This window comes from Novosphingobium chloroacetimidivorans, from assembly GCF_014204535.1.
In the GTDB taxonomy this organism is placed as follows: domain Bacteria; phylum Pseudomonadota; class Alphaproteobacteria; order Sphingomonadales; family Sphingomonadaceae; genus Novosphingobium; species Novosphingobium chloroacetimidivorans.
This window is the reverse complement of sequence record NZ_JACHLR010000003.1, coordinates 1-54,856: the sequence shown is the minus strand read 5'-3', so window position 1 is coordinate 54,856 and position 54,856 is coordinate 1. Positions and strand designations below refer to the sequence as shown.

The window sequence follows — 54,856 nt, the reverse complement described above, 5'->3', positions numbered from 1 at the left end:
TGACCCCGCTGACCAGCGTCCTTCGCCGAGCCTTGTCCCATGCGTCCTGCGGCGAGCCGGCGACATCGGCCGTCAGACCGGCGGCATGGACGATCAGGATACAGTCGGTCGGCGCTTCCTGCGCGTCGGCCAGCGTCCAGCCGTGCTGCCGCAGGTCACGATTGGCAGGGATGCTGCCTTCTGAAATCCATCGAAACGAGCCCATCGTCTTCCCCTGTCGAGATTCGGCACGACCCGAACATACGTGCGGCTCGTTCGTCCGACGCTCGCACCCGCAGCATGGAAGATGGGGCATTCAGGCATAGGTAAATGATCTTATAACCATACTGTAAGGAAGGTCTAAGCTGCTGGTTTTGCAGGGGACACTGCGCCATCGTTGCGACGCTTCGCGCAGCGTATGTACAGGGTGGTTTCGTCTGTCTGCTCGCGCGAAGTCGCGGCGATGCGAATCGCCAGATCATGGACCGGGGGGGTAGCAACTGCGCGAGGGCCTGATCGAACAACGCGATCCGGCGACATAGGGCCGCAGCTTACCGGCCGGCCTGCTCACAGGCAGCAGCGGGGGCCGGGTGTCAGCTGTCACCGCGCAACAGAGGGCGGCAGTGGTGATCCTGCCGCCCTATGCAGTCGGCTTAAGCCGCGCTGGAATTCACGCCCATCGAGCTCAGATAACGCCGGATGTTACGCGCCGCCTGGCGCAGGCGCTGCTCGTTTTCGACCATGGCGATACGCACGAAGCCTTCGCCGTCCTCGCCGTAGCCCACCCCCGGTGCGACCGCGACATCGGCATGGGTCAGCAGCTGCTTGGAAAACTCCAGGCTCCCCATCTCACGCAGGGCCGGCGGCAGCGGTGCCCAGGCGAACATCGATGCCTTCGGCGGCGGGATCTCCCAACCCGACCTGCCGAACGCCTCGACCATGACGTCGCGGCGCTTCTGGTAGAGCTGGCGGTTCTTCTCGACGATGTCCTGCGGCCCGTTGAGCGCGGCGCAGGCGGCTGCCTGGATCGGCGTGAAGGCACCGTAATCCAGGTAGCTCTTCACCCGCGTCATGGCCGCGATCAGCTTCTGGTTGCCGACCGCGAAACCCATGCGCCAGCCGGCCATCGAATAGGTCTTGCTCATCGAGGTGAATTCGACCGCGACGTCCTTGGCGCCCGGCACTTCCAGGATCGAGCGCGTCGGGTTGCCGTCGTAGTAGAGCTCGGAATAGGCCAGGTCGGACAGGATCCAGACCTTGTTCTCCTTCGCCCAGGCGACCAGTCGCTCGTAGAAGGCGAGGTCCACTGTCTCGGCGGTCGGGTTCGAGGGGTAGTTCACCACCAGGATCGACGGGCGCGGCACGGTGAAGGCCATCGCCTTGTCCAGGCTGCGCCAGTAGTTCTCGTCCGGCGTCGTCGGCACCGAGCGAATGGTCGCGCCGGCGATGATGAAGCCGAAGGTGTGGATCGGATAGCTGGGGTTTGGTGCCAGCACCACGTCGCCCGGCGCGGTGATCGCGGTAGCGAGGCTGGCAAGGCCTTCCTTGGAGCCCATGGTGACCACCACCTCACGCTCGGGATCGACGTCCACTCCGAATCGCTTGGCGTAATATCCCGCTTGCGCGCGGCGCAGACCGGGGATGCCCTTGGACTGCGAGTAACCGTGCGCGCTGGGCTTCTGCGCCACCTCGACCAGCTTGTCGATCACGTGGCTCGGCGGGGGCAGGTCGGGGTTGCCCATGCCCAGGTCGATGATGTCCCGTCCCGCCTGGCGTGCCGCATGCCGCATCGCGTTGACTTCGGCGATGACATAAGGCGGCAGTCGCTTGATGCGGTAGAACTCGTCTTCCATGACCTCACAGGCTTTCTTGATGGCGGCAGGATCGCCGCGTCCACGCGCTGTAAGGGATTACGGCCGCGCGGCAAATGGCTGATCGTGCGGCGGATCGGCAAAGGGCGTGCAGGACTCGACAGATCGCTTGCCGCATCGCACTTAGGGAGACGCAAGGGAACGCCTAAGGAGATGTTGCGCCGATGCCGACGCAGGCAGGACCGTTCGACGCCAGCATGAACCTGTTCGGCGAGCTGATGATGGCGCAGGCGCAAGGTGCGCTGGCGTTGTTCGGACAGATGTTGCCGCAAGCGCAGCCCGCGCAACTGGCGGACAGCAGCAGGACGGCAGCACCGAGCGGCGACGCAGCGAAGTGGGCCGAGGCCGCTGCCCGGCTGCAGGCGCTGTGGACCGACTTCCAGGTCGAACAGCTCGCCAGAGCCAGCGCCGCTTCGCCGCAGTTGATGGATCCGACGCGCTGGATGGAGGGCGCGGGCACTGTGCTGCGCCAGCTGCCGCTGGCCAACCCCGAGGTCCAGGGCAAGCTGTGGGACGACGGGCTGACGCTCGCCACGGCCATCCTCGGGCAGTTCGATCTCGGCTCGGGCAAGGCGCAGTCACCTGCCGAGCTGCCGCGCCAGGATCCCCGATTCGCCGATCCGAGCTGGCGCAAGCAGCCGTTCTTCGCGCTCGTTCACCAGCTCTACCTCATGGTGTCCGAGCAGGTCATCGGCATGGCCGAGGGGGTCGAAGGCCTCGACGCGGCGAGGAAGCGGCAGCTGGTGTTCGCCACCCGTGCGTTCGTGGATGGGCTCAGTCCCGCCAATTTCCCGCTGACCAACCCGGTCGCGCTCGAAAAGGCGATCGAGACACGCGGCGAGAGCCTGGTCAAGGGCATGGAGCACTTGCTGTCCGATTTGCGGCGTGGCCAGCTGACGCACACTCCGGCCGAGGCGTTCAAACTGGGCGAGACCATTGCGGCGACGCCCGGCAAGGTCGTGCATGAGACACCGCTGTTCCAGCTGATCCAGTATTCGCCGACGACCGACACGGTGCTGGCGACGCCGCTGGTGATCTTCCCGCCGTGGATCAACCGGTTCTACATCCTCGATCTCAACGCCCGGAAGAGCTTCGTGCGCTGGGCGGTGGAGCAGGGCGTTACCGTGTTCATGGTGTCCTGGAAATCGGCAGACGCCAGCATGGCCGACCATGTCTGGGATCACTACATCGCCGCGCAGATCGAAGCGGTGGACGTGGTTCGCGCCCGGCTGGGCGTGCCGTCGGTGCACACCATCGGCTACTGCGTCGCCGGCACTACGCTAGCGGCGACGCTCGCGATATTGGCTCGGAACGGCGAGGCCGAGAAGGTCGCGAGCGCCACCTTCTTCACCGCGCAAGTCGACTTCGAGGACGCGGGCGACCTCAAGAACTTCGTCGATGATCAGCAGATCGAGGCGCTCGGCCACCTCTCGCCCGAAGGCTATGTCGATGGCCGCTACCTCGCTGCGGCGTTCAACCTGCTGCGCGGCAACGACCTGATCTGGAGCTACGTCGAGAAGAACTATCTGCGCGGCGAGGAGCACATGCCCTTCGACCTGCTGCACTGGAACGGCGACGTCACCAACCTGCCCGCGCGCTGGCATCGCGACTACTTGCGCGATCTCTATCGCGACAACCGACTGGTGGTGCCCGACTCGCTGTCCGCTTGCGGAGTGCCGATCGACCTGCGACGGATCACCACGCCCTGCTACATCCAGGCCGGCCGCGAGGATCACATCGCCCCGCCCGCCAGCGTGTGGAAGCTGACGCGGTTTCTCGCAGGGCCGTGGACCTTCGTGCTCGCGGGCTCCGGGCATATTGCCGGCGTGGTCAATCACCCCGACCAGCGCAAATACCAGTTCTGGACCAATCCGGAGGCGCGCGATTCGCTCGACCAGTTCGTCGCCGGCGCGGGGGAGGAACCGGGCAGCTGGTGGAATCACTGGCGCGGCTGGCTGGAGACGATCGATGCTGCGACCGTGCCGGCTAAGGGAAAGCGTGTGCCCGGCGGCCGTGGGGATCGCGTGATCGAGGATGCACCGGGACGCTACGTCGCCATGCGGTGAGTCGTGCCCGGACTTGAACGCGCGTCGTCAACCAGAGGCTGAGTGGCCCCAGGACAGCTGCCGGCGCACGCTGCAAGCGATTGAAATAAGGCCCGTCCGCAACATTCGGCAACACTTTTGGCACCATGTTGCAATGCAGCATAACGCTTGACTCAGGTGTGCAGGAGGCATACTGTTGCATCGCAGCATGTGAGGAAATCCTTTTCGCACATGCATGGAAACCAGCGTCGTTGATCGACGTTCTGGACCTGAGTAGCGTGCGGGATACTGCTGATAATGGCCGATACCGACGACAAGAACGACAATGCTGCGTCCGCGCAGGGCAGCGCTGTGGAGCTGTCTGAGGCTCGCCAAACCAAGCCCTCGCTTCGCCGTCGCGTGATTGCTCCCGATCAGACCGCGCTGTCATCTGCCGTGGCCTCGCTCCCGCTCGCAGAGGAGCCGAAGCCGGATGCTCCCACAAGCGAGATCGCAGGGGGCGTGGACAAGCCGGTCGTTGCCAAGCGTTCCGAGCCTGAGCTTGCCAGCCCGTCCATGTCGGTTCCGAAACCTGGCGATTTCAAGCCGTCGACGAAACCGAAGGCCGCCAAGCCCCTGTCGAGCGCCAAGCCAGGGCCGATCGCCAAGCCGACGCAGCCGGTCGCTGCCAAGCCACTGCCTCCGCGCCACGTCGCCGCGACCAAGTCGCAGCCGGCGAAAGTCGAGCCTGAGAGGCCGACGACGCCGCGCGCACCTCAACCCTTTTCTGCGGCGATGCCGGCCGTCGCACCCGCCCGGACCATTCCGGACGTTCCGATTGCCGCCACCGCCACTTCATCTGCATTTAAACCCAAGGACAAGACCATGGACATGAGCGCCAACTTCAGCAGCTTCCAGGATGCTATCAGCGATGCCCAGGCCAAGGCCCAGGCCGCCTTCGAGAAGAGCTCGACCGTGTTCGGCGAAGTGGGCGAGTTCGCCAAGGGCAACGTCGAGGCGGTGATCGCTTCGGGCAAGATCCTGGCCGAGGGCGTTCAAGAAATCGGTAGCACCTTCGTTGCCGAGGGCCGTACCGCCTTCGAGAGCATGACCGGTGACATCAAGGAACTCGCCGCTGCCAAGTCGCCGACCGACTTCCTGAAGCTCCAGAGCGACATGGTTCGCAAGAATTTCGACAGCGCCGTGGCGTACAGCTCGAAGAACAGCGAGACGTTCCTCAAGCTCATGAACGATGCCTTCGCTCCGATCTCGGGCCGCGTCAGCCTCGCCGTCGAGAAGGCGCGCCAGGTTGCCCCTCAGGCCGCCGCTCCGGTCAACACTGCGGCGATCTGACCATCGCTTTTGCGATGATGATCGACTGACAAAGCACGCGGGCCGGGGCCAGTCGCCCCGGCCTGTGTCGCACAGGCCTCCCGCCCGCGCGTACCCGCGGCACGACGGTTCCGATCGGAGGCATGCTCGGGCATCTTGAAGATGACCCGTCGCATACGATATTCTGCAAACATGAATTCCCTCCACGCTTCGACCGATTCTCCCTGCCCGCCTGCCGTGGCTGCGCACTCGCGCCCGGCTCCGGGCACGCATGTACTCGGCACGGTTCGTGGCGCGGACGACGGCGATGGTAACGGTACGCGCCCGCCCGGCGACGGCGATCAGCTCGGCGTCGCGACCAAGACGCGGGCCAAGCCCAAGAAGCCCAGCCAATTCAAGGTGCTGATGCTCAACGACGACTACACGCCGATGGAGTTCGTCGTGCTGGTCCTCAAGCGCTTCTTCCACATGGACATGGAACAGGCCACCCGCGTGATGCTCCACGTCCATCAGAAGGGTGTCGGCGTCTGCGGCATCTTCCCCTACGAGATCGCCGAGACCAAGGTGAACCAGGTGATGGATTTCGCCCGACAGAACCAGCATCCGCTCCAGTGCACGCTGGAAAAGGCCTGAGCGGCTGGATGTTTGGGACCCTGGCTCTGTAGCGAGAAGCCAGGTTGAGCCTTGCCGCGATAGTTCAGGCCTGACGTTCGTAGGGGCATCGATCCTCTCCTTGCAGCAAGGTCTTCTTGGCTGTCCTCCCCGGGACGGGGAGGGGGACCGCGCGAAGCGTGGTGGAGGGGAGTCTCGGCATCTCCGGACCTAGCCGGCAAGCGCGCGTGAGACTGCGAATCCCCACCACCCCTCGCTGCGCGAGCGGTCCCCCTCCCCGGTACGGGGAGGCCAGCCAGATCCTCCCCTGCAAGGGGAGGTGGCAGACGCGAAGCGGCTGACGTAGGGGTGTCACCGCTGGCGGAGTGCTCGGACGAGAGGGTTACACCCCTCCACCACCGCCTGCGGCGGCGGTCCCCCTCCCCTTGTAGGGGAGGATCTGAGAGCACGGCTTATCGTCCGCGGGCGAGTGCGGAATAACGCCACAGATGAAACGTCGGACGTAAGCGGCCGGCGCTGCCCTGGCGCGACAGGGTTGGCTCGCGCTTCCAGTATTGCGAACGTCCGGCGTGGGAAGGCGTAAGCGCCACCGGATCGGCCCTGATACGCGAAGCACCGGCGAGACGGGCTCGCAGCTTGCCGCCGGCCTCTCAAGTGAGAGCAAGGCTTCGCATGGTTGCAGACGCCCGTCTGGAGCGCCGGCTGCAGGTGGTGCGGGCAAGAGCGACAGGCCTGAAAGCCGCTCGTCTGCATCCGACCTGCTGCGGCGTTTAACCTATGTGGTTCCAAATGTCAAGTTTATCGTCGTCCCGGACTTGATCCGGGACCGGTTCCGACAGCGACGACCCTTTCAGAAAAGCGCGCCTCGCCGACAGGTTCATCGCTTCCGCAACCGGACCCGGGTCGAGCCCAGGGGTCGACGCTGACTGGCGATCCGGGCGGGCGCAAACCAAAAGGCCGGGGGATCGCTCCCCCGGCCTTCCGGTACGTCTGGACTGCGTGAGGTCGGACTTAGAAGCCCATGTCACCCATGCCGCCCATGCCGCCGCCGCCCATGGGGGGCATGGCGGGCTTGTCATCGGGCTTCTCGCTGATCGCGGCTTCCGTCGTGATCAGCAGGCCGGCGACCGAAGCCGCGTCCTGCAGCGCGGTGCGAACGACCTTGGTCGGGTCGATCACGCCGGCCGCGACGAGGTTCTCGTAGACGTCGGTCGAGGCGTTGAAGCCCTGGCTCTCGTCGCCCTCGCGCAGCAGGTTGCCGGCAACCACGGCGCCGTCATGGCCTGCGTTGGTGGCGATCTGCTTCAGCGGAGCAGTGATCGCCTTGCGGATGATGTCGATGCCCTTGGTCTGGTCGTCGTTGATGCCCTTCAGCCCATCGAGAGCCTTGGTGGCATAGAGCAGGGCGGTACCGCCGCCGGGGACGATGCCTTCCTCGACAGCCGCGCGGGTGGCGTGCAGGGCGTCGTCGACGCGGTCCTTGCGCTCCTTCACTTCGACTTCCGAAGCGCCGCCGACCTTGATCACGGCAACACCGCCGGCCAGCTTGGCGAGACGCTCCTGCAGCTTCTCACGGTCGTAGTCCGAAGTGGTGACTTCGATCTGCGCACGGATCTGCTCGACGCGAGCCTTGATCTCTTCGGCCGAACCCGAACCATCGACGATGGTCGTGTTGTCCTTGTCGATCGAGACCTTCTTGGCTTGGCCGAGCATGCCCAGCGTCACGTTCTCGAGCTTGATGCCGAGGTCTTCGCTGATCATCTCGCCGGCGGTCAGCGTGGCGATGTCGCCCAGCATGGCCTTGCGACGATCGCCGAAGCCCGGAGCCTTGACGGCTGCGATCTTCAGGCCGCCACGCAGCTTGTTGACGACGAGCGTGGCCAGAGCCTCACCCTCGATGTCCTCGGCGATGATGAGGAGCGGACGGCCCGACTGCACCACGGCTTCGAGGATCGGAAGCAGCGCCTGGAGCGACGACAGCTTCTTCTCGTGGATGAGGATGTAGGGGTTATCCAACTCGACGGTCATCTTGTCGGGGTTGGTGACGAAGTAGGGCGAGAGGTAGCCACGGTCGAACTGCATGCCCTCGACGACGTCCAGCTCGAACTCGAGACCCTTGGCCTCTTCGACGGTGATGACGCCTTCCTTGCCGACCTTCTCCATGGCCTCGGCGATCTTCTCGCCGACTTCCACGTCGCCGTTGGCCGAGATGATGCCGACCTGGGCGATTTCCGAGGAGCCCGAGACGTTCTTCGAACGGCCCTTCAGGTTCTCCACGACCTTGGTGACGGCGAGATCGATGCCGCGCTTCAGGTCCATCGGGTTCATGCCGGCGGCGACGGCGGTCATGCCTTCGCGCACGATGGCCTGGGCCAGCACGGTCGCGGTGGTGGTGCCGTCACCGGCTGCGTCGTTCGCCTTGCTGGCGACTTCGCGCAGCATCTGGGCGCCCATGTTCTCGAACTTGTCCTTGAGTTCGATTTCCTTGGCGACGGTGACGCCGTCCTTGGTGATGCGGGGCGCGCCGAAGCTCTTGTCGATCACGACGTTGCGGCCCTTGGGGCCCAGCGTGACCTTCACGGCGTTGGCGAGAGTGTCCACGCCGGCGAGAATGCGCTCACGAGCGTCGCGCGAAAAGCGTACGTCCTTGGCTGCCATTGCTTGATTTCCTTCTAGAAAGTGGAGTTACGAAAGTCGGATGCTCAGGCGATGACGCCGAGGATGTCCGATTCCTTCATGATCAGCAGGTCTTCGCCGCTGACCTTGACTTCGGTGCCCGACCACTTGCCGAACAGGACGCGGTCGCCCTGCTTGACGTCGAGCGGGGTGATCGTGCCGTTCTCGGCGCGGGCGCCGGTGCCGACGGCGACGATCTCGCCTTCAGCGGGCTTTTCCTTGGCGCTGTCGGGGATGATGATGCCGCCAGCCGTCTTTTCCTCGGCCTCAACGCGGCGCACGAGCACGCGGTCGTGCAGCGGACGAAAACCCATGGGAAACTCCCTTATCCATGATCAAAAACGGGGCTTGGCACTCTCAGGTGGAGAGTGCCAGCGGCGCGGATATGGTCCGGAGCATCCCTAGCGTCAAGCGGGTTAAGCGTGAAAATTGACATTGCGAAGGCAGGGCGGGGTCAAAGCCGGTCGAGACGCCGCCCTTGCCTTCGCCCCTATGTCAGGCCTTCACCTTGGCCTGGAAGCTCTTGCGCAGCTTCATCAGCTTGGGCGGGATCACCGCCAGGCAGTATGGATTGCGCTGGCCTTCGCCTTCCCAGTATTCCTGATGGTAGTCCTCGGCCGGGTACCACTGGCTGGCCTCCTCGATCGTCGTCACAACGCGCCCGCCATTCTCTGCGTTGCTGCGGGCGATCGCCGCCTCGGCCTCGGCGCGCTGGGCATCGTCGAGCGGGAAGATCGCCGAGCGGTACTGGGTGCCGACATCGTTGCCCTGGCGATTGAGCTGCGTCGGATCGTGCGTGCCCATGAACACGTCGAGCAGGTCGCCGTAAGAGAGTACGTCGGGATCGAAGGTCACCCGGATCGCCTCCGCATGCCCGGTGCTGCCGGCGCAGACCTGCTTGTAGGTCGGGTTCTCGACGGTGCCGCCGATGTAGCCGCTTTCGACCGACTGCACGCCGATCACGTCGCGGAACACCGCCTCGGTGCACCAGAAGCATCCGCCAGCCACGATTGCCGTTTCCATGTGGTTGATCGTCCTATAACCGTTCTTCGTCGATCCGTAGATAGGCACGGCCCGCGTGCTTACCATGGCATGCTTGCCATGCCGGCGTATGTGACTAGCTTCCTTCACGGCTGCCCCTCATCTGGAGAATCGACGATGCGCCGTGCCCTGCTCTCGTTCGCCACAGGCTTCGGCCTGCTCGCCGCGCCCCTGACCGCCGAGGCTGCGGGCGATGCGCGCGACACCGAAGCGTGCGCGGGCTGCGAGGCGCTGCTGGAGCTTGCCGCCGCCAACCCCAAGCGCAGCGCCGATCGGGCGCGCGACGCCGCGCGCCACCCGGTCGAGAGCATGGCCTTCTTCGGCGTGCGTCCCGACATGAAGGTCGGCGAATATGCGCCGGGCGGTGAGTGGTACTCGCGCTTCCTGGGGCTCTACCTCGGCCAGCAGGGCAAGCTGGTCGGCCTGTTCTTCAATCCCGACACGCCGGCCTTCAGTGACAAGATGCGCACCGGCATCGCCGCGAGCGCCGCCAAGTACCCGCAGGACGTGGCTACCTTCACCGGGCTGCCCGCCACCCGCTTCTCGGCCATGACGCTCAAGGACGTGCCGGCCGACCAGAAGGGCACCTTCGACCGCATCCTGATCCCGCGCATGCTCCACAACATGCTGCAGTGGAACAATGCGGATAGCGAACTGAAGACCATGCGCGACCTGCTCAAGCCCAATGGCCTGATCGGGATCGAGCAGCACCGCGCCAAGGCCGACGCGCCGTTCGCCTACGCCGACGGCTCGAAGGGCTACTTGCGCCAGGCCGACGTGGTGAAGCTGATGGAACTGAACGGCTTCGAGCTGGTCCGCGCGTCCGAGATCAACGCCAATCCCAAGGACAGCGCCAACTGGCCGGAAGGCGTGTGGACGCTGCCGCCATCGCTGGCGCTCAAGGACCAGGACAGGGCGAAGTATCAGGCGATCGGCGAAAGCGACCGGATGACCTTGCTGTTTCGCAAACGTCCATAATATGAGCGGGCGATGACCCGCCCTCACTCCACTCGCAGCGTATCCGTCGCCGCCCTCCAGCTCGCACTCGACGCCGCGGACGAGGGCGAGAACATCGCCGCCGTCTCCGCGCTGGTCGAGGAGGCGGCGGGCAAGGGCGCGCAGATCGTGCTTCCGCCCGAGCTGTTCTCCGGCCCCTATTTCTGCAAGGTCGAGGAGGAGGCGCTGTTCGCGCTTGCCCGCCCGACTGCGGAGCACCCGTCGGTGCGCGCCATGCAGAGCCTGGCCGCCAAGCTGAAGATCGCGATCCCGACGAGCTTCTTCGAGCGCGACGGGCACCACTACTACAACACGCTGGCGATGATCGGTCCCGATGGCGCGATCATGGGCACGTATCGCAAGAGCCACATTCCCGACGGCCCCGGCTACGAGGAGAAGTACTACTTTCGCCCCGGTAACGACGGCTTCAAGGTGTGGGACCTGTTCGGCACCCGCATCGGCGTCGGCGTGTGCTGGGACCAGTGGTATCCCGAGAGCGCGCGGGTCATGGCGTTGATGGGCGCGGAACTGCTGTTCTATCCCACCGCGATCGGGTCCGAGCCTTACGACGTCAGCCTCGACACCAGCCGCATGTGGCGGCGTGCCATGCTTGGCCACGCGGTGTCGAACTGCATGCCGGTGATCGCGGCCAACCGCATCGGTATCGAGAACGAGTGTGGTGGCGAGGGCCAGGCGTTCTACGGCCATTCGTTCATCACCGACGAGTGGGGCGACTACTTGGCCGAGTTCGGCGCCGAGGAGACCGGCGTGCTGCTCGCCGAGATCGACCTCGACCGCGCCGCCAGGCACCGCGCCGGCATGGGCTTCTTCCGCGACCGCCGTCCCCAGCTCTACGGCCGCATCGCGCAAGACGTGTGACTTAAGGCTTGGCCGAACACCGCTACCTGATCGGGCTTGGCTCCAACATGCGCCATGTCCGTCATGGCGCGCCGGCGCAGGTCCTGCACGCCGCCCTGGCGCAACTCGCCGGCGATGGCCTGGCGGTGGAAGTGCACTCGCCGATCGTGAACTCGGCCCCGCTCGGACCCTCGCACCGCCGCTATGCCAACGCCGCCGCGATCGTGCGCACCTGGCTCGAGCCGGAGGCGCTGCTGGCGCACCTGAAGCAGACGGAGGCGAGCTTCGGCCGCCGCGCCGGTGGCATGCGCTGGCGCGCGCGCGTGCTCGATCTCGACATCATCCTGTGGAGCGAAGGCGCCTATGCCGCGCCCGGCTTGGTCATTCCCCACCCGGAGTTCCGCCACCGCGCCTTCGTCCTCCAGCCGGCCAGCCACATCGCCCCCAGATGGCGCGACCCGCTGACCGGCCTTACGCTCGCCCACCTGACCGCCCGCGTGACCAGGCCACTCGACCCAGGCGCCTGACCGGCCCCGCTTGACCCGGGCGCGACCCGCCCTTAGGGCACAAGCCTCCCGCCGGCGTTTCCAAGCGCGGCGGCTCGGGGCCCTTAGCTCAGTCGGTAGAGCAACTGACTTTTAATCAGTAGGTCGCTGGTTCGAACCCAGCAGGGCTCACCATCATGAACAGCGGCGGACATGCCGGATCGCCGCGGCGCAGGGTTACCAGCGCGCGCCGGCGCCACCTGGCTCATAAGGCCGATGATAGGAGAGATCCGTCCGGTCGCGCGTGCCCTTCAGGAAGCCCTTGACCGGCGGCGTGTGCAGCCACGACGCGTCGCCTTGCATGGCCGCCTCTACGGTCGAGCGGCGCCACAGGATGCGCCACTCGCCGTTGCGCCGCTCCAGCTGATCCATGTAGCGCCCGGACGCCATGGTGCAGGTCTGGCCGTCGTGCGACAGCAAGGTGCCCACGACATAAGTCTCGCAATAGGCGGTGTCGCCGTCGATCTCGCAGGTGTGGTTCGCGAGGTTGTGCTGGTTCATCGAGAAGGCGCGGGCATGGCCCTGGTTCGCGAGTTCCGGATAGTCGAGCGCGGAGAGCGGGACCGCGCCATGCTCGTCCGCGCCTTCGGGCCAGTAGCAACTCGCGGTCAGCGCAGCGTCGTGCCGGTCGCGACCGCGCGATTCCCGTACGATCACATCGAGGATGTCCTGCCGGTCCTTGAGGTATTGCATCGTCGTTTTCAGCTGCGCGAGTTCGCCCTCGATATCCATGCATCCGTGCCTTTCTTCTGGTCTGCTTGTTGGCGTTGCCGGCTCAGCCCACCGAGAAGCGCACCGGCTCGATCCGCAAACCTGGCGTGTCGGAGCGCCCGCGAAACAGGAACGAGTTCTCCGCCGTGATCTGGCCGCCGTCCTTCAGCGTGTCGCCACCGTCCGCGGGCACCGATGTGAAGTAGACGTCCCGCATGTCGGCCCCGCCGAACCGCAGCTGGGTGATCGCGCCGGCCGGTGTCTCGTAGCGCGCGAGCGGCGAGCCATCGGGTGCCATGCGTTCGAGGAAGTTCGAGCGGAAACCGGTGATCCACAGGTTGCCCTCGGCGTCGAGGGCCATGCCGTCCGCGTCTTCCTTGTCGAGCCAGCCCTGCTTGTTCGACAAGGCGAACTGTTCGCCAACGTCGAAGGCCCAGGTGCCGCGGAACGTGTCGTTGCAATAGAAGCGACGACGCTGTGCATCGAACATGATGCCGTTCGAGAAACCGACCCCGTCGGCGAGCCGGGTCAGCTCGCGCGAAGCCGAGAGGTGGTAGATCTGGGAGGGTCGGGCCGGCTCGCCCTGGATCACGCGTTCCAGGTCGCTGGTGCCGAAGAACAGGCCGCCTTCACCATCGGGCGCCATCTCGTTGATCCCGTTGATCGGCTTGCCGCCGATCGCATCCAGCAGCCAGCCCGATGCGCCGCTCTCGGGATGGTTCCACATGATGCCGCCTTCGCCGGTGGACAGCACGCAGCCATCGGCGTTCATGATGACCCCGCCGGTCCACATGCGGCCCTTGTTCAAGGTCGCGACTTTCGCACCGTCGGGCTTCACGCCATGGATGCCGCCGGCGATCACGTCGCTGTACCAGATGACGTCGCGCTCGTGGTCCACCGCCAGCCCCTCGAGATAGAGGCCGCTGGCGATCTTCGTGAAAGCCTCGGCGGTCGCTTCGGTCATGGCCCTGCTCCCCACCCGGTCGATGATCGTGGTTAGTGCGCCATCGTCCCGGTTCGCCACCTTGTTAGCACTCGCGCGCGGAAGCAAGCACGCAGCGATGCGGCGGTCCGGCAATCGCCCGCGCAGGGCGTCTCGATCAGGACTGCTGCGCGCGGGCGGCCCATTCCTTGTTGATGGCGAGCGCGGCCAGCGTGCAGATCGCGCCCGACAGCAGGTAGGCGCCGACCGACCACAGGCCGATGCGGCTGGCGAGCGTCAGCGCGACCAGAGGCGCGAAGCCGGCGCCGATCAGCCAGGCCGAGTTGGCGACGATCGCCGCGCCGGTGTAGCGGTACTCGCTGGGAAAGCTCGCATTCACCGCGCCCGAGGACTGGCCGAAAGCCAGGCCGAGCAGGACGAAGCCGCCCAGCATGTAGACGATCTGGCCCAGGCTTCCTCCGTTCAGCAGCTGCGGCGCAAAGCCGCTGTAGGCGCCGATCAACACCGCCGAGACGCCCAGCACCGCGCGCCGGCCCACCCGGTCGGCGATCAGGCCCGAGGCCAGCATGGCCAGCACGCAGACCATGGCGCCGGCGATCTCGATGGTGAGGAAGCGAACCGGATCATCCTTGCTGAACAGCGTGACCCAGGACAGCGGGAAGACGGTCACCAGGTGGAACAGCGCGAAGCTCGCCAAGGGGGCAAGCGCGCCCAGCACGATCGTGCGCCATTGCTTGAACAGAGTCGCGAAGGCGGGCGATGGCTGCAGCTCGCGGCTTTCGAACAGCTCCTGGAACTCGGGCGTGGCGACCAGACGGAGGCGGGCGAACAGTGCCACCACGTTGATCGCGAAGGCGACGAAGAACGGATAGCGCCAGCCCCAGCTCAGGAAGTCCTCACGCGAGAGCGTCGCCATGAAGAACGCGAACAGCGCCGCGGCCACGATCAGGCCCAAAGGTGCGCCCAGCTGCGGGATCATCGCGAACCATCCGCGGCGCTCCTTGGGTGCGTTGAGCGAGAGCAGGGCGGGGAGGCCGTCCCACGCACCGCCAAGCGCGACGCCCTGGCCGATGCGCAGCAGTGCCAGCAGCCAGGCGGCGGACATTCCGATCTCGTTGTAGCCGGGCAGGAACGCCACGGCCATGGTCGAGCCGCCCAGCAGGAACAGCGCGATCGTCAGCTTCACGCCGCGTCCGTGTGCCCGGTCGATCGCCATGAACACCAGGGTGCCGATCGGCCGGCCCATGAAGGCCAGCGCGAACAGCGCGAAGGAATAGAGCGTGCCGGTCAGCGGGTCGACATAGGGGAAGATCAGGCTGGGAAACACCAGCACCGAGGCGATCGCGTAGACGAAGAAGTCGAAGAACTCGCTCGTGCGTCCGACGATCACGCCGATGGCGATCTCGCCCGGCGCGATGCGGTGATCGCGCGCGTTCACCAGGCGAGCGTCGCGCTCCATTTGCGTCGAGTTGGGCTCGGCGATCGTTGCAGTCATCTTCGCACGCTCCGGCAGCCTCTTGGCTGGTATTGCATTGGATAACGCCTTGCACCAGAAAAGCGCTGCGGGCGGGATAGGACAAAATGTCCAATGTCGGCGCGCGGGTGCGCGGGATAGGCGGCGATCCATGCGCGAAGACAAGCTGATCTCTCGGTTGCGGCACCTGGCAGGGCGGGCCCTCGCCATGGCACCCCTGCTGCTGCTCGGTGCCTGCCAGAGCGAGCTGCTCGACCCGGCGGGCGACATCGCCCTGCAGCAGCGCGATATCATCTACATCTCGACGGCGCTGATGCTGCTGATCATCGTGCCGGTCATGGCGCTGACGGTGATCTTCGCCTGGCATTATCGCGCCAAGAACGCGCAAGCGACTTACGACCCCGACTTCGACCATTCCACTTCGCTGGAGCTGGTGATCTGGGCGGCGCCGCTGCTGATCATCATCTGCCTGGGCGCGCTGACCTGGTGGAGCACGCACCTGCTCGACCCGTTCCGGCCGCTGAACCGCATCTCGGCCAGCAAGCCGATCGACCCCAAGGCCAAGCCGCTGGTGGTGCAGGTGGTCTCGCTCGACTGGAAGTGGCTGTTCATCTACCCCGAGCAGGGCGTCGCCTCGGTCAACCAGCTGGCGCTGCCGGTCGACCGGCCAGTGCGCTTCGAGCTGACTTCGACCAACATGATGAACACCTTCTACGCGCCGACACTGGCGGGCATGATCTACACCATGCCGGGGATGCGCAGCACGCTGCATGCGGTGCTGAACAAGCCGGGGCACTATCGCGGCATGTCGGGCAATTATAGCGGCGCGGGCTTCTCCTACATGAACTTCACGCTGGATGGCGTGGACCAGCGCGGCTTCGATGCCTGGGTGGCGCGCGCGAAGGGTTCGGGCGCGCCGCTCGACACTGCACGGTTCCTGGAGCTTGAGAAGCCGAGCGAAAAGGTGCCGCCGATGCTGTTTTCCGGCGTGGCGCCCGGTCTGTTCGACCGCGTCTACAACCGCTGCGTCAAGCCGGGCACGCCTTGCATGAGCGAGATGATGCACCACGGCCAGGGAGGCCCAGGTTCCGGCATGCCGAGCACGCGCAACGCCCCTCCGCCCAGTGGCGGAAAGCCCGAAGGCGCGATCTTCAAGGAGGGCGAGGAAAAGGGCACCGCGCCCAACGTGACCAAGCCGCGCAACCCCAACGATGCGACGGGCAGCACCGCGCCGCACTCGCACAAGAACGAATCGATGTCGTTCAACCTAGTACCTGCCGCGCCGGGCCTGCTCCGGTCGGGCGTTTCCCGGGAGGCCGCGGCCTGAGCCGCCGGAGAGATCATGTTCAACGAACCTCTCGCAAAGATCATCTTCGGCCGACTGGGCTGGGAATCCTTCCCGATCCATGAGCCGATCCTGCTCGTCACCTTCGCCGGTGTCGTCGTCCTGGGCACGGCCATCCTCGTGCTGGTCACCAAGTACCGCCTGTGGGGCTATCTGTGGACCGAGTGGTTCACCAGCGTCGATCACAAGAAGATCGGCATCATGTACATCATCCTGGGCGTCATCATGCTGCTGCGCGGCTTTGCCGACGCGCTGATGATGCGCAGCCAGCAGGCGCTCGCGTTCGGGGCGAACGAGGGCTACCTCAACGCCCACCACTACGATCAGGTCTTCACCGCGCACGGGACGATCATGATCTTCTTCGTGGCCATCCCGCTGGTGGTCGGCCTGATCAACTACGTCATGCCGCTGCAGATCGGCGCGCGCGACGTCGCCTTTCCGTTCCTCAACAACCTCAGCTTCTGGCTGACCGTCGCCGGTGCGCTGCTGGTGATGGTGTCGCTGTTCGTCGGTGAGTTCTCGCGCGCGGGCTGGCTGAACTACGTGCCGGTCTCCAACCTGCAGAACAGTCCGGATACCGGGCCCGACTATTACCTGTGGGCCCTCCAGATCGCCGGCATCGGCACGACGCTGTCGGGCATCAACATGGTGGTCACCATCATCAAGATGCGCGCGCCCGGCATGACGATGATGAAGATGCCGATCTTCTGCTGGACCGCGCTGTGCAGCAACGTGCTGGTCGTCGCCATCTTCCCGATCCTGACCGCCGCCTTCGCGATGCTGATGCTCGACCGCTACGTCGGCACCGACTTCTTCACCAACGATCTCGGCGGCAACCCGATGATGTACTGGAACCTGGTGTGGATATGGGGTCACCCGGAGGTCTACGTCCTGGTCCTGCCCGTCTTCGGCATCTATTCCGAGATCACCAGCACCTTCACCGGCAAGCGCCTGTTCGGCTATTCCTCGATGGTCTACGCCACCGTGGTCATCGCCATCCTCAGCTTCCTGGTCTGGCTGCACCACTTCTTCACGATGGGATCGGGCGCCAGCGTCAACAGCTTCTTCGGCATCGCCACGATGGTGATCTCGATCCCGACGGGCGCCAAGATCTTCAACTGGCTGTTCACGATGTACCGCGGCCGCATCCGCTTCGAGCTGCCGATGATGTGGGTGGTCGCCTTCATGCTGACCTTCACGGTGGGCGGCATGACCGGCGTGCTGCTGGCGGTGCCGCCGGCCGACTTCGTGCTGCACAACTCGCTGTTCCTGGTGGCGCACTTCCACAACGTGATCATCGGCGGCGTCGTGTTCGGCCTGTTCGCCGGCATCGACTACTGGTCCCCGAAGGCCTTCGGCTTCAAGCTCGATCCGTTCTGGGGCAAGGTCCACTTCTGGGGCTGGGTGATCGGCTACTGGGTCGCCTGGACGCCGATCTACATCGTCGGCCTGATGGGCGCGACGCGCCGCCTGCGCCACTTCGACGATCCGGCGATGCAGCCGTTCTTCATCGTCGCCGCCATCGGCGCGCTGATCATCGCGGTGGGCATCGCCGGGTTCCTGATCCAGATATTCGTCTCGATCCGCAACCGCGAGAAGCTTCGCGACACCACGGGCGATCCCTGGAACGCGCGCACGCTGGAGTGGTCGATCGCCTCGCCTCCGCCCGCCTACAACTTCGCGCACACGCCGGTGATCCACGACCTCGACGCCTGGTACGACATGAAGAACCGCAATGCGTCCCGGCCGACCAGCGGGTTCAGCCCGATCCACATGCCGCGCAACACCGGCATGGGCGTGATCCTTTCGGGGCTCGCCCTGGCGCTCGGCTTCGCGATGGTGTGGTACATGTGGTGGCTGGCGGTGCTGTCGGCTGTCGGCCTGCTGGTCCTGAGCATCGCCCACACCTTCAACTACAACCGCGATTACTTCATCCCCGCCGACGAAGTGACGCGCCAGGAAGACGCGCGCACCCGCCTGCTCGCGGCCGGAGCCTGAGGCCATGAGCAACACCGCACCCGAAGCGAGCGCACCCGTGGCGCTGGATCACGAAGCCCCGTCCTTCTACGTCCTGGACGATCACGAGCATCACCACGAGCCCGGTAGCAGCACCATGCTGGGCTTCTGGATCTACCTGATGAGCGACGCGCTCATCTTCGCCTCGCTCTTCGCCACATACGGCGTGCTCAGTACCGCCTACGCCGGCGGGCCGACCCCGCGCGAGATCTTCGAGCTGCCGCTGGTGGCGGTGAACACCGCGATCCTGCTGATCTCCTCGATCACCTATGGCTTCGCGATGATCGCGATGCAGGAGGGCAAGCTGGGCGGCACACGGGCCTGGCTGGCGCTCACCGGGCTGCTCGGAATCGCCTTCGTCGGCGTGGAGCTCTACGAGTTCTCCAACCTGATCGCGGAAGGCGCGACCCCGCAGCGCAGCGCCTTCCTGTCGGCCTTCTTCACGCTGGTGGCGACGCACGGCCTGCACGTGACGTTCGGGATCATCTGGCTGGTCGTCATGCTGGTCCAGCTCGGCCAGCGCGGGTTGCACCCCGAGAACCAGCGCCGGCTGATGTGCCTCAGCATGTTCTGGCACTTCCTGGACGTCATCTGGATCGGCGTCTTCACCTTCGTCTACCTCCTGGGGATGCTGCGATGAACGAGGCCACTCACAATCATGGCCACCATGGTGACGCCCACGCTCCCGGCGAGATGGAGGGCCATGGCTCGCGCAAGGGCTACCTGATCGGCTTCCTGCTCTCGGTCGTCCTCACCGCCATTCCCTTCTGGCTGGTGATGACCGGCACGCTGAGCACCCAGGTGACGGCGATCGCCATCATCGCGCTGGCCGTGGTGCAGATCCTGGTCCACACCGTCTGCTTCCTCCACGTCAACACGCGCTCGGAGGGGGGTTGGACGCTGCTCGCCTATGCCTTTGCCGCGGTGATCGTGCTGATCGTGATCTCGGGCTCGCTATGGATCATGTACCACCTCAACACCAACATGATGCCGGTGGTGCAGACCGGCATGGGGTCCTGACCACCACGCGCCGGTACTGGCTTGCCGGGCTGGCGCTGCTGGCGCTGTGTGGCTTCGTGGCCCTCGGCGCGTGGCAGTGGGAGCGGCGGGCATGGAAACTTGACCTGATCGCCCGGGTCGAGGCGCGGGTCCATGCCGCTCCCGTGCCCCTGCCATCGTCGTCCGTCTGGCGGAACCTGACGCCCGACGCGTTCGAGTATCGCCGCGTCCGCATGGCAGGCTCCTACCTGCGCGATCGCGAGACCCTGGTGCAGGCGGTGACCGAGCGTGGCCCCGGTTTCTGGGTGCTGACACCGTTGCGCACGACTGCCGGTACGATCCTGGTCAACCGCGGCTTCGTGCCTTCCGGGCTGCGCGGTTCATCGGCGACCCGGGCTCCGGAGGGTCCCGTCAGCGTCACCGGACTCATGCGCGTCAGCGAACCGGGCGGCGGCTTCCTGCGCGCGAACGATCCGGGCGCGAACCGCTGGTACTCGCGCGACGTCGCCGCGATCGCCCGGGCCAGACGCCTGACCGATGTCGCGCCGTTCTTCGTCGATGCCGAGGCCTCCGCCGATCCCCGCGCCTTGCCCGTCGGCGGATTGACCGTGATCCGCTTCAGCAACAACCACCTGGTCTATGCCTTGACCTGGTTCGGCCTTGCGGGTCTGTGTGGCTTCGCGGCCGTCCGGGTCTGGCGGGAGAGGGGGGTGAGGTGATGGACAGGCCGCTGCTGCCCTTTACCGGACGAGCGCCTGCCGGCCCATCGCCGGAGACAGCGGCGGTGGAGAACATGCGCCAGCTGATCCAGCTGCGCTGGATAGCCGTCGCCGGGCAGACGCTCACCATCCTGCTGACGCACCATGTGCTGCACGTGCCGCTCGCCCTCGCGCCGATGCTGGGGCTTACCGCCTTTCTGGCCTTCGCCAACCTGCTGGCGACGATGGCTTTGAAACGTCAGCGGGTGCTCGCCAGCGAGATCATGCTGGCGCTGCTGATCGATATGGCGGCGCTGACGCTGCAACTCTACTTCAGCGGCGGGGCGAGCAATCCCTTCATCTCGCTGTTCCTGCTGCAGGTCGTGCTCGGCGCGATCCTGCTGCCTCCGTTGGCCGCAGGCGTGCTCGCGGCCGCGGCGGCGCTGAGCTATGGCTTGCTGAGCCTGCGCTACGTGCCGCTGGCATTGCCCGGCTCCGCGCTCGACTTGCTGGACCTGGGCCGCTGGACGGCTTTCCTGATGGTGGCGGCGCTGCTGGTGTTCTTCATCGCCCGGATCAGCCGCAACTTGCGCGCGCGAGACGCCTACCTTGCCGATCTGCGCCAGCATGCGGCGGAGGAAGAAGGCATCGTGCGCATGGGCCTGTTCGCCTCGGGCGCCGCGCATGAACTCGGCACGCCGCTCGGCACGCTCGCGGTGATCCTGGCCGACTGGCGGCGGGATCCTGCGATCGCGCGCGATCCGGAGCTGCTCGCCGATGTCGCGGCGATGCAGGCGGAGATCCAGCGCTGCAAGGGCATCGTCACCGACATCCTGCACTCCGCCGGCCAGCCCCGCGGCGAGCAGATGGAGGGCGCGGCCGCCGATGCATTCCTGAACGCGACCATACAGGCCTGGCGCCCGACGCACCCCGACGTGCCGCTGAGTTACCGTCCGGAAGGGATTGCCGGCGCCATGACCGCGGTCAACCCGGAGCTGCGGCAAGCGATCTGGAGCGTGCTCGACAACGCGGCCGAAGTCTCGCCGTCCGCCGTCCGGCTCGTGGCCCGCGTCGAGGACGGCATGCTGGCGATCGTGGTGGAGGACGAGGGGCCGGGCTTCCCCGCCCCGGTGCTGGCGCAGCTGGGTCGGCCCTACCAGTCGAGCAAGGGCGCCGGGCATGGCCTCGGCCTGTTCCTCGCCGCCAACGTGGTGCGCCGCCTCGGCGGGAGGCTGGAGGCAAGCAACCGGCCGGAGGGCGGCGCGGGAGTGACGCTGGCGCTGCCGCTCGCGGGAACGGCAGGAGGTCATGGCGATGGCTGAGCCCGAACTGCCGCCCGAATTGCTGATCGTCGAGGACGACGAGACCTTCGCCCGCACCTTGCAGCGATCGTTCGAGCGTCGCGGCTACCGCGTGCGCGTGGCCAGCGATCCGGCGCAACTCGACGCGCTGCTAAGCCAGCGCAGGCCGACTCATGCCGTCGTCGACCTCAAGCTGGGGACCAGCTCGGGCCTGCCCTGCGTGCAGCAGCTCCACGCGCTCGACCCGGCGATGCCGATCGTGGTGCTCACCGGCTATGCCAGCATCGCCACTGCCGTGGAGGCGATCAAGCTGGGCGCGCAACACTATCTGGTGAAGCCATCCACCACCGACGACATCGAGGCCGCGTTCGGCCGCACCACCGCCGATCCCGAAGTCGCCATCGCCGCACGCGCCGCCACGCCCAAGACGCGCGAGTGGGAGACGATCAACGAGACGCTGGCGGCCACCGGCTTCAACATCTCGGAAACCGCGCGCCGGCTCGGCATGCATCGCCGCACCCTGGCTCGCAAGCTCGAGAAGCGCCCGGTCAAGTAACTGCCCTTGCTGGCGCTTGGCGCTCCAAGGCGCCTCAGCGCCAGCCGAACGCCTCCAGCATCACGTCGAACAGTTGTGTATTCGGAAAGAAGCCGCGCACGCGTTCGGCGCCCGGACCTGAAGCGGCGGCGATCACTTCCTCGCCCGAATGCCCGTCGTCGACAGGGATCACAGCGTTGTTCGCCGGAGTGGCACCGGGTTTGGTCGCCTCTGCATCGAACTGCGCCTGCAATGGCGTGCCCCGCTTGCCCCCCATCAGGCGCAGCCCGAAGCTGTGGTCGGCGGTGAAGAGGATCAGCGTGTCCTTGCCGGCCTGCGCGCTGATCTGGCGGATCATGTCGTCCATCTCGATCACGTGGCGCAGGCCTGCCTGTGGATCGTCGGTGTGCATGTCCCACTCGACCATCAGGAAGTAGCCCTTTGGATTGCGGGCCAGCTGCTTGACCGTGGCCGATACGGCAGGGAGCGGCGCGTAGTCCTCGTCGCGCAGCACCACCGCGCGGCTGGCCGAGCCGATCAGCGCCGGATCGTCACCGAAGCGATAGCCGGCGCCGGTGAACGCCTGCTGCGCGCTGGTCCCGCGCGCCGAGAACGAGGCGAGCGCGTCCGCCTTGCCCTTGCCGAGCAGGATGTCGACACCGTTGCCGAAGCGGGGCCTAAGCATCTGGGCAAAGATCTCGTCCTTGCTCTTGCGCGATGCGGCATGCGCGTAGCAGGCGGCGGGCGTCGCATCCCAGATCTTCATGTTGGTGACGACCCCGGTCGAGAGGCCGCGTTCCTCGGCATATTCGAGCAAGGTCTTGAGCGGCGCGCCGCCGGGACCGGGTGCCATCGAGACGACGCCGTTGCCGGTCTTGCGACCGGTCATGATCGCGGTCATCCCGGCGGCGGAGTCCGTCACCCAGCGGTCGGTGGAGGACGTGTCCGACAGGCCGATATGCGGCATCGACTGGATGTACAGCGACTGCGGCTTGTCGTGCGCCAGGATGCCCGCGGCATTGAGCGTGGACAGGCCCCCGGCATCGCCGAGGAACAGGATCACGTTGCGCGCACGCTGCGGCTCTTGCTTGGCAGCGAGGGGCGCGCTGACGAGCGCCACCATGCCGGCGAGCAGGGCGGCGACCTTGCGGAGACGCGTACGTGAGGTGGGCGGATAAGTCATGGATCAGTGCTCCAACTCGCCCCAGCCTTGCCGCGAGCGTCGATGTGGGTCTTCACTTCAGGTGCAAGGCCTTGGCGATGTCATCCCAGGACACGAGCTTGAAGTTCTGCATGCTGGGCGCGTTGTCGCCGTCCTGTGCGACCATCAGCCCTTTGGGAAACTCCGGGCCGAAGTTGCCCAGCGCGATCTCGATCCCATCGGTCTGCGACGTCGCGCCGAACTGCCCCGCGCCGATGCGGAAGCGGCCGACGGGCTTGAGGTCGGGCAGGCGCCATACCGCATAGGCATCGTCGCCCTGGCTCGATCCGATCAGCCAGCCGCCGCTGCGTCCCTTGGGCGCGATCGCCAGGCCTTCCGCGTCGGCGACGAGGAAGCGCCTGTCAACCCGGGGGCCGGGGACAGGCGTTGCAGGTGCGGAAGGATCGGCCGCGAAGCGCCAGATGCCCACGTCCTCCTCCGCGACGTAGAGCATGCCGGTGCGATCGTCGGCGACACAGCCCTCGGACTGGGTGCCGAGCCGCAATTGCCGGACCAGTTGCGCCGAAGGCCGGGCCTCGGCGCCGATGCGGAACTGGTCGATGCGCCCGTCCTTCATCACCACGAAGGCGAACAGCGCCTTGTCCGACGCGCGGCGCCACAGGCACAGGCCGTATGCCTCGCCGGCACCCGCTGCGGGATTACCGAGCGGCACGAGCTTGCGAGCTGCGGAATCGAGCCGGAACAGCGCGATGCGGGCCTGCGCCTCGTTGGCGCGATCGCTGGCGGCGACGATGATGCCTCGTCCGCCGTCAAGCGCGACATCGGCACGCAAGTCTACGTTGTTGAGGCGGGGAGAGGGGGCGAAGTCGAGGTGGCGGCCGGCGAGGTCATAGAGGTGGAGCCCGGCGCGCTTGTCTGTGGCGACCACCAGGCTGTCGGCGGGCCGGCGCGGGTTGCGCCAGATCGCCGGATCGTCCGCGGCATCCTCGCCGGTGCCCACCGGCACGGTCTCGCCCCGTGCGGTGACGGTCGCAGACGCGCCCTGTGCAAGCGGTGCCGAGACCGGAGCCTCGGCACATCCAGCCAGCAGCGCGAACGCAAAGGTGAGTATCGCGGAAGGAACGCGCCGCATCAGAAGTTGAACCGCACGCCGCCGGTGTAGCGCCGCCCGAAGGTCTCGACTTCCAGCGTCCGCGCGCTGACACCGGCGAAGCGGCGGCCGGGGCCGTTCAGCAGGTTCGAGAAGTCGGCATAGACCTCGAAGTTCGGCGTGATCGCATAGCGCAGCGAGGCGTCGAGCTCATCGTCGCGCGCCCAGAACTCGTCGCCACCCGTGGTGCCGCGGAACACGCCGTTTATGGTATCGAAGTCACCGATTGCGTCGATCCACTTGGTGCGGTTCTGGTACGAAACGCGCGCCGAGAAGCCGTACTTCTCATAGAAGAGGCTGGCGTTCATGACCCACTTGGACGTGCCGGGGAACATGACCTTGCGGCCGTCCGGCGTTTCCGCCTGGCTCTTGTTGTAAGTGGCATTCAGGAGGATGCCGAAGCCGCCCGTCCAGTCCGGCAGGCCGAGGTCCGCCTGGTAGCCCTCGAGTTGCTGCTGGAACGCGCCTTCGATGCCCCAGATGTAGCCGTCACCACCGTTGGCGATGCCGGAGAAGATGTAACCGGAGCGATCGACTCCGTCTAGGTTCAACGCGTCCGAGTTGAAGGGGCGTGTGGTGTCGAACAGCGTGTCCTTCACATCCTTGTAGAACGCACCGAGCGAGAAGAAGCCTTGCGGCTGCATGTACCATTCGAAGTAGAGGTCGACGCCCTTTGCACGCTCGGGCTCGGCATCGGGGTTGCCGCCCGAGATCGTCTGGTTCGCATCGCTGACAGTTAGGTTCGGCCTTAGCTGATCGTAGTCGGGACGCGAGGCACCGGTGCTGAACGACAGGCGCAGCTTCTTGGTATCGTCCATGTCCCAATTGAAGTGGACGCTGGGATAGATCAGCGTTTGGTCGCGCGGGATGGTGATCTGGCTGGACGTGCCGTTGACGGTGGCAAAGGCCGAGCTCTCGTTCTTGATGTGCTCAACGCGAGCTCCGCCGATGATCGAACCCCAATCCATCTTGGTCTCGAACATGCCATAGCCCGACCAGACTTCTTCGCGCACATCATAGAAGTTAGCCAGGGTGGAGACGTACTTAGCGCCGCCAGCCTCCGCCTGATCGACGATGGCGATGCTCTGCTTCTTGCCATGGTAGCGGAACTGGTAGCCCAGGGGGTACTCGCCCTTGAACGCCGGGTCGTTCGCCAGCGCCACGGCCGAGTAGTTCAGCGGCAGGTTGTAGGGATTGTTCGAGGAGCTGACGGAGATGTCGAGGATGCGCTCGTTCGATTCCTTCTTGCGGTTGTCGTACTGCACGCCGAACATCAGCTTGGTGCCGCCGAACCAATCCGCATCGTAGCTGAAGTCCAGCTTGCCGGTGTAGGCGTCGGTGACGTCCTTGGCCTTCAGGCCGCGCACGCGGGCGAGGGTGGCGCCGAAGTCCTCGATCTGGTTGACGCGCGCACCGCGGCTGAGCACGCCGGTCGAGCTGCGCAGCGTGCGGTAGAGCTCCACCAACGGGTGCTTCTTGTCGGTCAGGTCGTAACCCACGGTGAGGCGATTTGCGGGAGCGCTGGCGCCATTGGTGCCGAAGCCGCCGCTGTCGTAGTTGAGCTGCGCCGGCGCCGAGCGGTCATCCACCGAGCGGGTGTAGTTGCCCCGCCAGCGCACCTGGATGCGGCCGAGATCATGGTCACCGCCGACCGTGTTGGTGAAGACCGACTGCTTGTATTCGCGGATCAGCATGTTGGAGTTCAGGTCGACGCCGTAGACGGTGCCCTGGTAAGGCGTGTTGCCGGCGCAAACGTCGGCGTATCCGGTGGTATTCGCAGCCAGGCTCGTCGTAGTCGGGCAGGCGGCGGTGCTGGTGGGCACGCGCGACTGCTGGTCATCGAGATCGAAGATGTAGTTGTTGCGCGATTCATCGTCGGTGAACGCGGTGTAGATCGAGGATGCGAACAGCCGATGATCCGGCGTCGGCTTCCATTCCAGCTTGCCGGAAACCGAGTAGTTCTTGCGCGTCAGGCGGTAGAGCTTGTTCTCGGTCTCGCGCGCCCAGACGCGGTCGGCGTTGCCGGGGCGGCGGTCTTCGCTCACCGCTTCCCAGTCGGTCTCCCCATTGTCGGTGACCATGTCGCGCTGGTAGTAGCTGCCCGAAACCAGCGCGCCGAACTCACCGATGCCGGTGTCCCAGCGGTTGGCCAGGACCAGCTGGCCTTCGTATTCCTGGCGCTTGCCGAGCTCGACATAGCCGCCGCCCAGCTTGCCGGCGACGTGCAGGCCGTCATAGTCGAACGCCGAGCGGGTGATGACGTCGACGTTGCCGGCGATGGTCTCGCCGGTCATGTTGGCGGTCACCGCCTTGCGCACCACGATCTGCGAGGCGATCGCCGATGGGATGGAGTCGAAGCGGGCGTCGCGGCCTTCGGGGCTGATGATGTTGATGCCGTCGATCGACAGCGTCGTCCAGTTGATCGGCGCGCCGCGCAAGTTGATGTAGCGGGCCTGGCCCTGGTCGCGCTGGACGCCGACGCCGGGCAGGCGGCTGACGGCCTGAGCGATGTTCTGGTCCGGCAGGCGGCCGGCGGCGTCTGCGGAGACGACGCTCACCAGAGCCGGCGACTCCTTCTGGATGCGCAGGGCGGCCGCGATCGATTCCGCGATCGGGCGCGAGCCGGTGACGACGATCTCTTCGCCCGGGCTTGGCGTCGCCGGGTCGATCGTGGTGCTCGCGGCGCTGGCGGCGGCGCTGGGCGTGGACTGCTCGGGCACCGGAACGCCGCCGGTGGGCGCGGGCGGGACGGTGCCGACGCCTTGCGCCATCGCGGCGCTCCCGCCGAGCAGGGTCCAGGCCGAACTGGCGATCAGCAGCGCGCGCGTCGACATCGGTGCGGCGCGAAGCCGCACGGGTAGCTTGGTCATGGTTGGTGCCCTATCGTCGGGAGGGCGCATGCCCTCGCTCGTTGGCGCTGCCGCTAGCGGGCCTTGGTGACAGTGATGCTACAAGCGCGCACGACATGGATGCGGCAGTCAGGATGACAGGTTATTAACCATTCCGTGTGACTGCGGGGCAACACGAAGCGCGTGTGCCTTCAGGCTTGGCTCAATCGCTCTCGGGCAGTTCTGGCCGGTCGGGCAGGTCCGGAAGGATGGCCCAGACACCCTGGACGTTGCGGGACACGGTGAAGATGAACCTGCCGTCCTGCAGCACGCGCGCGGCGTTCCAGCCGTAGCCGTAGACCCGGTTCAACAAGTCCCGGGGCCCATCGGCCACCATCTCTTCGGGCTCGTAGTCATGCTCGTCGGGGACAAGAGTGTAGGTGGGCATGGGCAGCCTGGCTGTCAGCGTGTCCAGACCGAACCGACGGGCGAGCCGCCAGTTCCAGGCACGATGCGGCCCGTCCTGGGTTGGACAGACCAGGACTGCGCGATGCCGCCGCCGCCGATCGTCAGCGCTGGATGCAAAAAAATGCCCCGGCTGCATTGCTGCGGCCGGGGCAAAGTCAGGGTGAACAGGTGCAGGAACCGCGCCGGCGGATCTACTTCAGAAAGTGATGCCCGCCGACAGGGAGAACACACGACCCACATCGTAGCTGTTGATCTGGATGCGGTTGGTGCCGTTGTCCTGGTATTCCTGGTGCCGGGTCCGCAGCAGGTTGCGTGCCTCGAACTTGAGCTCGACTTCCTTGCCGCGCACCTGGATGCCCTCGCGCAGCACGACGTCGAGCGTGATGCCGGGCTTCTCGATCACGTCGGGCAGCGGCTCGGTTCCGTTGAGGCCACGGCTGACGACGCGGTTGCTGGCGAAGTTCAGCAGGATCGTCTGCTGCGACAGGCGCTCGGTGTTCTCCAGGCCGAGCTGCAGGTTGACCAGGTGGTCCGACTGTCCGGTCAGCGGCGCGCCGTCACGGAAGAAGTCGGTGGCCGAGGTCGCGGCCGCCTGCGGATAGATCGCCACCTGATCGTCAGCGCCGACCTTTAGCTTGGAGTTCGAGTAGGTGTAGTTGGCGACCACCACCGCACGGCGATCCGCGAACCAGCCGCCGCTCGCACCCAGGTCGAAGTACTTCTGCAGCTCAACTTCGGCACCGTACAGCTGAGCTTCGGGCGCATTGGCGTAGCTGGTGATCAGGTCGTCGGAGAGCGTGAACACGTAGCTTTCGATCGGGTTCTTGATCTTCTTGTAGAAGCCCGAAAGCGAGAGGCGCTGGTCAGGCGCGAAGTACCACTCGACCCGCGCTTCGGCGTTGTAGAGCTGGCTGTCGGTCAGCAGCGGGTTGCCCAGGTACTGGCGGTTGCTGTCCGGATCGAAGAACGGTTGGTAGATCAGCTCGCGGAACTGCGGGCGGGCGATCGTCTTCGATGCGCTGAGGCGTACCTGCAGGTCGGGCTGGACCTGGTAGGTGATCGTCGCGGCCGGCAGCCAGTATTCCTTGCGCAGCGTCGGCGAGTCCGGAAGCGCCGTGGGGGTGCTGAACACCTGCACGGCCTCGACCGACTGGCGTGCCTTCTCGAAGCGCACACCGGCATCGATGCTGAGCGCATCGGTGGCCTGCCAGTTGATCTTGCCATAGCCCGCGTAGTTGCGCAGCTTTCCTTCGAACTTGGGGCTGCCGGTATCGGTCTCGATCAGGTCGATCCCGCCGACAAGCGGCGTCGGCCGGCCGCTGCTGTCGGTGTTGACACCCAGAACCAGGTCGGGTTGCAGCAGCAGGTCGGGGCGCAGCACCGCGGCTCCGGCCGGGAAGCTGCTCGACGCGCGGAAGGTGAAGGCGCGGCGCGAGCTGACGCGCTTGGTGTCGCTATAGACGCCGCCCACGGTCAGGCTGAGGTCCGGGGTAACCTTGTACGACACGTCGATGCCGCCCGACCACAGATCCTCGTTGAGGTCGGAGAAGGCGACGTTGGCGGTGCCGCTGTTGCCGTTCAGGTTGTTGATGAACAAGTCGCGGGTCTGCGGATCGCCCACGTTGGTGCGCACGTACTCGAAGCCGAACTCGTTGGGGGCCTCCCGCTGCGAATTGGCATAGCCGCCGCGCACGTCGACCGACAGCTCGGGCGTCGGGCGCAGTTCGGCGACGACTTGCGAGTTGATCAGCTGCCGTTCGTACCAGGCGGTGTCCTGCTGCAGGTAGTCCGCAGTGACGCTGCTGACGAAGCGCCGGCCTATGCCGAGGCGGGTCTGCTTGACGGTGTCGCGGATGTAGAGGTTGGTCCAGCGGATCTTGTTGTCGCCGAACTCGGCGCCCAGGCCGATCAGGCCGTTGGCGATGATGTGGTTGTCGGTGTTGACCCGCGTGAAGTCGGTGTTGAGCGCCAGGTCGGAGCTGTTGGAGGTCTGCTGAACGACCTCGCGGTTGCGCCACTTGTTGCTGAAGCCCGCTGCGGCGATCACGCCGAGCGTCGCGTCGCCCACCTCGAACGAGGTGCCGCCGGTGATGTTGACCGAGTAGCCCGGCGGCAGATCGCGCACGCGCTGGACGACGGCATTGCGCGCGTTCACCAGGGTAGCGCCGACGCGGCGGCCGAGCGCGACATCGTTGTTCACCTGCGAGCCGCTGGCGAAATAGTCCTTCAGCTCGGGCGAGAGATCCCGCTCACCGTTGTCGAACCCGGTCCAGTCCGACTTGGAGCCGTAGTACGAGTAGCCGATGTCGCCCGTGGTCTCGGTGTCGACGCTGCCGCCGCCGCCGATCGAGAGGAACGATTCCTTGGGAACGGCCTTGGTGGTGAGGTTGATCACGCCGCCGCCGAATTCACCCGGGTAGTTCACCGAGTAGCTCTTCTGGACCAGCGAGGAGGCGATCACACCGGTGGGGAAGATGTCGAGCGGAACGACGCGGCGCAGCGGCTCGGGGCTGGGGAGCGGCGAGCCGTTCAGCAGCGCCAGCGAGTAACGGTCACCCAGGCCGCGCACGTAGACGAGGCCGTTGCCGACGACCGACAAGCCGGTGACCCGGCCCAGCGCGCCGGCGATGTCGCCTTCGCCGGTGCGGGCGATTTCCTCGGCCGAGAGGACCGAGATGACCTGGTTCGAAGCCTTGACGACGTTGCGGCTGCGCCGTCCGGTGACGATGATGTCGCCGCCGGGCGCGGAAATCTCCGGAGCGGCCGCCTCTTCGGCGGCATCGGCGGTGGCCGTGTTGCCTTGGCCCGCATCGCCCTGGTCGACGCCGTCGACCGGCTGCGCAGGAGCGGGGTTGCCAAGCTCCGGCCCGCTGGGCGGCTGTTGCGGCGCCGAGTTCTGATCGGCCTGCGCATAGGCCAGCGAAGGCGTGACGAGAGCAGTCGTCAGAACGAGTGCGCTCACGAGACGCGACGTCATCGACATCGGAATTCCCCTAGATCCAAATGCAAGGACGGGGGCAGCCATGGCGGCTGCCCCCGCTTCGAGTCAGGCAGCCGCTATCAAGTGGTCGGCAGCGTGGTGCAGGCACCCGTGTTGCCGGCGCCGAAGTCCGCCTGCGGGCTGTTGCAGGTCCAGCCGGCGTACCAGCGGTCGTCGGCGTTGCGCACGGCACCCACCCAGGTGGTGGTGTCGAAGAACGCCGAAGTCGCCTTCGGATCGGTCGCCGTGGCGCCGCTCTCGTTCGCGCCGTTCACGAACGCGCCGGTCAGCGTGCTGGTGAAGTCGTCGCGGTTGTTGCGGCCGGCGACGTTGAAGAAGCCCGAGACCTGGGCGGCCGTGAAGGTGCCCGTGCCGATGAACTTCGTCGCGTTGCAGGTCATCACCACCGAGAACGCGTTCAGCGTCGCCGGTGTCGCGCCCGAACCGTTCATGCGGATGCATTCGTTGTTCGGCGTGTTGATGATGCCGTTGATCAGCGTCGTGTCCGAGTTGCCGCGGAAGAGCCCGGCGGCCTGGTCGTTGCTCTCGTTGTTGCTGCTGGTCTGGCGCTGGATGGCGGTGAAGTTTGCCACGGCCAGCTTGGTGCGGGGCGTGTCGGCTTCGTTGCCGTTGGAGTCGATCTCGAACAAGGCGTCGCCCAGGCCGTCGCGCTGGATCATGAGCGCGTACTGCACGTTCATCTGCGCGCCGGTGTCGACATCGAGGCTGTCGTCGTCAGCGCCGACCGCAACGTAGTACTTCATGTTCGGGCTGCCGCCGAAGAACTCGGATCCGTCGTCCGAGCTGTTGAAGCTCATGATGTGGTCGAGCGTGGTGCCGGTACCGATGCCTTCGCCGGTCAGCGACTGCAGCTCGGTGTTGTTGCCCAGGATGAAGCCCGAATAGCGGATCTGCACGTAGCTCATGCGGCCGGCATTGTAGGCATTGTCGGAGCCGCCGAAGCGAGCCGGGTTGGGCGCGCCTTCGGTCTGGCGCTCGCACTGCGTGGCAACGGTGCCGGTGGTGCAATCGGTGACGGGCGCGCGGCCCATCAGCACGACGCCGCCCCACTCGCCCTGCGAGGTGTTGGTGCTGACGCCCAGCAGGTTGTCGCGGCTGGTGAAGATGATCGGCTGCGAGGCGGTGCCGACGGCGCTGATCTTGTTGCCGCGGTTGACCGCGAGCCAGGCCTGTGCGGCCGAGGCGATCACGATCACGCCGGGCTGGATCGTCAGGGTGACGTTGGTGTCGGCGGTCAGGCTGGCCGTCGGGCAGCCGATGGTCGATGTGGCGAAAGGCGCGGCGGCGGTCGGCGCGGTGTAACCGCCGTCACAACCGACGTCGACTCGGCCGGGCATGGCGTAGACCAGGCCGGGGATCTTCTGCAGCGTGATCGACTGGCTGATCACCGAAGGCAGGTTGCACACGCGATAGGTGCCGGTCGGGCCGGTCACGGTGCCTGCATCGCTGGCGATCGTCGGGCAGCCGCCGGCCGGCGTCACGCCAGTGGGGGTGGGCGTCGGGGTCGGCGCGGCCGTAGGAGCCGGTGTCGGAGCAGGGTTGTTGATTTCTACGCCGTTGCTGCCGGGCGAGGCGATGTCGCTCGGGCCGCAGCCGGCGAGGGCAAGCGCGCTGCAGCCGACCAGCAGCAGGCCATGGATGTTCTTCACGGATGTATCCCCCATTGGTGGACGAACACGGGGGCGAGTCCGCCGCCGCTGGCCGGCGTGTTAGGCATGCTACGTGACACTATGGTGGCAAGATGATGACAGTCCCTGGTAAGCTCCCGTAGGCTGGTCGCTGCGGTTGCAAAGGATCTTGCCGATCGTTCCCGCGACTCGGCGCGATTGCGAGGCTGAAGGCAACTTCACATCGAGATTGCAGTTTTATGACAGTTGCTGCATTTCGTTGCGGACTGCCACGCAGGAGCAGAAGCTCTCCGCATCACAAAGATAATCGGGAGACTCGTGTTATGTTGATGACCGCCCTCATTCTCGCTTCTGCGCTGGCCCAGCCTATGGCTCCTCAAGCCGACCGCAGCACGCCCGACGTTGCCTATGCCGAATTGGCGGCCGGCAACTCGGACGCGGCGTTGCGCAAGCTGGAACATGCCTCGGCCGATCGCAGCGATCCGGCGGTGCTGATCAACCTGGGCACCGCTTATGCCCGCCAGGGTTCGACCGACAAGGCCCTGGCGGCTTTGCGCGCGGCCGTGGCGAGCCCGGAACGCTACGATCTCGAGCTGGCGGACGGCAGCTGGATGGACTCGCGCGAAGTCGCACGGATCGCCTTGGTGAAGTTGCAGCGAGCAACGGCTCAGGCCTCGCGCTGAGCGACAAACAGAGCCTCGCGCTGAGCGACGAACCGAGCCTCGCGCTGAGCGAGAAACCAGGCCTCGCGCCGAGATTTTGCGGCGGGCGTGGGCGACCGTCTCGTCGGCGCAGGTCCGGCTAGGGCGTCAACTCGTGAGCCAGGCCTGAGCGATGTGCGTGGCCTGCGCTCCGTTGCGTCCGTCTCCCAGCGCCACTGCGAGGAGCAGGCGCAGCTTGCGGGCGCTGAGATCACCGCCGCCGATTACGCCGGCTTGGGCCAGCCTGGCGCCGGACGCATATGTCGGCGCGACGCCGCCTTCCGGGCAGTGCGAAGCGAGGCCGATCACCAGGCCTGCGGCCTGCGCCCGCTCCACGGCAGGTAGCAGGCTCATCGGTACGTTGCCGCGCCCGAAGCCTTCGAGCACCAGGCCGCGCGCGCCGGCATCGACCATGGCGTCGATCAGCTCAGGCCCGCTCGCCAGTCCCAGCGACACGATGTGCACGGACGGGTCGGGCTCGCACGGGGGCAGTGGCGCCGGCCGGATTGGGCGTGACGACCAGCGCACGCCCTGTTCGTCCACGCGGGCGATCACCGCGCTCTCGGGCCCAAAGGCATCGGGCGCGCTGCTGTCGCGCTTGGTCGCGCCCCGCGCGGCGAGGACACGCCCGGCAAAGACGATGGCGACGCCTATGCCTCTGGCGTCCTCGCGATCGGCGACCGCGACGGCATCGCGCAGGTTCGCCGCGCCGTCGTAACCCGGCAGCGAAGGCGCGCGCTGCGCGCCGGTGAACACTACGGGCATGGCGCCGCCGTGGAACAGGCCGGCCAGGAAGGCGACTTCCTCCATCGTGTCGGTACCATGGGTGACCACCACGCCGCGCGCGCCTTGGCCCGCGGCCTCGCCGATGAGGCCGACGATGCGCATGGCGTCCACCATCGTCATGTCTTCGCTGAGGCCGGCATACGCCTGCCGCTCGATCACAGGCCGGGACAATGTGCCTGCCAGTCCCGCGCTGCCGTCGCGGCCGATCAGGACGCCGTCGGCATCGGGCATCGAAGCGATGGTACCGCCCGCATCGATCAGGACAAGGCTGGACACCGGCAGATCCTCGCAAGGCCAAGTGTGGGGCGAACATGCAACGCATGCGTGAAGGCCGGTGCTCTTGGCCCAGGGAGGCGCGTTTTGCCAGCATCTTGCCTTAAATCGCCGCGTGATGCCGTTTAAGGCTTGCCGGCATACCTTGTCACTGCCGTGCGCGGGCGCCGATAACGAGGGACGCATCGCGGGCCCGGCTCACGGTTGCCTGGCAGGACAGTGCGTGTGTATTCAACGCGCGAAGAAGCCGCGGCATACGCGCCCGCTTCCGACCCGTTCCCACGTCTGCACGACCGCTTCGCAAGCAGGGGGCGTGCGTTCGCCCTTATGAGAGCACCTTCATGCGACGTTTCCTGGCGATCTTCGAACCGTTCGTGCTGGCCTTGCTGGGCACCGTGCTGCTGGCGAGCGTGCTGCCGGTGCGCGGGCAGGCCGCCGCCGTGGCCGACGTCGCCACCACCGCCGGAATCGTGCTGCTGTTCTTTCTTCACGGCGCCAAGCTGTCGCGCGAGGCGATCCTGGAAGGCGCGCGCAATTGGCGGCTGCACCTTGCCGTGCTGGGCACGACGTTCGTCTTGTTCCCGCTGCTCGGCCTTGGCCTCACATCCTTGCCGTTGGTCCAGGGACCGCTGGCGGCGGGGCTGCTGTTCCTGACCTTGTTGCCGTCGACGGTGCAGTCCTCGATCGCCTTCACCGCTCTTGCGCGCGGCAACGTCGCGGCGGCAGTGTGCAGCGCGTCGTTCTCCAACGTCCTGGGCATCTTCCTGACGCCGGCACTTGTCGCGCTGCTGATGGCGCGCAGCGGCGCGCATTCCGGAGTAGCGCTCGACTCGATAGAGACGATCGCCCTGCAGCTGATGCTGCCCTTCGCGCTCGGCCACTTCCTGCGTCCGTGGATCGGTGCCTTCGTATCGCGGCGCAAGACGCTGCTGACACTCGTGGATCGCGGTTCGATCCTGCTGGTGGTCTACACCGCATTCAGCGCCGCAGTGGTGGAGGGTCTGTGGAGCCGCGTCACTGGGTCCGAGCTGACGCTGCTGGCGGTGCTGTGCTGCGTCCTCCTCGCCGCGGCGCTCGGGCTGACCACGGTGCTGGCGCGGATCATGCGCCTGCCGCGCGAGGATGCCATCGTGCTGCTGTTCTGCGGCTCCAAGAAGAGCCTCGCCTCGGGCGTTCCCATGGCGGGCGTCCTGTTCGCCCCGGCGCAAGTGGGGGCGGTGCTGCTGCCGCTGATGCTGTTCCACCAGATCCAGCTCATCGCCTGCGCCTTCATCGCCCGCCGCGCCAGCGAGACACCCGCGCCCGCCGTGTAAGCCCGCGAGCGTGAACCGCGGCAGGCGGACGATCAGCCGCGCCGCATCATCCTTCCCGCCAGCATCCCTGCGACCGCCATGGCGCCGCCGGTCAAGCCGGCGGTGGACAGCGCGACCAGGACCGGCTGCGCCATCGCGGCCAGTGCGCCGGTGCGATCCTCGAGAGCCTTGATCGTCTGTGTCATGTCGAATTCCTGCGAGCGTCTCTGCCGAGGGGACAGATGGCCCGCAGCTCGCTTGCGCAGAAGCCTGATAAGATCGTCCGCTTCGTTCGACTTTTTCGATAAGGCGGGCGTGCGCGGGAAAGACGCCTCGTTCCGACGGGCGGAGTGCGCAGGTTTCCGGCTGGCACAGGTTTGGTTGTCGGCATGTCCGACCAGCGCCTTGCGCAAGTTGCGCGCGGCAGATCACACGTGGGCTGGCCCGCTTGTGCAGGCGCGATGCAGCCCTCACCGCACTCTTCCGGCCTGATCATCCGTATGCGATGCTCCGCGATCGCGGAGGCGGCGTTGGTTCTGGCATGATGCAGCCAGCGCCAGCGCGCGGCGCTTGCGGCGCTTCAGGTGTGCCGGTCGGCCGGCCGATCGCCCATCCGCTCGCCGAGCCGCACCGATCTTTCCGGCGTCCAAGCGGCGTTGAAGACGATAGTGTCCTGCCGGAACAGCATCACGACCGTCGAGCCCAGCAGGAAGCGGCCCATTTCCTCGCCTTTCTTGAGCGCGACGGCGTCTGCGTCATAAGACCACTCGGCGAGTGTGCCCGTGCGCTTGGGATTGACCACGCCGTGCCACACCGTCGCCATGCTGCCGACGATCGTGGCACCGACCAGCACCATCACGAACCGCCCGTGCTCGGGCGAGCGGAAGACGCAGACGACGCGCTCGTTGCGTGCGAACAGCCCCGCCACCCCGCGTGCGGTGACGGGATTCACCGAATAGAGCGAGCCGGGCACATGAATCATCCGTTCCAGCACGCCGTCGCAGGGCATGTGGATGCGGTGATAGTCCTTGGGCGAGAGATACAGGTTGGCGAAGCTGCCGTGGCGGAAGGTCGCGGCAAGTTGCGCGTCTCCTCCGATCAGCGCGGTCGTGGTGAAGCGGTGTCCCTTGGCCTGCAGGATGTGGTGATCGTCGATGGCGCCGAACTGGCTGATCGCTCCATCGACCGGGCAGACGAAGTCCGCAGCAGCGAGCGGACGCGCACCTGTCCTGAGCGGGCGCGTGAAGAAGTCGTTGAAGCTGCCGTAGCTTGCAAGGTCGGGATCGGCGGCCTCGGCCATGTCGACGCCATAACGTCCGACGAACCAGCGGATCAGCCGCGTCGTCCTGCCCCCGCCGCGATGACGCGCGATCCGACCGGCGAATTGCGTCAGCGCGCGCTTGGGCAGCAGGTGCTGCAGCAGGACCTTCAGGCGCTCCGACATCGCGTTCCTTTGCTTGGCTGGGATCTGGACCCAGGCTTGCCCTGGTCGCATTCCTGTAACCTGCGCAAGGGGGCAGGCGTTCCGGTCAACGCTGACGCGATAGGTCCGATCGGCGGATCGATCACGCACGAGCTGGGTGCCCGAAGGCGAAAATCGATGCTGTTGTCGAAAACTGCCTGGTGCGGTCAAGAAGACTCGAACTTCCACGGGCTTTCGCCCACAACGACCTCAACGTTGCGCGTCTACCAATTCCGCCATGACCGCACAGTCTTGGGGGCATGCGCAAAAGCGCTGTCCCCCGGGCAGGAGCGCGCCATTAGCAAAGCAACGCGGGGGCTGCAAGCGCGATGGCGATTGTTTTATGTCGTCGGTGGGCCGGGCGCCTAATGCAACCGGATCAGGCCGGCTTCCAGCCGATCTCTGCCGACTTGGCCGACTTGGGCACGTCGGTCACTGCCTCGTTGATGGTGATCGTCTCGCCCGGTGCAAGCTCGCGCTTGGGCGGCACGACTTCCCAGCTATAGACGATCCGCTCACGTGCATCGCGCAGCACGATGAGGATCGTCGGCACCGAGCGCGTCTCTCGCCCGATGTTGCTGACGGTGCCGCTCGCCCCGAAGTACTCGGTGCCGTTGGGCAGGGTACGCCGGTCCTGCCGCTTGGGCGGGAAATCGAGCGCGAGGTCCTGCTGCGCCTGGGCGAAGGTCGGCCGGGCCACCGGCACCCAATCAGGCAGGCCGGCCCAGGCGACCACGCCGGCCAGGCCGAGCGTGACCACCGCGAAGACGATCGCCGCGGCCATGCCGATCCTGGCCCAGTTGCGCCGCGGGCGAAACGGCGGCGCGAAGTCGAAGCGCGACGGGCCTTCGTCGGTGAACTGGCTGCCCGTGGTGTCGTCGTAATAGGCAGGGCGCGGGGCCGGCGCCTCGCGGGCTGCCGCAGGCCTGGGCTCGGGCGGCGCGGCGACGGGATCTGCCACCGTATCCGTCGCTGCCGACGGCTCGGCGGCGTGTGGCGGGGCAATGCCCTCCACCATGTCGAGCACGGGGCCGTCCTGGAACCAGCTGTGTCGGCACTTGGCGCAGCGGACGGTCCGTCCGTCAATGCCGATCGCACTGTCCGGGACCGCATAGCGAGTGGCGCAGGCGGGGCAGGCGATAATCATGGTCGGACCACTAAGCACGGGAGCGTGGCTCGCGACAAGTCGGTGACACACGGGTTCTTGGGCGTCGCTTCCTTTTTTCCACATTCATCGACGCTTATACACAAGCTCGTCTCATCGTGCCGCTTGCAGGTTCGCCGTGCCCGGCGGTGCCGCTTGCCTCGCCGCCAGCGGCGGCTTACCGCCATCGTCACGAATTTACGTTTACGAAGACGGGGCGATGAGCAGCAGGGCCGAGGGCGAAATCATCCATTTCGACAATGTCGGCCTGCGCTACGAGCATGATCGGGAGGTGCTGAGCGATCTGTCGTTCACGCTGTTCCCCGGCTCGTTCTACTTTCTCACCGGCGCCAGCGGCGCGGGCAAGACCACGCTGCTGCGCCTGATCTACCTCGCCCAGCGGCCATCACGCGGGGTGATCCGCATGTTCGGCAAGGATGCGATCACGATGCCGCGCAGCGGTTTGCCGGCGCTGCGGCGACGTATCGGCGTCGTGTTCCAGGATTTCCGCCTCGTGCCCCATCTGTCCGCCTTCGACAACGTGGCGCTGCCGCTGCGCGTCGCCGGCTTCAGCGAGCGGGACATCGCCGGCCCCGTCCACGACATCCTCGAGTGGGTCGGGCTCGCGGATCGCAAGGAGTCGCGCCCGGCGACCCTGTCGGGCGGAGAGCAGCAACGCATCGCCATCGCCCGCGCGGTCATCGGCCGGCCCGACGTGCTCGTCGCCGACGAGCCGACCGGCAACGTCGATCCCGACATGGCGCTAAAGCTGATGCGCCTGTTCGAGCTGCTGAACCGCCAGGGCACGACCATCGTCGTCGCCACGCACGACGTGCACTTGCTCAGGAAAGTGCCCGATGCGCTGATCATGCGTCTCGACCGGGGGCGCATGTCCGACCCCACAGGCGCCTTGCGCTACCCGCCACGGCGCCCGTCTTGAAGGCGCGTGCCAACAGGCGACGCGGGATTGCCCGCGGGCGGCGGCTGTTTGCCGGGGCAGAGGCAGAGCTGGTTCCGCAGGCGCGCCTGTCCGGACCGATGCCCTGGGTGATCGCGATCATGGTGGCGCTGACGGCGATCGCGCTCGCCGCCGGGCTGGCGCTCGGCAACACGGTGACGGCGGCGAGTGCCGAAATCGCTGGCGGGGTCACCGTCCAACTGGTGGAGCCGCGTCCGGACGTGCGCCAGCGGGAAGCCGCGCGCGCGCTCGACGCGCTCCGGGTGGTGCCGGGCGTCGCCAGCATGCGCCTGGTGCCCCAGCAGGAACTCGACGCGCTGGTCTCGCCCTGGCTGGGCACCGGGATTGATTCGACCCAAGGCATCGGCGTGCCGGTGCCGGCGTTGATCGATGTAAGGCTGACCCACGCGGCCACTCGCGAGCGGATCGCGCAAGTGCGGCGTGCGTTGCGCGGCGTGGCGCCGTCGGCGCGGGTCGATGCGCAAGCCGAGTGGCTCAAGCCGGTGTTCGATGCGATCGTCTCGCTGCAGTGGCTGGCGATCGCGCTCGTGGCGCTGCTGGCGGCCGCACTCGCCGCGGCGGTGCTGCTGGCGGCACGCTCGGCGCTTGGCGCCAATCGCGACACCATCGAGATCGTGCACCTGCTGGGCGGCACCGACAGCCAGATCGCCCGTGTGTTCCAGCGCTCTATGGCCGTGGACGCGGCGGGAGGCGGCCTGGTCGGGCTCGCTCTGGCCATGGTCGTCATCCTCTCGCTTGGGCGGCGGTTCGCAGGGCTGGGAGCCGGGATGGTGAGCAGCGGGGCGCTGGTCTGGAGCGACTGGCTGCTGCTGGCGCTGGTGCCACTGCTGGCCGCGGGTCTGGCGATGCTGACTGCCCGGCTGACGGTGATGCATGCCTTGCGCAAGATGCTATAGGCTGCATCCATGTTTCGCCGCATCGCCGCCTTTCTCCTGCTGATCTGGGTCTTCGGCTTCCTGTGGTTCGCAGTCGCCCTGCCGCGGCCTGCAGGCACCGAGCGGACCGATGCCGTGATCGTGCTCACCGGCGGGCCGGGCCGGATCCCGCGCGCGCTGGCCGTGCTGCGCCAGCGGCTGGCGCCGCGCCTGCTGGTCTCCGGCGTCGACCCCGAAGTGCTCCCGCGCGAGTTCATGTTGGAATACGACGTACCGGCCGATCTGATGCGCTGCTGCATCACCTTGGGCTACCGCGCGTTCGACACGCGCTCGAACGCGATCGAGGCCGCCAACTGGCTGCGCAAGCGGCGAGCGCGCACGGTGCGGCTGGTGACGGTCGACTGGCACATGCGCCGCGCCGCCTTCGAACTCGGCCGCGAACTGCCCAAGGGTACGGTGATGATCGAGGACGCGGTACGCAGCCAGCCCTCATTGCAGATCCTGTTCCTGGAATACCACAAGTTGCTGGCACGCTACGCGATCGACACCTGGCAAAGGGTTCGGGGATGAGCCAGCTCGGCAACGTGCTGCGAAGCTTGGTGTTCTATGTCGTCTTCTATGTCGGGACGGCCGGCTATGTGCTGGTGGCGCTGGCCCTGCTTCCGTTCGGCCGAGGTGCCCTGCAGCGCGTGGTCCTGGGCTGGTCGCGCTTTCATCGCCGCTGTACGCGCTGGATCCTGGGCATCCGCCTCGTCGTCGAGGGCGAACTGCCCAGCTCGCGCGTGCTCGTCGCGATGAAGCACGAAAGCTTCTTCGAGGCGATCGACCTGCCCAGTCTGCTGCCGATGCCGGCGATCATCGCCAAGGCCGAGCTTTTGCGCATACCGCTATGGGGCCGGGCGGGGGAGCTTTACGGCCTGATCGGTGTCGAGCGCGATCAAGGCGCGCGTGCGCTGCGCACCATGCTGACCCAGGCGCGGGCGGTGATCGACGCTGGCCGGCTCATGGCGATCTTTCCCGAAGGCACGCGGGTGCCGAGCGGACGCCGGGTGCCGCTCGGCTCGGGCTTTGCCGGTCTGTACAAGATGCTGCGCCTGCCCGTCGTGCCGATCGCCCTCGACAGCGGGCGGCTCTACCATCGCACGTGGAAGCGGCCGGGCCTCATCACCGTGCGCGTGGGAGAGCCGATCCCCGCCGGCCTGCCGCGCGAGGAACTGGAGGCCCGGGTGCTCGAAGCGATCAACGTCCTGAACCATCCGTCGTCCCCGGCCTGACCCGGGCGACCGGGTTACTCCACGTAGCTGACCTGGACCGACTGGTTCTGCATGTTGGCCACGCCATAGCTGGTCAGGAACGACACGTCGGCGGCATCGCGCCCGACGCCCACTTTCGCCATCGTATCGGGCGTCGACATGCCGGTCGCGTCCACCATGTACCAGGTGTTGTCGAGGAAGACTTCGGCGACGGCGTGGAAGTCCTGCGGTTCGACGCCCAAGCCGTAGACGCTGCAGAACCGCGCGGGGATAGCGCTCGCCCGGGTCATGCTGATCATCAGGTGCGCGAAATCGCGGCAGACGCCCTCGCGCGAGTTGTAGGTGTCCATCGCGCCCGTCGCGGCATTGGAGCTGCCCGCTTGATACGTCAGGTTAGCCTGGATCCAGTCGCGGATGGCGGCGACGCGCGCGCCCCCTTGCGTGTCACCGAACAAGTCGCCGACGATCTGCTGGAACTGGTCCGAAGCGCAGTAGCGTGAGGGCAGGATGTATTCGATTGTCTCGCCGGGCAGCAGGTGCGGCGGCACCGCGTTCAGCTGCGCGATGTCTGCCGTTAGCCGATTGATCTCGACCGTCGCATTGTAGCGCACCTTCAGCGGACCTTGCATGCGCAGCCAGATGCGATCGCCGATGGTGTCATGGCCGGTGATGCGCGCGAAGTGCTGGACCGGCGGCAGCTCGATATGCGCGGTGATCACGCGCTGCTCGGGGATGATCGCGGCTTCGATCTGGAGCAGCAGATCCGCCTCGAACGGCACGTCGTATTCGAGCTCGGAGGAAATCGAGAGTTTCATGCGGCGCCTTTTGCGGGAAGAGTTTGGCCGCTCAAAGCACGAGCAACGGTCCGGCTCCCGCATGCCCGAAGTATAGTTGGATGTCAGCTGTCGGCGGGTTTGGGGTCGGTCCGGTGATCGGCCCGATGGTCCGCACGCCCGAAGTCCGGCCGGGCATCGTCCTGGCCTTCCTCGATGATCGAGCGACGGGTGGCGCGGGTGCGGGCAAAGTGGTTGAACAAGGTCTCGCCATCGCCGATCCGGATCGCGCGTTGCAGCGCGGTGAGGTCCTCGGTGAAGCGCTGGAGCATGGTCAGCACCGCTTGCCTGTTGGACAGGAACACGTCGCGCCACATCGTCGGATCGCTGGCGGCGATGCGGGTGAAGTCGCGAAAGCCGCCGGCCGAATACTTGATGACTTCGGACTGGGTCACTTCCTCCAGGTCCGAGGCGGTGCCGACGATGGTGTAGGCGATCAGGTGGGGCAGGTGGCTGGTGACCGCCAGGACCAGGTCGTGGTGGTCGGCGTCCATGATCTCGACATTGGCGCCCAGCGCCTCCCAGAACGCCACCAGCTGTGACAGCTTTACCAGGTTGGTCTGCGGCGGCGGTGTGACGATGCACCAGCGGTTGCGGAACAGCTCGGCAAAGCCGGCGTCGGCGCCCGAGTTCTCGGTGCCCGCGACGGGATGCGCGGGGATGATCACGTGATCGGGCAGCGCCTCGCCCAGCGCCTTGGCGACGACCTGCTTGCTGGAGCCGACGTCGCTGACCAGCGCATCGGCGGGCAGGGCGGCGCGCACTTGCTCGGCCGCGATGCCCATCGCGCCGAGCGGCACGCAGAAGATGACGAGGTCGCAATCGGCCACGGCCTCGGCGGCGGTGTCGCAGACCTTGTGCACGAGCCTGCGCTCGGCGGCGCGCGTGCGGGTGATGGCGTCACGGTCATACCCGGTGGTGACCACGTCCGGCAGGTAGGCCTGGACGGCCAGGCCGATCGAGCCGCCTTGCAGGCCCAGGCCGATGATCGCGACGCGCTGGAAGGTCATGTGGTGCGCTCTGCGTCGATCGAGCACGCGGAGATGAGAATGACGCTCACCGATGCCCTCCCGCCATCTCCTGCAAGCCAGCGACGATGGCATCCATGTCGTGCGCCTTGCCGATGGTGAAGCGCAGCGCCTGCGGCAGGCCCTGGCCGGGCAGCCAGCGCACGATGTAGCCGCGCTCGGCCAGGCCGTCGAACGCAGCCTCTGCCGTGAGGGCGCCTTCGAACAGCACCAGCACGAAATTCGCCTCGCTCGGCACGGCGCGCAGGCCGTGGTTGCCCAGCGACTCGATGGCATTCACGAAGCGCGCGCGCTCGTCGCGGTTGTGGGTGCGGGCGGCCTCGATGAAGCCAGTGTCGTCCAGGGCCGCCAGTGCCATCGCCTGGCCAGTGCTGGGCACATTGAAGGGTCCGCGAATGCGGTTCAGCGTCGCCACCAGGCCGGGCGCGCCGGTGGCCCAGCCTATGCGCTCGCCGGCGAGCCCATAGGCCTTGGAGAAAGTACGCGTGACCAGCACGTTTTCATGTGCAGCGGCGAGCGCCATCGCGCCGTCGTCGTCCTCGGCCGCGACGTATTCGGCATAGGCGAGGTCGAGCACCAGCAGCACGTCGGCGGGCAGGCCCGCGTGCAGCCGGGTGATCTCGCCCTTGGGCAGGAACGAGCCGGTCGGATTGTTGGGGTTGGCGATGAACACCACCCGCGTCCGCTCGGTGACCAGTGCCAGCAGCGCGTCGACATCGGTGCCATAGTCGGCGTCGGGCGCCACCACCGGGGTCGCACCGCAGCGCCTTGCGGCGATGTCGTAGACCGAGAAGCCGTAGCGCACGTAGATCACCTCGTCGCCCGGCCCGGCATAGCCTTGCGCGGCAAGGTTCAGCAGCTCGTCCGAGCCGGTGCCCATGACGATCAGCGCCGGGTCGATCCCGTGCAGCTCGCCCAGCTTCGCGCGCAGTGCCTTGCTGTCGGGATCGGGATAGAGCGCCGGCCCCTGCGCCCTAGCCGCGAGCGCAAGCGGGCTGGTGCCGAGCGGGTTCTCGTTCGCCGACAGCTTTATCAGCGGCTTGCCATCGGCGCCTGTCGACTTGCCCGGCACATAGGCCTGGATCGCCTCGATCCAGGGCTTGGGTTCGGGTGCTCGGCTGCGGGTCTGGGTATCGCTCATGACCCGCGGCCTTTAGCGCGGTTGGGGGAGATTGGCACCCCCGAGTTCCGACCCGCGCCGCTCGTCGGGATGGGGCAGGGGGCGCGACAGGAGCAAGGGGGAGCTAGCCGCAAGATTGACCCCTGCGATCGTCATCGCGAACTCAGCGATGCGATCCAAAGGGGCGACCCGCGCCGCTCTGGATTGCCGCGGACCTGCGGTCCTCGCAATGAGGAGTGTTGCTGCGCCGATCGACAGGGCCGATTGACAGGGCCGGACACCTCCCCCAAGTCACCCGGTCACCATGGCCACCGCCCCGATCATCGACCCCAGCAAGGTGCTGAACCTGCCCCAGCCGCTGCCGCTCGACAGCGGGCGTGAGCTTGAAGGCGTGCGCATCGCCTACGAGAGCTACGGCACGCTCAACGCCGCCCGCGACAACGCGATCTTCGTCGCGCATGCGCTGACCGGCGACCACCACCTCGCCAGCCCGCATCCCAAGACCGGCAAGCCCGGCTGGTGGGTGCGCATGGTCGGCCCGGGCAAGCCGATCGACACGAACCGCTTCTTCGTCGTGTGCGCGAACGTGCTGGGCAGTTGCATGGGCACCACCGGCCCGGCCTCGATCGCGCCGGACGGCAAGCCCTGGGGCATGCGCTTTCCCGTCATCACGGTGCGAGACATGGTGCGCGCCCATGTCGCGCTCCTCGACGCGCTGGGGATCGAGCAACTGCATGCCGTAGTGGGCGGATCGATGGGTGGCATGCAGGCCTTGAGCCTCGCCGCCAACTTCGCGACCCGCGCCAGGGCGGTGCTGGTGATCGCGTCGACGGCGCGGCACTCGGCGCAGAATATTGCCTTCCACGAAGTCGGGCGGCAGGCGATCATGGCCGATCCGGCCTGGCGCGAGGGCGATTACTACTCGCATGGCAAGGGACCGGAGAAGGGCCTGTCGGTCGCCCGCATGGCCGCGCACATCACCTACTTGTCGGAAGCGGGGCTGACCGAGAAGTTCGGCCGCCGCCTGCAGGACCGTGCCGAGAAGACCTTCGGCTTCGATGCCGACTTCCAGGTCGAAAGCTACCTGCGTTACCAGGGCCTGTCGTTCACCGACCGCTTCGATGCCAACGCCTACCTCTACATCACCCGCGCCATGGACTACTTCGACCTCGCCGAGGAGCACGGCGGTCTGCTCGCCAATGCCTTCGCCGGCAGCAAGGCGCGCTTCTGCCTGGTCAGTTTCGACACCGACTGGCTCTATCCCACCGCCGAATCGCGCAACGTGGCCCACGCGCTGACGGCGGCGGGCCTGCCGGTCAGCTTCGTCGAGCTCTCCGCACCGTTCGGGCACGACTCGTTCCTGCTCGACGTGCCCGCGCTCGATCGGGTCGTCGCCGGCTTCCTGGGCGAAGCGCAATGATCGAGCTTTCCGACGATCCTCGCCGCATCGACCTCGATCGGGTGCACGGCTGGCTGACCATGAGCTACTGGACGCCCGGCATCGCGCGCGACCGTGTCGCCAGGCAGAACGCCGGCTCGCATTGCCTGGGCGCATACCATATCGAGCATGGGCAGGTCGGCTTCGCCCGCGTCATCTCCGACAAGGCGAGCTTCGCCTGGCTGGCCGACGTCTGGGTCGATGAAGCGGCACGCGGGCAGGGGCTGGGGCGGCGCATGGTGCGCTGGTTCCTTGAGCATCCGGACTACGCGACGGTGCGCCGCTTCGCGCTCGTCACCGCCGACGCGCACGGCGTCTACCAGAACCTCGGCTTCCACGCGCCGCTCAAGCCGGAGCGCTACATGGAGCGGCTTTCGAACGAATTCGCCGACCTGCTCAGCCGTGCGGCCGAGCCCGCCTGATGGCGCTGCGTCCCGATCTTGCGGTGATCGCCGACAACGTCGCCTCCGGCGCGAAAGTGCTGGACGTCGGCTGCGGCGATGGCGCCTTGCTCGCCGCTTTGCGTGATCGCAGGGGTTGCGATGCGCGCGGCATGGAGATCGATGCCGCCAACGTCGCCGAGTGTGTCGCGCGCGGACTATCGGTGATCCAGGGCGATGCCGACAAGGACCTGGCGTTCTACCCCGAGGCCTCGGTCGATTATGCCATTCTCAGCCAGACGCTGCAGACCACCATGCGCCCCGACCTGGTGCTGGAGCAGCTGCTCCGCATCGGCCGGCGCGCCTTCGTCAGCTTTCCCAACTTCGCGCATTGGAAGGTGCGCACCTCCTTGCTGTGGACCGGCCGCATGCCGGTGACGCGGCTGCTGCCAGTCGCCTGGTACGAGACGCCCAACATCCACCACGCCACCGTCAACGATTTCCGCGACATGGTGCGAGAGCGTGGGATCAAGGTGGAGCAGGCGTGGTTCCTGCGCGGTGACCGCCGCTGCAGCCCCGCGGCCGCCAGCTTCCGCGCCGAGCATGCGGTGTTCCTGCTGTCACGGTGAAACCGGCAGCCGGCACCGCTCTGGTTCAGACCATCAGCACCGAGTCGTCTCGCGCCAGCACCCACAGGCTCAGCCCAGCCATCCTTGCGCGTTCGACCGCCATGCTGGTCGGCAGCGACACCGTCACCAGCGTCGTCGCCCCGGCGCGCACGGCCTTCTCGACGATCTCGTAGCTGCATCGCGCCGTCGACAGCACGAACCCGGACGAGAGCGCCACCCCTGCACGGGCTTGCGCTCCCACCAGCTTGTCGAGCGCATTGTGCCGCCCGACATCCTCGCGCACGCAGACCAGAGCGCCGTTTCCATCCGCATGCGCCGCCGCATGTGCCGCCCCCGTCGAACGGCCTAGCGGCTGCCGTTCGCGCAGCGCCGCCAGCGCTCGGAAGATCGCGGCACTGGCGATCGGTTCGTGCGCGGCGACCGGGGGCAGGGGCCGCGCCACTGCTTCCAGGTTCTCGATCCCGCAGAGACCGCAGCTGGATTCGGCCACGCGAGCCCGCACGCGCTCGCCCAGCTTCTCCGCCCCAAGGCCTGCGACCGTCGAGCGCACGATCCAGCCGGCGTCGACCTGGGCCACGGCGACGTCGAGCACTTGCGCCGCCGTCTGCGCCAGCCCCTCGGCGATCGCGAAGCCGGTGGCGAAGTCTTCCAGGTCCGCCGGTGTCGCCATCATCACCGCGTAGGCGACGCCGTTGAACTCCAGCGCCACGGGCACCTCGGGCACCCATTCGCGCGCGATGCTTCGGCGGCTTCCGTCTGCTCTGACCTCGACCGCCTCAGCCACTCGCGTTCCTTCGAATCGGACCTCAGTCCATGCCGAGTCCGTGATAGGCGGCAATCTTGTTCCCGTCAGGATCGCGCAAGTAAGCGCCGAAGGCGCCGCGCGCTTGTGGCTTGGGCTCGGGCGCGCCTTCGTCGCTGCCACCATTGGCGAGGCCGGCCGCATGCCATGACGTCACCGCCTCCTGGCTGGGCGCTTCGAAGATCACCGTCCCGCCGTTCGCGTGCGTCGCCACCTCGCCGTCGCGCGCAGGGCCACACAGGAAGCGCGTGCCGCCCGGCAGGGTGTAGAGGATCAGCGGATACTCCGCCGGTGCCGTCGAGGGACCGACGCCCAAGGCCGCGAAGGTCGCATCGTAGAACGCGCGGGACTTGGCGACATCGTTCGAGCCAAACCGCAAACTCTTGAGCATCGTGTTCTCCCTTTTTCGTGCGCCTACGGTTTGTCGTCTCGCCCCAGCCAGGTCAATGCAAGTTCGCCGTTGCGAACGCGCGTTCGCTTTACGGGAACGCCCACTTATCCACCAGTCCACCGCCACGCGGGGCCCGCCGTGCTGGACGCATGTGCAAGGCTTTGGCATCGCACGGTGGATGTGGCATCTCTACCAGTTCCCCCTTTGCCCGTTCAGCCGCAAGGTCCGTCTGCTGATGAGCGAGAAGGGCATCGCCTACGAACTCCAGACCGAGAAGCCGTGGGAAGGGCGCGACGGCTTCTTCGCGATGAACCCGGCGGGCCGGGTGCCCGTGCTGCACGACGAGGAGCGCGGCATCACCCTGGCCGACAGCCGCGCCATCTGCGAGTACCTGGAAGAGACGGTCGAGAACAATCAACTGATCAGCGGCACGGCCCAGCAGCGCGCCGAAGTGCGGCGGCTGGTCGCCATGTTCGACGAGAACTTCTTCAACGACGTGTCCGGCCCCTTGCTGCACGAGCGCATGAAGAAGCGGCTGATCCTGCGTCAGGCGCCCGACGCCAAGATGCTGCGCGAGGCGATGAAGCTCTCGCACGACTGGCTGGATTATATCGATTACCTGATCGACAACCGCCCCTGGCTGGCCGGTGCGACGATGACGCTCGCCGATCTGGCCGCCGCGGCGCAGATCTCGGTGGCCGATTACCTGGGCGGTATCGACTGGTCGACGCACGAACCGGCGCGCGGATGGTATCTGGTGATCAAGAGTCGCCCCAGCTTCCGGCCCTTGCTGTCGGAGCGGATGGAAGTGATCCAGCCGCCCAGCCACTACGCCGAAGTCGACGCCTGAGCGCCCCGTCCTCAACCCCGTTCGTGGCGAGCGAAGTCGAGATACTCCAGCGCTAGATCAGCGTGTTTCGACTTCGCTCGACACGAACGGAGTAAAACTGGATCACTTCGTTCAGGATCAGAACTTCGGCCCCTCGGCCGGGATTGTGCTGCCTTCGTTGAAGCGGCCGTTCTTGCGGAACTGCACCATCCAGCGTTCCAGGAACAGCGACAGCGGCCGCGGGGTGACGCCCAGCTCGGCAATGCCGGGCTGCGACGCGTCGGCCATGTTGCCGGCCTTGAGCAGTGCCCACTGATCGCGCGAGATCGGCGCGAGCGGCACCGACGCGATCGCGCCCGACACTGCATCCGGCAGTTCAATGAAGGCGCGCTTGCGGCACTGCGCCGCGGCGATGCGCTGGTTGAGCTCGAGCATGGTGATGACTTCGGGGCCGGCAATCTCGTACGTCCGGCCTTGCGCCTCGGGCAGCAGGATGGCGTTGGCGATCGCCTCGGCCGCATCGTCCACAAACAGCGGCTGGATCTTCGCGTGGGGGCCGAACACCGGCAGCGCGGGCGCCTTGGCGATCAGGCGGCCGAACATCATCACGAAGTTGTCGTCGTCGCCGAACAAGATGGAAGGGCGCACAATCGTGGCATTGGGGAACGCGGAGAGCACTGCCGCCTCGCCTTCGCCCTTGGTGCGCGCATAGGCCACTTGCGAGCCGGCGTCGGCGCCGATTGCCGAGATGTGGATGAAGCGTTCGACACCGGTCTCGCGCGCCGCCGTGGCGATGCGCGCCAATCCCTTGCCCTGCAGCGCATCGAGGTTGCCCGCGAAAGCGCCCATCAGGTTGATCACCGCGTCCGAGCCGGCGAAGACCCGCGACAGGTCCTGCGTGCGGGTGACGTCCAGCGGCACCGATTGCATCTGCCCCAGGTTGCCGAGCGGACGGATGCGCCAGGCCTTTTGCGGATGGCGGCTGACCAGCCGCAACCGCGCGCCGCGTGACAGCAGTTCCTGCGCCAGGTGGCAGCCGACGAAGCCGGTGCCGCCCAGTACCGTGACGACCCTGCCGCTCAGAGAACCGTTCGCGTTGACGCTCATGTCCAGATAAGTCCTTTAACCGGCTGCGGTTGCCTCGCGCTCGCCCGCGCGGCCGACCTCGCTGTCACCTCGGCCGCCCTTGGCATAAGCGCCCGCCATCGGCAACCGGCGAGGCACGCACCAAATGCGCGAGCGACATGCGTTGCCCGTTGACAACCCCCGAGCCACCCCGTATCGGCGCCCTCCTACCCCGTGCCCAGATGGCGGAATTGGTAGACGCACCAGCTTCAGGTGCTGGCGCTCGCAAGGGCGTGGAGGTTCGAGTCCTCTTCTGGGCACCAGCTACCTGTTCGCAGGTACCCCCAATTGAACGAAAAGCCCGGACTTCTCCGGGCTTTTTGATGTCGAGCGGTCGCGAGCGTTCGCCTCTATAGGCCTCCAGCCCCGATCACCTGCGGCCTTTTGGGGGACTCGGAATTGGGGCTTGATCAGGTCTTTTCCGTCCCTGAGTTCGTCATGCCGATCGCTCCACCACTGCATCATCTCGACCCGCTCGTCCCAGGAGGCAGTGCGGTTGTAGATGGCGCTGGTGGCATGACCCACCTGCCGCGACATCGCACGCTCGATGATCTCCACAAGCCAGCGGTGCAGGTTAGTATTTCGGTCTCGCGAGCGGCTCACCCGACATATCTACGCCCGGCCATGCTCTTCGGCAATCTGGGACTAGCTCGCTCTGGCTTAACGCTGCTGCATGGACTCGCGGCCATGCAAAGTGATTCATCAACAGAAGAGGCGCGGCGCGCAGCTTCGGCTGGGAACGGCGACGCAAGAGCGATGGCCGGCGCGGATGCGGCTTTGCTTATGCCCGCGACAAGAACGAGGGCGCCTATTGTGCGCTGGCCATGGAGATCGAGGTCGAACGCGAGACGGGCGGCATTACCATCCACCGGGTCAACGCCGCGATCGATGTGGGGCAGGCGGCCGATCCGGACGGCATCCGCAACTAGGTCGAAGGCGGCATCATCCAGTCGCTGAGCTGTGCGATCCATGAGGAAACGACCTTCGACGAGAGCAAGCGCACCAAAATCGACTGGCGCAGCTATTTCATCTCGCGCTTCGATCAGGTGCCCGGCTCTATCGAGGTCGAGGTGATGTACCGGCCTGGTCTGCCGTTCCTGGGGGCGGGTGAGACGGCCCAGTGCCCCGCCTCGGCCGCCCCGGCCAATGCCATCGCCGATGCGACTGGCGTTCGCTTGCGCGACATGCCGCTGACGCCGGCCAAGCCGAATGCGGCGATCGGCGTCGTGGCCCGAGGGCGTGCCGTAAGCTGCCGTCATATCTTTGGATGATAAGTCGATCTTGCAAAAAGCGCTACGTATGCAGGCCAGCGAGCGGCCCGACGCGGGCCATCCCCTTTGAAGCAGGAGGCCACCATGACGACAACTTCCCTTGATGCGACAGCGGCGCAAGGAACCCGGCTAAGCGGTGCGCTGACCTTCGCGATGGCGGCCGCGGCGGGCGTGGCGGTGGCCAACATCTATTACAATCAGCCCATGCTCGGCATCATGGAGCGCGACTTGCCGGGGCCGCTGACCGCCCTGGTGCCGACCGCGACGCAGCTCGGCTATGCGGCTGGCTTGTTCCTGCTCGTGCCGCTGGGTGATCTGGTCGAGCGCAAGCGGTTGATCGTGCTTCAGTTTATCGGCCTTGCGGTCGTGCTTGCGCTGGCCGCGATTGCGCCCAGTGCAGCGCTTGTCATTGCCGCCTCGCTGCTGGTGGGCGTGCTGGCGACTGTCGCCCAGCAGGTCGTGCCGTTCGCCGCGCACTTGTCCACGCCCGAGCGACGTGGTGCGACCGTCGGCATGGTCATGGCCGGGCTGCTCTGCGGCATCCTGCTCAGCCGTACCCTGGCAGGCTTCGTCGCTTCGCACCTGGGCTGGCGCGAGATGTTCTGGCTGGGCGTGCCGATGGCGCTCGGCGTGGGCACGCTGATGGCGGTCATGCTGCCCAGGAGCCATCCTGATTCCGACCTACGCTATCCCGGCCTGATCCGTTCGCTGGGTAGCTTGTGGCGCGAGTTCGCCATCTTGCGCAAGTCGGCGATGACACAGGCACTCCTGTTCGGGGCATTCAGCGCGTTCTGGACCATCCTGGCGCTCCGGCTGCAGCAGCCTCGCTTCGGGCTTGGAGCCGATATCGCGGGTTTGTTCGGTATTGTTGGAGCGGTTGGTGTGCTCGCAGCTCCAGTAGCGGGCCGGATCGCTGACCGCCGGGGGCCGCATCTCGTCATCCTCCTGGGATCAGGCATGACGCTTGCCGCCTGGGTCGTCTTCGGTTTGTGGCAGTCCATCGCGGGACTGGTCGTCGGTGTGATCCTGCTCGATTTCGGAGTGCAGAGTGCGCTGGTGTCCAACCAGCACCTGGTCTACGCGCTCCGACCCGAGGCGCGCGCCCGCCTGAACACGATCTTCATGGGCATCATGTTCCTGGGCGGAGCGGTAGGTTCTGCAGGAGCGACCTGGGCCTGGAGCATGGGCGGTTGGATCCCGGTGACGGGCCTGGGAGCCGTGCTCTCTGCCACGGCGGTCGCAATCCAGTCAGTCGGCGCCAAGCGCCCGTCTTGAGTTCGCGATCCGATAACCGCCTGCTGCCATAATCCAGGCGCGTCCTTCGGCAGGACGCGCCTGTTACTTCAGCCCGCCTTGCGCTTGGCGAGGATGGCTGCCCAAGGGTTCGGCTTCGCGTCGCCGATGCGGTGCAAGGTGTTGCGATCGGCATGAGCGAAGGGCGTGTCGCGCCCCTCAAGCATCAGTCGGGTGTCGGTGACGTAGCTCCATGATCCATCCGCATGGAAGCTGATGGTCATCGTGTAGCTGTCGGTGCGGAACGCCTGATCCAGGAACGTCGTGGAGCAGATGCCGAACTCAGTCTTACCGCGCCTGGCCGACACGACGATCTCTTCCGCGTCGGGAGCGGCATGACCTGAGGCGAGTGCGACCTGACCGCGCGGGATCGCGACCGTTTGCTGCACTAGCCCGGTCGCGGGCTCCCACAGCCAGTAGCCGACGTGCTCGTGGAAGGTGATGTCCTCTTCCGACGCAACGCCTGGCGCTGCCGACGCGCGGGTGTTTCAGAGGACCAAAAGCGGCATACCGATATTGACAGTGTGATGTCGTATTGACAGCTCCGTTCAATTCTCTATCTTTCGGTGATGACATCCCCGCATAGCTCGACCGAGCCCCATGTCCCCCCACAAGACCTGACCACACTCATTCTTGAGGTGTTCCGCTTGAATGGAGCCCTGCTCGCTATGGGGGACGCATTGGTTGGCGACCTCGGGCTGACCAGCGCGCGGTGGCAGGTGCTGGGCGCCATCGCGCTGTCTCCGGTGCCGCTGCCGGTCGCGCACATTGCCCGGAACATGGGTCTGACCCGCCAGTCGGTGCAGCGCGTCGTGGACGACATGCGAATGGGCGGGCTGATCCGGCTCGAACCTAATCCGCATCATCGCCGGGCGATGCTGGTCGCGATGACCGAAGATGGCCTCTCTGCTTACGCCAGCGCAAGTCTTCGGCAGGAACGCTGGGCGAATGATCTCGCGGCAGGTCTACGGACGCAGGAGATCGCGGATACAGTTACCATGCTGCGGACGCTGCGGCAGCGGCTCGGCGAGGCTGCAGACTAGCCTACCCCGCATTCAAGGGCGCCACTGTCTGACGCCTGACGTAATTCCTTGCACCAGGACGATAGAAAATGACGTTGACCTTCTTCACAAACCCCAATTCACGTGGTCGCATCGTGCGATGGATGCTGGAGGAAGTCGGGTGCGACTATGACACAGTCGTGCTCGATTATGGGCAATCTAGCGCGGCCGATCCGTGGGGTGGTGCCGCTCTCGCGCGACCGGAAAGCCCTGCCGACGATCGCAATCACTTCTTCACTCGGGTAAACCCGATAGGCAAAGTGCCCGCTATCGAACATGATGGACATGTCGTGACGGAGAGCGCTGCGATAATCGCCTATCTGGCCGAAACCTTTCCCGACGCAGGTCTGCTGCCGACAGCGCAGGAGCGCGCCGACTATCATCGCTGGATATTCTTCGCGGCCGGTCCGCTCGAACAGGCTGTCACAAACCATCGAGCAGGCTTCGTGCCGACGCCCGAGCAGGAGTTTTTCCTGGGTCACGGGAGCTACGAGCACACAGTCGATCAGCTTGAATGGGCCGTAAAGCGGCAGCCGTTCATCGCCGGCGATCGGTTCACCGCTGCGGACGTGTATGTCGGATCGCATATCGGGTGGGGTCTAGGCCTCCAGACCCTGCCGCCGCGCGAAGCATTCCTGGCCTATGCCGGGAAACTGACCGAACGGGAGGCTTACCAGCGGGCCGTCGCCAAGGACGACGAACTGCTCGCCCGTGCCAACGGCGGCTCCGCGTAAACCGGTCCCGGCCTCTTCGAAACAGGCTGATCGCGTTCATTGCAACGATCCATCCCGCCGCCACGTAACGGATAAGTGATATGACCGACATGAACGCCCATTTTGCCGATCCGGACCGCGTCCGACAGTATCTCGAAAATGGGCCACCCGCTTTTACCCCAGGCCATGCTGGCCTGATGCAGATGATCGGCGTCTTGCTTGGCGAAACGATGCCGCAGGATGGGACATTACTTGTCATCGGGGCCGGCGGAGGGCTGGAAACACGATATCTCGCTGGCATCGAGCCACAATGGCGGTTCGTCGGGGTCGATCCTGCCGCCGCGATGCTCGACCTTGCACGCGCAACCGCCGGCGATGTCGCGGGAGAAAGGCTGCGCCTTATTGAAGGGACCGTAGCAGATGCACCGGACGGCCCCTTCGATGCGGCCACCTGCATTCTGGTTCTGGGCCTCGTCCCGGACAACGGTGCCAAACTCGAACTGCTGTGCCAGGCCCGCCAGCGCCTCAGGCCTGGCGCCCCGTTCGTCCTTGTCGATCAATGCCTGGACCGGAATGCGGCGGACTTCACCAAGCGACTGGACCGGTATGCCGCATATGCCCGACGATCGGGTGTGGATGACGATGTCGTCGCCGGAGCAAGGGCGGGGGTCGCCGCGATGGAGAGCGTGGTTCCTGCGCAACGCAACGAGCAGTTGCTGGCCGAAGCCGGCTTCGATGGAACCGAGTTATTCTACCTCGCAATGGGTTGGAGGGGCTGGCTGTCTTACGCGTGATCGATAGCTGCAGATGGTCAAGATGCTTCGTGCGATGGCGATATCCAGATGATTGACAGCACTTCGGTTCGCGCACACCAACAGGCCACGACCGCAAAACGTATGGCTCGCCCCGTCGGCAAGCGGTTTGTGTCTGACGATCTGAGCAGTCTGCGAAAACGTATCCGGCCTTTCAGCATGGAGCCGTTGGC

General features: G+C 66.4%; 53 protein-coding genes, 3 tRNA genes and 1 pseudogene (1 of these 57 cut by a window edge). 31 read left to right on the top strand and 26 right to left on the bottom strand.

Going from position 1 to position 54,856, the window contains the following annotated elements; translation table 11 throughout:
* Both HNO88_RS04360 and HNO88_RS04355 read right to left on the bottom strand, forming a co-directional pair.
* Positions 1-205: the start of a winged helix-turn-helix domain-containing protein gene (locus tag HNO88_RS04360; RefSeq protein ID WP_184242865.1), read on the bottom strand. The gene continues 476 nt to the left of window position 1, outside the view; the window shows 205 of its 681 coding nt (coding positions 1-205); it begins with the start codon at positions 203-205; its stop codon lies off the left edge, out of view.
* A 427-nt stretch (positions 206-632) separates the two neighbouring features.
* Positions 633-1,832 carry an LL-diaminopimelate aminotransferase gene (locus HNO88_RS04355; protein ID WP_184242864.1) on the bottom strand — a complete coding sequence of 400 codons (1,200 nt, stop codon included), beginning with the start codon at positions 1,830-1,832 and terminating at the stop codon, positions 633-635.
* A gap of 182 nt (positions 1,833-2,014) precedes the next feature.
* Between HNO88_RS04355 and HNO88_RS04350 the strand changes: the two genes are divergently transcribed.
* The 3 genes from HNO88_RS04350 (at position 2,015) to clpS (ending at position 5,839) form a co-directional block, all read left to right on the top strand.
* Entirely contained in the window at positions 2,015-3,916 is a 1,902-nt protein-coding gene (locus tag HNO88_RS04350) for a PHA/PHB synthase family protein (protein WP_246381180.1), read from the top strand.
* A gap of 276 nt (positions 3,917-4,192) precedes the next feature.
* Entirely contained in the window at positions 4,193-5,227 is a 1,035-nt protein-coding gene (locus HNO88_RS04345; protein WP_184242863.1) for a phasin family protein, read from the top strand.
* A 171-nt stretch (positions 5,228-5,398) separates the two neighbouring features.
* Positions 5,399-5,839, top strand: a complete 441-nt coding sequence (gene clpS / locus HNO88_RS04340) for an ATP-dependent Clp protease adapter ClpS (protein WP_246381179.1) — start codon at positions 5,399-5,401, stop codon at positions 5,837-5,839.
* A gap of 990 nt (positions 5,840-6,829) precedes the next feature.
* Here the strand turns inward: clpS and groL are convergent.
* The 3 genes from groL to msrA form a co-directional block, all read right to left on the bottom strand.
* The gene (groL, locus tag HNO88_RS04335) at positions 6,830-8,476 is read right to left on the bottom strand and encodes a chaperonin GroEL (protein WP_184242862.1); all 1,647 of its coding nucleotides are present in this window, start codon (positions 8,474-8,476) and stop codon (positions 6,830-6,832) included.
* A 44-nt stretch (positions 8,477-8,520) separates the two neighbouring features.
* A complete protein-coding gene (gene groES / locus HNO88_RS04330) occupies positions 8,521-8,808 on the bottom strand; it encodes a co-chaperone GroES (protein WP_184242861.1) in 288 nt (95 codons plus the stop codon).
* 181 nt (positions 8,809-8,989) lie between these two features.
* The gene (msrA, locus tag HNO88_RS04325) at positions 8,990-9,517 is read right to left on the bottom strand and encodes a peptide-methionine (S)-S-oxide reductase MsrA (protein WP_184242860.1); all 528 of its coding nucleotides are present in this window, start codon (positions 9,515-9,517) and stop codon (positions 8,990-8,992) included.
* A gap of 135 nt (positions 9,518-9,652) precedes the next feature.
* On the opposite strand from msrA, the gene HNO88_RS04320 reads away from it, so the two are divergent.
* The 4 genes from HNO88_RS04320 (at position 9,653) to HNO88_RS04305 (ending at position 12,069) form a co-directional block, all read left to right on the top strand.
* The gene (locus HNO88_RS04320; RefSeq protein WP_184242859.1) at positions 9,653-10,513 is read left to right on the top strand and encodes a class I SAM-dependent methyltransferase; all 861 of its coding nucleotides are present in this window, start codon (positions 9,653-9,655) and stop codon (positions 10,511-10,513) included.
* Between the two features lie 12 nt (positions 10,514-10,525).
* Entirely contained in the window at positions 10,526-11,410 is an 885-nt protein-coding gene (gene aguB, locus HNO88_RS04315; RefSeq protein ID WP_184242858.1) for an N-carbamoylputrescine amidase, read from the top strand.
* 8 nt (positions 11,411-11,418) lie between these two features.
* Positions 11,419-11,916 (top strand): 2-amino-4-hydroxy-6-hydroxymethyldihydropteridine diphosphokinase, encoded by a 498-nt coding sequence (gene folK, locus HNO88_RS04310; protein WP_184242857.1) that lies wholly within the window; start codon positions 11,419-11,421, stop codon positions 11,914-11,916.
* A gap of 77 nt (positions 11,917-11,993) precedes the next feature.
* Positions 11,994-12,069, top strand: a tRNA-Lys gene (locus HNO88_RS04305).
* Positions 12,070-12,111: 42 nt separating this feature from the next.
* Here HNO88_RS04305 and HNO88_RS04300 read toward each other — a convergent pair.
* From HNO88_RS04300 to HNO88_RS04290, 3 genes are all read right to left on the bottom strand, one after another.
* Entirely contained in the window at positions 12,112-12,666 is a 555-nt protein-coding gene (locus HNO88_RS04300) for a nuclear transport factor 2 family protein (protein WP_184242856.1), read from the bottom strand.
* A gap of 43 nt (positions 12,667-12,709) precedes the next feature.
* A complete protein-coding gene (locus tag HNO88_RS04295; protein WP_184242855.1) occupies positions 12,710-13,609 on the bottom strand; it encodes an SMP-30/gluconolactonase/LRE family protein in 900 nt (299 codons plus the stop codon).
* A 136-nt stretch (positions 13,610-13,745) separates the two neighbouring features.
* A complete protein-coding gene (locus HNO88_RS04290) occupies positions 13,746-15,083 on the bottom strand; it encodes an MFS transporter (protein WP_246381178.1) in 1,338 nt (445 codons plus the stop codon).
* Between the two features lie 130 nt (positions 15,084-15,213).
* Here HNO88_RS04290 and cyoA point away from each other — a divergent pair, with 130 nt between their 5' ends.
* The 7 genes from cyoA to HNO88_RS04255 are packed head-to-tail and all read left to right on the top strand — an operon-like array spanning position 15,214 to position 21,977.
* Positions 15,214-16,389, top strand: a complete 1,176-nt coding sequence (gene cyoA / locus HNO88_RS04285) for a ubiquinol oxidase subunit II (RefSeq protein ID WP_184242854.1) — start codon at positions 15,214-15,216, stop codon at positions 16,387-16,389.
* 15 nt (positions 16,390-16,404) lie between these two features.
* Positions 16,405-18,405 carry a cytochrome o ubiquinol oxidase subunit I gene (cyoB, locus tag HNO88_RS04280; protein WP_184242853.1) on the top strand — a complete coding sequence of 667 codons (2,001 nt, stop codon included), beginning with the start codon at positions 16,405-16,407 and terminating at the stop codon, positions 18,403-18,405.
* Between the two features lie 4 nt (positions 18,406-18,409).
* On the top strand, positions 18,410-19,063 hold the full coding sequence (gene cyoC / locus HNO88_RS04275) for a cytochrome o ubiquinol oxidase subunit III (RefSeq protein ID WP_184242852.1): 654 nt from the start codon (positions 18,410-18,412) through the stop codon (positions 19,061-19,063).
* A complete protein-coding gene (gene cyoD, locus HNO88_RS04270; protein ID WP_184242851.1) occupies positions 19,060-19,443 on the top strand; it encodes a cytochrome o ubiquinol oxidase subunit IV in 384 nt (127 codons plus the stop codon). The genes cyoC and cyoD overlap by 4 nt, the downstream gene beginning before the upstream one ends.
* Complete coding sequence (locus tag HNO88_RS04265) at positions 19,380-20,141, top strand: SURF1 family protein (RefSeq protein ID WP_184242850.1); 762 nt, start codon at positions 19,380-19,382, stop codon at positions 20,139-20,141. The genes cyoD and HNO88_RS04265 overlap by 64 nt, the downstream gene beginning before the upstream one ends.
* Positions 20,141-21,442, top strand: coding sequence for an ATP-binding protein (locus HNO88_RS04260; protein WP_221419829.1), 1,302 nt, complete (start codon positions 20,141-20,143; stop codon positions 21,440-21,442). Before HNO88_RS04265 ends, HNO88_RS04260 begins: the two co-directional genes overlap by 1 nt.
* Complete coding sequence (locus HNO88_RS04255; protein WP_184242849.1) at positions 21,435-21,977, top strand: response regulator transcription factor; 543 nt, start codon at positions 21,435-21,437, stop codon at positions 21,975-21,977. The genes HNO88_RS04260 and HNO88_RS04255 overlap by 8 nt, the downstream gene beginning before the upstream one ends.
* 34 nt (positions 21,978-22,011) lie before the next feature.
* Here the strand turns inward: HNO88_RS04255 and HNO88_RS04250 are convergent, their stop codons facing one another.
* The 6 genes from HNO88_RS04250 to HNO88_RS04225 form a co-directional block, all read right to left on the bottom strand.
* Positions 22,012-23,139, bottom strand: a complete 1,128-nt coding sequence (locus tag HNO88_RS04250; protein ID WP_246381177.1) for an alkaline phosphatase — start codon at positions 23,137-23,139, stop codon at positions 22,012-22,014.
* Positions 23,140-23,191: 52 nt separating this feature from the next.
* The gene (locus HNO88_RS04245; protein ID WP_184242848.1) at positions 23,192-24,250 is read right to left on the bottom strand and encodes a phytase; all 1,059 of its coding nucleotides are present in this window, start codon (positions 24,248-24,250) and stop codon (positions 23,192-23,194) included.
* Positions 24,250-27,138 (bottom strand): TonB-dependent receptor, encoded by a 2,889-nt coding sequence (locus HNO88_RS04240; protein ID WP_184242847.1) that lies wholly within the window; start codon positions 27,136-27,138, stop codon positions 24,250-24,252. Before HNO88_RS04240 ends, HNO88_RS04245 begins: the two co-directional genes overlap by 1 nt.
* Positions 27,139-27,319: 181 nt before the next feature.
* Positions 27,320-27,544, bottom strand: coding sequence for a hypothetical protein (locus HNO88_RS04235; protein WP_184242846.1), 225 nt, complete (start codon positions 27,542-27,544; stop codon positions 27,320-27,322).
* Between the two features lie 216 nt (positions 27,545-27,760).
* Positions 27,761-30,547 carry a TonB-dependent receptor domain-containing protein gene (locus tag HNO88_RS04230; RefSeq protein ID WP_184242845.1) on the bottom strand — a complete coding sequence of 929 codons (2,787 nt, stop codon included), beginning with the start codon at positions 30,545-30,547 and terminating at the stop codon, positions 27,761-27,763.
* 77 nt (positions 30,548-30,624) lie between these two features.
* A complete protein-coding gene (locus tag HNO88_RS04225; RefSeq protein ID WP_376768748.1) occupies positions 30,625-32,214 on the bottom strand; it encodes a beta-helix domain-containing protein in 1,590 nt (529 codons plus the stop codon).
* A gap of 302 nt (positions 32,215-32,516) precedes the next feature.
* Here HNO88_RS04225 and HNO88_RS04220 point away from each other — a divergent pair, with 302 nt between their 5' ends.
* Entirely contained in the window at positions 32,517-32,876 is a 360-nt protein-coding gene (locus HNO88_RS04220) for a tetratricopeptide repeat protein (protein ID WP_312856990.1), read from the top strand.
* A 126-nt stretch (positions 32,877-33,002) separates the two neighbouring features.
* On the opposite strand, the gene HNO88_RS04215 is transcribed toward HNO88_RS04220, so the two are convergent.
* Positions 33,003-33,956: an asparaginase gene (locus HNO88_RS04215; protein WP_184242843.1), complete on the bottom strand. Its 954-nt coding sequence runs from the start codon at positions 33,954-33,956 to the stop codon at positions 33,003-33,005.
* 338 nt (positions 33,957-34,294) lie between these two features.
* Between HNO88_RS04215 and HNO88_RS04210 the strand changes: the two genes are divergently transcribed.
* Positions 34,295-35,266, top strand: coding sequence for a bile acid:sodium symporter family protein (locus HNO88_RS04210; RefSeq protein ID WP_184242842.1), 972 nt, complete (start codon positions 34,295-34,297; stop codon positions 35,264-35,266).
* A gap of 32 nt (positions 35,267-35,298) precedes the next feature.
* Here the strand turns inward: HNO88_RS04210 and HNO88_RS04205 are convergent, their stop codons facing one another.
* The 4 genes from HNO88_RS04205 to HNO88_RS04190 form a co-directional block, all read right to left on the bottom strand.
* A complete protein-coding gene (locus HNO88_RS04205; protein WP_184242841.1) occupies positions 35,299-35,451 on the bottom strand; it encodes a hypothetical protein in 153 nt (50 codons plus the stop codon).
* Between the two features lie 374 nt (positions 35,452-35,825).
* A complete protein-coding gene (asd, locus tag HNO88_RS04200; protein ID WP_184242840.1) occupies positions 35,826-36,689 on the bottom strand; it encodes an archaetidylserine decarboxylase in 864 nt (287 codons plus the stop codon).
* 177 nt (positions 36,690-36,866) lie between these two features.
* Positions 36,867-36,953 (bottom strand) — tRNA-Leu (locus HNO88_RS04195).
* Positions 36,954-37,086: 133 nt separating this feature from the next.
* Positions 37,087-37,854: an MJ0042-type zinc finger domain-containing protein gene (locus tag HNO88_RS04190; protein WP_184242839.1), complete on the bottom strand. Its 768-nt coding sequence runs from the start codon at positions 37,852-37,854 to the stop codon at positions 37,087-37,089.
* 217 nt (positions 37,855-38,071) lie between these two features.
* Here HNO88_RS04190 and ftsE point away from each other — a divergent pair, with 217 nt between their 5' ends.
* Genes ftsE through HNO88_RS04170 form a run of 4 tightly spaced genes read left to right on the top strand, consistent with a single transcriptional unit; the run spans position 38,072 to position 40,979 of the window.
* Positions 38,072-38,791, top strand: coding sequence for a cell division ATP-binding protein FtsE (ftsE, locus tag HNO88_RS04185; RefSeq protein ID WP_184242838.1), 720 nt, complete (start codon positions 38,072-38,074; stop codon positions 38,789-38,791).
* On the top strand, positions 38,788-39,726 hold the full coding sequence (locus HNO88_RS04180; RefSeq protein WP_376768747.1) for a cell division protein FtsX: 939 nt from the start codon (positions 38,788-38,790) through the stop codon (positions 39,724-39,726). The genes ftsE and HNO88_RS04180 overlap by 4 nt, the downstream gene beginning before the upstream one ends.
* Positions 39,727-39,735: 9 nt before the next feature.
* Positions 39,736-40,275: a YdcF family protein gene (locus HNO88_RS04175; protein ID WP_184242837.1), complete on the top strand. Its 540-nt coding sequence runs from the start codon at positions 39,736-39,738 to the stop codon at positions 40,273-40,275.
* Positions 40,272-40,979, top strand: coding sequence for a lysophospholipid acyltransferase family protein (locus tag HNO88_RS04170; RefSeq protein ID WP_184242836.1), 708 nt, complete (start codon positions 40,272-40,274; stop codon positions 40,977-40,979). Before HNO88_RS04175 ends, HNO88_RS04170 begins: the two co-directional genes overlap by 4 nt.
* Positions 40,980-40,993: 14 nt before the next feature.
* On the opposite strand, the gene HNO88_RS04165 is transcribed toward HNO88_RS04170, so the two are convergent.
* The 3 genes from HNO88_RS04165 to HNO88_RS04155 form a co-directional block, all read right to left on the bottom strand.
* Positions 40,994-41,773: a transglutaminase-like domain-containing protein gene (locus HNO88_RS04165; protein WP_184242835.1), complete on the bottom strand. Its 780-nt coding sequence runs from the start codon at positions 41,771-41,773 to the stop codon at positions 40,994-40,996.
* Between the two features lie 83 nt (positions 41,774-41,856).
* The gene (locus HNO88_RS04160) at positions 41,857-42,801 is read right to left on the bottom strand and encodes a prephenate/arogenate dehydrogenase family protein (protein ID WP_184242834.1); all 945 of its coding nucleotides are present in this window, start codon (positions 42,799-42,801) and stop codon (positions 41,857-41,859) included.
* Positions 42,802-42,847: 46 nt separating this feature from the next.
* Positions 42,848-43,960, bottom strand: a complete 1,113-nt coding sequence (locus HNO88_RS04155) for a pyridoxal phosphate-dependent aminotransferase (RefSeq protein ID WP_184242833.1) — start codon at positions 43,958-43,960, stop codon at positions 42,848-42,850.
* A 283-nt stretch (positions 43,961-44,243) separates the two neighbouring features.
* Between HNO88_RS04155 and metX the strand changes: the two genes are divergently transcribed.
* Genes metX through metW form a run of 3 tightly spaced genes read left to right on the top strand, consistent with a single transcriptional unit; the run spans position 44,244 to position 46,386 of the window.
* Complete coding sequence (metX, locus tag HNO88_RS04150) at positions 44,244-45,359, top strand: homoserine O-acetyltransferase MetX (protein ID WP_184242832.1); 1,116 nt, start codon at positions 44,244-44,246, stop codon at positions 45,357-45,359.
* Entirely contained in the window at positions 45,356-45,799 is a 444-nt protein-coding gene (locus HNO88_RS04145) for a GNAT family N-acetyltransferase (protein ID WP_184242831.1), read from the top strand. The genes metX and HNO88_RS04145 overlap by 4 nt, the downstream gene beginning before the upstream one ends.
* The gene (gene metW, locus HNO88_RS04140) at positions 45,799-46,386 is read left to right on the top strand and encodes a methionine biosynthesis protein MetW (RefSeq protein ID WP_184242830.1); all 588 of its coding nucleotides are present in this window, start codon (positions 45,799-45,801) and stop codon (positions 46,384-46,386) included. Before HNO88_RS04145 ends, metW begins: the two co-directional genes overlap by 1 nt.
* A 25-nt stretch (positions 46,387-46,411) precedes the next feature.
* Here the strand turns inward: metW and fdhD are convergent, their stop codons facing one another.
* Together fdhD and HNO88_RS04130 are read right to left on the bottom strand one after the other, a co-directional pair.
* Positions 46,412-47,170: a formate dehydrogenase accessory sulfurtransferase FdhD gene (gene fdhD, locus HNO88_RS04135; protein WP_184243112.1), complete on the bottom strand. Its 759-nt coding sequence runs from the start codon at positions 47,168-47,170 to the stop codon at positions 46,412-46,414.
* Between the two features lie 22 nt (positions 47,171-47,192).
* Positions 47,193-47,579, bottom strand: a complete 387-nt coding sequence (locus HNO88_RS04130; protein ID WP_184242829.1) for a VOC family protein — start codon at positions 47,577-47,579, stop codon at positions 47,193-47,195.
* Positions 47,580-47,757: 178 nt separating this feature from the next.
* Between HNO88_RS04130 and HNO88_RS04125 the strand changes: the two genes are divergently transcribed.
* A complete protein-coding gene (locus tag HNO88_RS04125) occupies positions 47,758-48,429 on the top strand; it encodes a glutathione S-transferase family protein (RefSeq protein WP_184242828.1) in 672 nt (223 codons plus the stop codon).
* Between the two features lie 117 nt (positions 48,430-48,546).
* On the opposite strand, the gene HNO88_RS04120 is transcribed toward HNO88_RS04125, so the two are convergent.
* A complete protein-coding gene (locus HNO88_RS04120) occupies positions 48,547-49,515 on the bottom strand; it encodes a complex I NDUFA9 subunit family protein (RefSeq protein WP_184242827.1) in 969 nt (322 codons plus the stop codon).
* Between the two features lie 194 nt (positions 49,516-49,709).
* On the opposite strand from HNO88_RS04120, the gene HNO88_RS04115 reads away from it, so the two are divergent.
* The 3 genes from HNO88_RS04115 to HNO88_RS04105 all read left to right on the top strand — a co-directional run bounded on the left by HNO88_RS04115 (position 49,710) and on the right by HNO88_RS04105 (position 52,079).
* Positions 49,710-49,796 (top strand) — tRNA-Leu (locus HNO88_RS04115).
* A gap of 810 nt (positions 49,797-50,606) precedes the next feature.
* On the top strand, positions 50,607-50,804 hold the full coding sequence (locus tag HNO88_RS04110; protein ID WP_184242826.1) for a hypothetical protein: 198 nt from the start codon (positions 50,607-50,609) through the stop codon (positions 50,802-50,804).
* 84 nt (positions 50,805-50,888) lie between these two features.
* On the top strand, positions 50,889-52,079 hold the full coding sequence (locus HNO88_RS04105; RefSeq protein WP_246381175.1) for an MFS transporter: 1,191 nt from the start codon (positions 50,889-50,891) through the stop codon (positions 52,077-52,079).
* Between the two features lie 68 nt (positions 52,080-52,147).
* Here HNO88_RS04105 and HNO88_RS04100 read toward each other — a convergent pair whose 3' ends face one another.
* Positions 52,148-52,540 (bottom strand): heme-binding beta-barrel domain-containing protein, encoded by a 393-nt coding sequence (locus HNO88_RS04100; RefSeq protein ID WP_184243076.1) that lies wholly within the window; start codon positions 52,538-52,540, stop codon positions 52,148-52,150.
* Positions 52,541-52,765: 225 nt separating this feature from the next.
* Between HNO88_RS04100 and HNO88_RS04095 the strand changes: the two genes are divergently transcribed.
* The 4 genes and pseudogenes from HNO88_RS04095 to HNO88_RS21995 form a co-directional block, all read left to right on the top strand.
* Positions 52,766-53,140 (top strand): MarR family winged helix-turn-helix transcriptional regulator, encoded by a 375-nt coding sequence (locus HNO88_RS04095; RefSeq protein ID WP_221419828.1) that lies wholly within the window; start codon positions 52,766-52,768, stop codon positions 53,138-53,140.
* A gap of 68 nt (positions 53,141-53,208) precedes the next feature.
* Positions 53,209-53,892 (top strand): glutathione S-transferase family protein, encoded by a 684-nt coding sequence (locus tag HNO88_RS04090; RefSeq protein WP_184242824.1) that lies wholly within the window; start codon positions 53,209-53,211, stop codon positions 53,890-53,892.
* An 80-nt stretch (positions 53,893-53,972) separates the two neighbouring features.
* Positions 53,973-54,665 (top strand): class I SAM-dependent methyltransferase, encoded by a 693-nt coding sequence (locus HNO88_RS04085; RefSeq protein WP_184242823.1) that lies wholly within the window; start codon positions 53,973-53,975, stop codon positions 54,663-54,665.
* A 24-nt stretch (positions 54,666-54,689) separates the two neighbouring features.
* Positions 54,690-54,767, top strand: a pseudogene (locus tag HNO88_RS21995) (IS5/IS1182 family transposase); the annotation flags it as partial.
* Between the last annotated feature and the right edge of the window lie 89 nt (positions 54,768-54,856).

Bases quoted from the DNA above. Each gene is read 5' to 3' on its own strand.
- cyoC (WP_184242852.1), top strand. From the start codon at position 18,410: ATGAGCAACACCGCACCCGAAGCGAGCGCACCCGTGGCGCTGGATCAC.
- HNO88_RS04120 (WP_184242827.1), bottom strand. From the start codon at position 49,515: ATGAGCGTCAACGCGAACGGTTCTCTGAGCGGCAGGGTCGTCACGGTA.
- HNO88_RS04240 (WP_184242847.1), bottom strand. From the start codon at position 27,138: ATGACCAAGCTACCCGTGCGGCTTCGCGCCGCACCGATGTCGACGCGC.
- asd (WP_184242840.1), bottom strand. From the start codon at position 36,689: ATGTCGGAGCGCCTGAAGGTCCTGCTGCAGCACCTGCTGCCCAAGCGC.
- HNO88_RS04250 (WP_246381177.1), bottom strand. From the start codon at position 23,139: ATGACTTATCCGCCCACCTCACGTACGCGTCTCCGCAAGGTCGCCGCC.
- HNO88_RS04095 (WP_221419828.1), top strand. From the start codon at position 52,766: ATGGGGGACGCATTGGTTGGCGACCTCGGGCTGACCAGCGCGCGGTGG.
- metW (WP_184242830.1), top strand. From the start codon at position 45,799: ATGGCGCTGCGTCCCGATCTTGCGGTGATCGCCGACAACGTCGCCTCC.
- HNO88_RS04090 (WP_184242824.1), top strand. From the start codon at position 53,209: ATGACGTTGACCTTCTTCACAAACCCCAATTCACGTGGTCGCATCGTG.
- ftsE (WP_184242838.1), top strand. From the start codon at position 38,072: ATGAGCAGCAGGGCCGAGGGCGAAATCATCCATTTCGACAATGTCGGC.
- HNO88_RS04350 (WP_246381180.1), top strand. From the start codon at position 2,015: ATGCCGACGCAGGCAGGACCGTTCGACGCCAGCATGAACCTGTTCGGC.
- HNO88_RS04105 (WP_246381175.1), top strand. From the start codon at position 50,889: ATGACGACAACTTCCCTTGATGCGACAGCGGCGCAAGGAACCCGGCTA.
- HNO88_RS04245 (WP_184242848.1), bottom strand. From the start codon at position 24,250: ATGCGGCGCGTTCCTTCCGCGATACTCACCTTTGCGTTCGCGCTGCTG.
- HNO88_RS04220 (WP_312856990.1), top strand. From the start codon at position 32,517: ATGTTGATGACCGCCCTCATTCTCGCTTCTGCGCTGGCCCAGCCTATG.
- cyoA (WP_184242854.1), top strand. From the start codon at position 15,214: ATGCGCGAAGACAAGCTGATCTCTCGGTTGCGGCACCTGGCAGGGCGG.
- HNO88_RS04205 (WP_184242841.1), bottom strand. From the start codon at position 35,451: ATGACACAGACGATCAAGGCTCTCGAGGATCGCACCGGCGCACTGGCC.
- aguB (WP_184242858.1), top strand. From the start codon at position 10,526: ATGACCCGCCCTCACTCCACTCGCAGCGTATCCGTCGCCGCCCTCCAG.
- HNO88_RS04160 (WP_184242834.1), bottom strand. From the start codon at position 42,801: ATGACCTTCCAGCGCGTCGCGATCATCGGCCTGGGCCTGCAAGGCGGC.
- metX (WP_184242832.1), top strand. From the start codon at position 44,244: ATGGCCACCGCCCCGATCATCGACCCCAGCAAGGTGCTGAACCTGCCC.
- HNO88_RS04125 (WP_184242828.1), top strand. From the start codon at position 47,758: ATGTGGCATCTCTACCAGTTCCCCCTTTGCCCGTTCAGCCGCAAGGTC.
- HNO88_RS04230 (WP_184242845.1), bottom strand. From the start codon at position 30,547: ATGTCGATGACGTCGCGTCTCGTGAGCGCACTCGTTCTGACGACTGCT.
- HNO88_RS04265 (WP_184242850.1), top strand. From the start codon at position 19,380: ATGGATCATGTACCACCTCAACACCAACATGATGCCGGTGGTGCAGAC.
- groL (WP_184242862.1), bottom strand. From the start codon at position 8,476: ATGGCAGCCAAGGACGTACGCTTTTCGCGCGACGCTCGTGAGCGCATT.
- HNO88_RS04155 (WP_184242833.1), bottom strand. From the start codon at position 43,960: ATGAGCGATACCCAGACCCGCAGCCGAGCACCCGAACCCAAGCCCTGG.
- groES (WP_184242861.1), bottom strand. From the start codon at position 8,808: ATGGGTTTTCGTCCGCTGCACGACCGCGTGCTCGTGCGCCGCGTTGAG.
- HNO88_RS04110 (WP_184242826.1), top strand. From the start codon at position 50,607: ATGTACCGGCCTGGTCTGCCGTTCCTGGGGGCGGGTGAGACGGCCCAG.
- HNO88_RS04085 (WP_184242823.1), top strand. From the start codon at position 53,973: ATGACCGACATGAACGCCCATTTTGCCGATCCGGACCGCGTCCGACAG.
- HNO88_RS04165 (WP_184242835.1), bottom strand. From the start codon at position 41,773: ATGAAACTCTCGATTTCCTCCGAGCTCGAATACGACGTGCCGTTCGAG.
- HNO88_RS04170 (WP_184242836.1), top strand. From the start codon at position 40,272: ATGAGCCAGCTCGGCAACGTGCTGCGAAGCTTGGTGTTCTATGTCGTC.
- HNO88_RS04190 (WP_184242839.1), bottom strand. From the start codon at position 37,854: ATGATTATCGCCTGCCCCGCCTGCGCCACTCGCTATGCGGTCCCGGAC.
- HNO88_RS04255 (WP_184242849.1), top strand. From the start codon at position 21,435: ATGGCTGAGCCCGAACTGCCGCCCGAATTGCTGATCGTCGAGGACGAC.
- HNO88_RS04320 (WP_184242859.1), top strand. From the start codon at position 9,653: ATGCGCCGTGCCCTGCTCTCGTTCGCCACAGGCTTCGGCCTGCTCGCC.
- HNO88_RS04300 (WP_184242856.1), bottom strand. From the start codon at position 12,666: ATGGATATCGAGGGCGAACTCGCGCAGCTGAAAACGACGATGCAATAC.
- cyoD (WP_184242851.1), top strand. From the start codon at position 19,060: ATGAACGAGGCCACTCACAATCATGGCCACCATGGTGACGCCCACGCT.
- HNO88_RS04210 (WP_184242842.1), top strand. From the start codon at position 34,295: ATGCGACGTTTCCTGGCGATCTTCGAACCGTTCGTGCTGGCCTTGCTG.
- HNO88_RS04175 (WP_184242837.1), top strand. From the start codon at position 39,736: ATGTTTCGCCGCATCGCCGCCTTTCTCCTGCTGATCTGGGTCTTCGGC.
- cyoB (WP_184242853.1), top strand. From the start codon at position 16,405: ATGTTCAACGAACCTCTCGCAAAGATCATCTTCGGCCGACTGGGCTGG.
- msrA (WP_184242860.1), bottom strand. From the start codon at position 9,517: ATGGAAACGGCAATCGTGGCTGGCGGATGCTTCTGGTGCACCGAGGCG.
- HNO88_RS04130 (WP_184242829.1), bottom strand. From the start codon at position 47,579: ATGCTCAAGAGTTTGCGGTTTGGCTCGAACGATGTCGCCAAGTCCCGC.
- clpS (WP_246381179.1), top strand. From the start codon at position 5,399: ATGAATTCCCTCCACGCTTCGACCGATTCTCCCTGCCCGCCTGCCGTG.
- HNO88_RS04145 (WP_184242831.1), top strand. From the start codon at position 45,356: ATGATCGAGCTTTCCGACGATCCTCGCCGCATCGACCTCGATCGGGTG.
- HNO88_RS04260 (WP_221419829.1), top strand. From the start codon at position 20,141: ATGGACAGGCCGCTGCTGCCCTTTACCGGACGAGCGCCTGCCGGCCCA.
- HNO88_RS04355 (WP_184242864.1), bottom strand. From the start codon at position 1,832: ATGGAAGACGAGTTCTACCGCATCAAGCGACTGCCGCCTTATGTCATC.
- HNO88_RS04235 (WP_184242846.1), bottom strand. From the start codon at position 27,544: ATGCCCACCTACACTCTTGTCCCCGACGAGCATGACTACGAGCCCGAA.
- HNO88_RS04345 (WP_184242863.1), top strand. From the start codon at position 4,193: ATGGCCGATACCGACGACAAGAACGACAATGCTGCGTCCGCGCAGGGC.
- HNO88_RS04295 (WP_184242855.1), bottom strand. From the start codon at position 13,609: ATGACCGAAGCGACCGCCGAGGCTTTCACGAAGATCGCCAGCGGCCTC.
- HNO88_RS04290 (WP_246381178.1), bottom strand. From the start codon at position 15,083: ATGACTGCAACGATCGCCGAGCCCAACTCGACGCAAATGGAGCGCGAC.